This window comes from Ruegeria sp. AN11, assembly GCF_056536005.1.
Map to the genome: position 1 here is coordinate 1127986 of NZ_JBQFJD010000001.1, position 56620 is coordinate 1184605.

The window sequence follows — 56620 nt, forward strand, 5'->3', positions numbered from 1 at the left end:
CTGTCTGCCTGCAATAGCTGGCGCGATTCTCGGGCGAACCCTTCGAACTGGTTTGGCCCGGGCACGCCCCCACCGGAGGAGGTTCCGGTCGACGAAGCCAATGCGCTTATCCCGAAGCAACGCACCGGAACCGGCCTGTTTTCCCGCCCCGAAGAAGCGGATACGAGCGTCCTGCTTGCAAGGATCGATGAACTGAGGATCGATCCAACACCCTCGGGCGCGATTGTCTATGCATCCGGCACGGCAATACGCCAGGGCGCCTTCAATGCGCGTCTGGTTCCTGTTGTCAGTGAAGAGAACTCGAAAAACGGCGTTCTGGAATTCGGCTTTCGGGTAAATTACCCCAAGGCTCAGACCCGCCAAGGTTCCGAGAGGTCCCGGATGGTTTCGGACGCGATCAATGTCAGCCTGCAGGATCTGCAATCCATCCGTCTGGTGCGGGTGGTCGGCCAGCAGAACACGTTGGAATCGCGGCGGCGCTGATCGGCGTCAGAGGGAAACGACCTTCACGACCTGCCCTTTGGCGGCCAGGGCGATCTTGCCCTCACACAGTTTCAGGGCGTCTTCACCGAACACCTCAAACCGCCAACCCGACATGGCTGGCAGTTCACGTTCGCCCGCTGCGATCTGATCCAGCTCGGAACTGGTTGCAATCAGTTTGGCCGCCACACCCGAACTTTCGGTTTTTGACTTTAGCAGAACGCGCAGCAAGTCAGATAGCGCCGGGTTGACCTTGAGGTTGTCGCGCGCCTTGTCGACCAGCGGTAAATCCGACGAAGGGCAATTCACACCTGTTTCAACCGCTGCCAGAATCCCGTTGGCAATTGCGCCTTTGCGCGCCTCGCGCAGCAACAAACGTGAACCGCCCAGATCTGATGCCGTTTTCGGTTTGGTCGATGCCAGCTCGATCAATGCGTCATCCTTGAACACGCGGCTGCGTGGCACATTGTTTTCCTGCGCGTATGCCTCGCGAAACTTGGCAAGCTCACGCACGACAGCCAGAAATCTTGCCGAATTCGTGCGCGTTTTGACACGCTTCCAAGCTTCCTCAGGCCGCATTTCATAAGTGCCAGCCTCGGTCAGGGTGCGCAGTTCTTCGGCCACCCAATGGCTGCGGCGTGTTTTTTCCAGCTCAGCCGCCAGATGTTCGTAAATCTGACGCAGGTGGGTCACGTCCGCCAGCGCATAGGTCTTTTGCGCATCGGTCAGCGGGCGCCGTGACCAATCCGTAAAGCGAGAAGTCTTGTCGACGCCCTGTCGGCAAATCTTGCGCACAAGCGTCTCATAGCCGACCTGTTCGCCAAATCCGCAGACCATTGCGGCCACCTGCGTATCGAACAGGGGTTTTGGGAAGACACCCGCCTCGACCCAGAAAATCTCCAGATCCTGACGCGCAGCGTGGAACACCTTGACGATGTCCTCATTCCGAAACAGGTCGAAAAGCGGTTCAAGCGACAGCCCATCCGCCAGTGGGTCCACCAGAACGGCGCTGTCTTCGTCGTTGGAAGGGACGGCAAGCTGAACCAGGCAGAGTTTCGAATAATAGGTACGCTCGCGCAGAAACTCGGTGTCCACGGTGACATAAGGGAGGTCCGCCGCGGCCTTGCAGAATGCGGCCAGCTCTTGCGTCGTTGTCAGGGTTTTCATTCGCCGTACTGTTCTTGCTCTTGTTCTTTCAACTGCCCGTTTTTGACCTCGTCCCGAGCCTTTGAGCAAACCATAGGCAGAATAACAGCCGCGTGTAAATCACCCACAGCGGATCACGGCAGCAGAACTGGCGACCTGTTGCCTTCTGCATACCTTCTCAGCACGGCAGGATACAGTTTGTGTTCCCAGGCCAGCACGCGCTCCGCCAAAGATTCCGGCGTATCGCCTGCTTCGACCCTGACTCGCGCCTGTCCCAGGATCGGCCCGTCATCCAGCGCGGCGGTGACTTCGTGCACCGAGCATCCATGCTCCGCGTCGCCCGCCGCGATGGCCCGGGCATGCGTATCCAGACCTTTGTACTTGGGCAGCAGAGAGGGGTGGATATTCAGCATCCTGCCCTGAAACTGGGAAACGAAATCGCCGGTCAGCACCCGCATGAATCCGGCGAGGCACACAATATCCGGCTGTGCTTCCTGCAAGGGTTTCAACAGTTCGGCTTCGAAAGCGGCGCGATCACCGTTGAACGGGCGGTGATCCACCACAGCGGTCGGAATGCCCCGATCCGTGGCCTTTCTTAAACCGCCGGCCTGCGCGTTGTTGGCCAGAACCAGACAGGGACGCGCCGGATGTTCGCCGGTCATACTGTCAACCAACGACACCATGTTCGATCCGCCACCGGAAATCAGGATGGCGACGCGCTTATGGCTCACAGCAATTTACCGGAATAGGATACACCGGGCTGATCGGTAACGGTGCCAATGCGGGAAACGCTTTCTCCGGCTTCAGTCAACAGGTTTGCCAATTCATCAGCACGGTCAGCGGCGCAGACAATGATCATGCCGATGCCGCAGTTGAAAGTCTTCAGCATCTCGGCCTCGGCAATGCCGCCGACCTGAGCCATCCAGCCAAAGACCGGGGGCAGTGTCCACGAACTCAAGTCAATTTCGGCACCCAGATCGTCGGGCAGAACCCGAGGCAGGTTTTCGGTCAGACCGCCGCCGGTAATATGTGCCAGCGCATGTACGCCCCCGGCCCGGATCGCCTGCAGTGCTTGTTTCACATAAAGCCGTGTCGGGGTCAGCAATGCATCGCCCAACGACCCGTCACCAAACGGAGAATCTGCATCCCAGCCCAGGCCCGACATCTCGACCAGTTTGCGCACCAGCGAATACCCGTTGGAATGCACCCCATTGGACGCCAGTCCCAGCAGAACATCGCCTTGCTGCACACCTGCCGGCAGATGCGCACCGCGTTCCATGGCACCGACCGAGAAGCCGGCCAGATCGAAATCTCCTTCCGGGTACATGCCCGGCATTTCCGCCGTCTCTCCACCGATCAGGGCACAGCCAGACTGAACGCAACCTTCAGCAATACCTTCGATGATCCGGGCGGCTGTATCGGTATCCAGCTTGCCGGTCGCAAAGTAGTCCAGGAAAAACAGCGGCTCGGCCCCCTGACAGATCAGGTCGTTGACGCACATGGCGACAAGATCGATGCCCACGCCGTCGACAACGCCAGTATCAATGGCAATCCGCAGTTTCGTTCCAACTCCGTCCGTCGCACCGACCAGGATCGGATCGGTGTATCCCGCGTCTTTCAGATCAAACAAGGCGCCAAACCCGCCCAGGCCGCTCATCACTCCGGAACGGTTGGTCCGCTTGGCCGCAGGTTTAATGCGGTCCACCAATGCGTTTCCCGCATCAATATCGACACCTGCGTCAGCATAGGTGATTCCGTTCTTGCCCGCTGTCATGGCCAACCCTTCCTGAATGCTATTCGCGCGGGTTATTCGATTGCGCCGCGCGTTGCAACGGTCAGGCGCAACAGGTGTGTCACTGGACGCCGCCGGATGCCGTGAACGCCAAGAATTTCAGATTGAGCACCGAACACTCTTGGCGTGCCGATAACATTGCTGTACGTAGCGCGTGTTCCTGGGGGATTAGCTCAATTGGTTAGAGCAGAGCGCTCATAACGCTTTGGTTGGGGGTTCAAGTCCCTCATCCCCTAGGAGAGTGGATTTCCCCATATTACGTTCAGGCACTGTTCGGGTGTTAGTTGGACAAGGAACAATAGATCCGATTCGCGGTAAAGAATCATAACCTTAGCCAGTTGTGGCAAACCTTGCGCTGCGAGAGGGTGAATACCGGAAAAGTGGTGAGCCGTGCAGGACTCGAACCTGCTGCCTCCAAATTAGGAATTTGGCGCTCTATCCAGATGAGCTAACGGCCCTTGCCTCCCAAAGTAATTCGGGGAATGCCCGGACAATGTCAACGGTGTAACGCTTTTGCATTACCGACGGCCGGCCAAGGCACTCAATTTGCTTTCAGCCGAAATATGAAACGAAGACCGAAAAGGCAAAGGTTACTGGGTATTCTTCCCATAGAGCGCAGTTTCAAGATACCGGTCCGGAAGCCCTCCGCAATCGTAGCCGCGATTCGCGCCGGAACTGCCGTTACCGTCCAATAATGATATCCGCACACAGTCCGCCCAGTCGGCTGCTTTCGGCCAGCCGCAAAACGCCGCCGTGCGCGCGGGCTATGTCGGCCACAATCGCCAGCCCCAATCCCACGCCGCTGCCCTTGTTTTGATTCCGGGACGGATCAAGCCGGGTGAAGGGCTTGACCGCCTCGGTGCGCTGTTCCGCAGGGATGCCGGGTCCGTCATCTTCGACCCTGACCCGCAACGACTTCTGCGTCAGGGTCAGACTGACCTCTGCCCTGTCGCCATAGCGAACCGCATTACCGATCAGGTTTTCAACGGCGCGCCGAAATGCCGTCGAGCGCAACATGACGGTTCCTCCGCCTTCGACTGAAACCAGTTCAACCGCTAGCCCGGCGCGTTGTGCGTCGTCCACAATCTGCTGCAGCAGGATTTCCGGGTTCACTTCTTCCGGTGCGCCCTCGGCGGCACCCCGCGAAAACTCCAGAAATGCATCCAGCAGCGATTGCATCTCATTCACGTCCTGCAACAGGGGCGCTGCTTCATCCTCGGGCAACATCGACAGACCCAGTTTCAGACGCGTCAACGGCGTTCTCAGGTCGTGGCTGACCCCGGACAACATCAGGGTACGCTGTTCCATCTGACGTTCGATCCGCGCGCGCATGTCCAGAAAGGCGCTTCCTGCCGCGCGGACTTCGGTGGCACCTCCGGGTGAATACGGCACGACCCTGCCCCGCCCGAAGGCCTGGGCCGCGTTTGCCAGCCGGGTGATCGGTCGCAACTGATTGCGCATGTACAGAAACGATATCGTTGTCATCACTATGGCGAAGAACACCATCGTCACAATCAACTGATGCGGTGTTGTAGGTGACAGGCGGCGACGATCGAATGTCAGTTGTAGCAGTCCCAGGTCCGTATCCAGGTACAGCCGGGCTTCGTGACCGCTGGGAAGGGCCACAGCCGTCAGATTCGGAATCAACGCTCGCAATTCCGCTTCCACCTGAGGCGCGATGAAATCGTACCAGCGCCGCCTGCCGACATCGGGCTGTTCGTTCAGGTCAAGAAACCGAAGCTGCATTTCGAGCGTGGCCAGTTCGGGCCGTATCGCAGCCAACACCTGCTGCTGCGTTTCCGCGTGTTCAACGGCCTCGGTCACCAGCATCACTTCGCGCGACGTCGCGCGCGTCATCTGCGCGGTGACATCCTCCAGGTGTTTTTGCAGAAACGCGATTCCCACCACCAGCAGCAGGACAGCCACCGGCAGAACAATGATCAGGGCAGCCCGGGCGTACAGGCTGCGCGGCATATATGGTTTGAGCCAATGCGTTGACATGCGCTAAACCTAGCGAGCCGCACCGGCAAGAGAAAGAGCACATCGCCCATGCAAGCCCCCGACGATTTCGACCCGCCGACAGGACAGGCCGAGCAATTGCAACACGGCCTCAGACGCATCGTGGCTCCAAACCCGTCTCCGATGACGTATCGCGGGACCAATACTTATCTTCTGGGATCAGGGGACGTCGCGGTTATCGATCCCGGCCCCCTCAGCGAACCGCATCTCGACGCCATTCTGGGCGCGCTGAACCCTGGGCAGAAGATCAGCCACATCTTTGTCACCCACAGCCATCTGGACCATTCTCCCCTCGCCGCCCCTTTGTCCGCCCGCACCGGTGCGCCGATTCTGGCTTTTGGCGGCCCCGAGGCCGGGCGCAGCAACGTAATGCGCGAACTTGCGGAAAACGGTCTTGTTGGCGGTGGTGAAGGAATAGACGGGGATTTTCGCCCGCATGTCGAACTGGCAGACGGCGAAACCGTTGACGGCGACGGCTGGCAGGTCGAGGTTATTCATACGCCGGGCCATCTGGGAAACCACATCGCGCTCGCCTGGGGTGATGTGTGCTTTACAGCGGATCACGTGATGGGCTGGGCCAGTTCTCTGGTGTCTCCGCCGGACGGGGATCTGACCGATTTCATGGTCGCCTGTGAACGTCTTCGTGCCCGTGACTGGTCTGTCTTTCATGCGGGACATGGTGCACCCATTGCCGATCCCGCCGCCCGGCTGGACTGGCTGATCAGCCACCGAAGAAGCCGTGAAGCCCAGATACTGCAGACGCTCAGCGATAACCCCGGCACCGCCCGTGAGCTTGCCGCACGAATTTACACCGACACGCCAGAAACACTTCTGCCCGCAGCCGAGCGGAATGTTTTTGCGCATCTTGTTGATCTTTGGGGAAGATCGCGCGTCCGTCCGACAGGAAAATTGTCGACCGACGCTTGTTTTCACAGGGTGGAATAAGCCGAAAAGAATTTTCGTTTTTCCGGTCGTTCTGCTCTGGACGGCGAAATCCGAGGTTGCTATACGGCCCTCAGTTCCGGCGTAGCTCAGCGGTAGAGCAGTTGACTGTTAATCAATTGGTCGTAGGTTCGATCCCTACCGCCGGAGCCAAATTTTCCAATAGGTTACGCAAAAAGCCGCCCGCTGAAAGGCGGCTTGCGTCCCTTATGCGTCCCCGGAAAGAGTGCGATTCTACGGCAATCCGTGGACCTTGAAGATTTCGACGAAGGTCTGGTCCGTGTACGCGCGCAGCGGGTCTGACTTTGCCACGTCATAGCAGGCGTCTTTGATCCGCAATGCCAATTCCGTTTTGAAGGTGCGGTTGTTTTTCTTGATCTCTACGACCCGGAGGATGGCCCCTGCCCCTTGGTGGCATTCGTTCAACTCGACCAGTTCGTCTTCGATCAGGCTGACCGCCTCTGGCGTGTTCGCTTCCTTGGCGACTTTCTTGAGGTAGTCTGCGGCTTGGTCCTTGTCGCCCTTCTCGCAGGCTTGCTGAGACCATCTGATGTAGTCTTTCCAGATGCGCACGTCTTTCTCGGAGACGTCTGCGATCGCGCTGGTGCCGATCAATGCGGCTGCGATGGTGCTGGCGATCAGCCTCATTTCGCTGCCTCCGCCATTTTTTCCGGCCAGTTTTACTGCCGTGCCGGTCGCCGCGACCACCATCATTTTTCCGCTGCCGCCGATGTCGTTGTATTCGATGCTGACGCCGACCACCGCGTCTGCGCCTAGCGCCACGGCTTCTGCCTTGAGGTCTTCCATCGCCTGCTGGCGCGCGTCCTTCATCGCTGTCTGCATTGTCTGCGAGTTGCCCCCAACCGCGCCCCGCAGGTCGGCCATCATGTCCTTGAAGACGCTCACGCCTAAGACGGTCTCGCCCGCGACGATGCCGAGGCGTTCTGTGACCGGCAGGTTGTGCGCCGTCTCCGTGGTGACGATCATGCCCGCCGCTTGAGCTTGGATGGTGCGCTGTTGTTCTTCCCGCTCTGCGATCTCGATTTGGCGCACTTCTCTTGGCGCTCCGCCGGTGTGGATTGCGATTTGGTCGAGGTGGCAGTCTACGCAGTACCCGATCACTTGTTTGAGGAAGCTGACTTTCGTGCCGCATTTTTTGCAGTTCATTTTGTGTTTCCTGAAAACTCTAGTTTTTCCAATTCTTTCGCAAAACTATCCAACCCATAGGCCAAACCAGCGGCGATAAACCGATCCACACATTTCGTTTCTGCAAATTGCTTTCTGTCAATTTCACTGTTTGGAGGAACGTTGGTCCACCAATCCATATTATTGACCCAAGCAGCAGTACCCTTTGCCGGAAAAATTGTCTTGCCCAACTGTTCCTGTACAAAATTCATTGCTTCGAAAAGTTCATAGCTTCCGCTCATTTCAGCAGCGACGTAACATAGACAATGCGCGGTTTGAAATTCCTTCGCCTCGCTCGCGATAGACGATGTTCCAGCAACGGAAGTAGCAATTAAGATTGCGAAGATTTTCACTGTTTCGATCCCTATTTCTTGATTGGCGCGGCGCCCGAACTCAAGTGCCACACGATTTCGATTGAATCTGAAACTAAGGCATCAGCAATTGGTCAGCTTGGCTTGCAGCGCTAGGACCTTACCCTTGGTGGCCGCGATGTCTCCTGAGACGTCCGCTCCGGACAGGCTAGATACTGGGACGCCAATTAGAAATACGCCCACCGCGTCGCCCACAACTGCGCCTTCCTGCTTGCTCGACAGCGCCGCTAGGCGTGTCTGCTCTTGGTGCAGGATATTTGCTGCCTGTGAACATGACGTATTGGTGTATGCGCCAGCCATGCTTACCGGTGCGATGGCTGATGGCGATTGCGCGCAAGCCGATACCAATGTACCGCCCAACAGGGCCGTAGCGACAACAGCTTTTTTCATTTTTCCGATCCTTTCCTTATTCATGCTTTTCTCAGCAATCAACCTAGGCAAGCGAGCGGTTCACTGATTTTCAAAGATTGCCGTTGAGTTTGTGATTTTTGCCAAAATTGAACTTTTTTGTTGCTGAAAAAGCATCAATAGACATCTGTTTTAATGTGATTTTCTCTGAAACATTAACAATGTCAAAAATTGTTATTAAACCACAACACAAAGTCTCGTCGCCACGATAACGACGAGTGTTTTGGGTAGTGCTTAGGGATTGGTCGCGCGATGAGTAAGGTTGATATTTCTCGTTTGAGCCATCTGATAGATGTCTTCAATTCCATTTCGGACGACAAGTCATCTTTGGAGCGAGTTCTCCATGCAGCCGGGCTGTCAGCTGATGATATCGCGCCGAACGTCGAAGAAGTACTTGCTTCAAAGGAAGCAGGATTCGTAAGAGCGGCCTGCGATGAGCTTCGGGACAACACTTTCGGAGCCAAAGCAGGTCTCACCTTTAAGGAATCTGCCTCATTAACGGGCTATATTGCAAAATACTCAAAGAGCCTTGAAGCCGCAATCCGGAACACATCGAGGTTTTCAACTCTAATTGATCCCGCTTTTTCGTACACTCTGAACATATCTAGCAACTATTGTTCCTTCGTAGTGTCCTACAAGGACGCGACCTTCGCGAAGTTCCACAGGCACACCGAGTTCGCTTTATTTGGAGCAATCTCTCGGATGCGATCGCTAACTGGGGTCGATTTCTACCCCGTAGAGGCTCGATTTAAGCACGAAAGAAACTCACCGCGTGATCTCGAAAAAATGTTGGGTTTCCGATTTCCTTTGGCGCTGAGAACATAGAGGTTATTTTGCCCCTCTCTGTTTTAGATCTGCCTATTCCAACCTACGAACCTCGCCTGAGAATGCACCTGATGAAGTACGGCGAGCAGTTGTTGAGCCAAGTCCCTAACGAGAAACCCGGCCTCCGATCAAGAATTGAAGCGCTGCTTTCCAACGGGTTACCGGGAAGAATGCTGCCAGCAGAAGAAATTGCCTCTTGTCTTGGCATGAGCAAAAGGACATTTGCGAGAAAGTTGAATGAGGAAGGCTTAGGTTACCGAGAAATCGTCGACGAGCTAAGGTGTGATCTCGCCAAAACTTATTTGAAAGATGGCATCAACGTTTCCGAAATTTCATTCATTCTGGACTACGCAGACTCCGCCGCTTTCTCGACTGCATTCAAAAGGTGGACCGGTGAAACTCCGAGTGCATATCGCCAATCCGCCTAGCTTCTAAGGACGGGGGCGGTTCGCAAGCTTCGGATTTCCTGCCGCGACCCCCGCCCTCCGGTTCTTTCGCGCAACGCGGTTAAATTATTATTATTTTTTAGCGATTTATCAAAGATTATCAAACAATTACAAATAAAGGGAAAAGCCGAAAATTGCTAGGCAAAAGGCCAAACAGGGCCTTAGCTCAATAAACTGAATGAATTCTGATACTTATGAGGATTTGTGGTCGTTGGGCATATTGACCCTCTGGGCGGGCTGGCCAAAAAGACTGTAGAATACTCAGAGCAATCTGGTTTCTGAAGGGCGGTAGAATACAAAGTTTGAATGCCGTCTTTGGGCTCAACGAGACCGTTGGCCGCGCCGTCAAGGAAAGTCCGCCTTGAGTCGCAGCCGTATCAGATCAGAAGATCTTGTACTTCACCCTTCAAAAAAACGTATTTGCATCTGGACCTCCGCTTTGCCTGTTGATACACGCAGCTCAGTTCCGGCGTAGCTCAGCGGTAGAGCAGTTGACTGTTAATCAATTGGTCGTAGGTTCGATCCCTACCGCCGGAGCCAAAATACCAGAAAAACAAGAGCTTAACCGGTCAGCGCATTCGCGTGATCTGAACGCAAAATGCGTTTCATCACCTTGCCGGTTGCACTCAGTGGAAGGGCGTCGACAAAGACGACCCTGTCCGGGATTTGCCACGAGGCGATTTTCCCATCAAAGAACGACAATATCTCGTCCGGCGCCGGATCCTGCCCATCGGCCCGGACCGCCACAAGCAGCGGGCGTTCGCCCCATTTGGCGTGTGGTACGCCGACGACGGCGGCCGTGGCCAGTTGAGGATGCGCAACGGCAATGTTCTCCAGTTCTACCGAACTGATCCATTCGCCACCCGACTTGATGATGTCCTTGGACCGGTCGCGGATCGTCATGTATCCGTCCGCGTCCAGCGTGGCGACGTCTCCGGTCACAAACCAGCCATCCTGCAATAGGTCCTCGTCCTGCATCCGGAAATAGCTGTCCAGCACCCAATGCCCGCGCACCAACAGGTCGCCCTGCGTCTGTCCGTCGTGCGGCAGATCGTTGCCTGCGTCATCCACGATTTTCAGCTCGACCCCAAACGGCGGGCGACCTTGATTTTCGCGCAACCTGTGCTGTTCTTCAACCGGAAGGTCACGGTGTTTTGCCAAAGCAACATTCGCGGTGCCCAGGGGGCTCATCTCGCTCATGCCCCAGGCGTGCACCGTGTCGACACCATAGGATTCCCTGAACGTTTCGATCATTGATGGCGGGCATGCGGCACCACCGATCACCGTACGGTTCAGACTGGCCAGTTTGCTGCCGGACTGTTCGGCATATGCCAGCAAACCCTGCCAGATCGTCGGCACACCCATGGCCAGCGTAACGCCATATTTGTCGATCAGCTTGACCAGCGCTTCCCCGTGCAGATCAGGGCCAGGCAGAACCATGCGTGATCCGGACATGGCACAGGCATAGGGCGACCCCCAGGCATTGACGTGAAACATCGGAACAACCGGCAGGACCACATCAACCGCCGAAAACCCGATGACATCCGTAGCGTTCGACGCAAAGCTGTGCAGCACCGTCGAACGATGGGAATACAGAACCCCCTTTGGGTTCCCGGTTGTTCCGGACGTGTAGCACAGGCCCGCAGCGGTATTTTCATCAAAGCTGGGCCAATCAAAGTCCGCCTTGCCGGTTTCCAGTAGCTCGTCATAGAACTGCAATCCTGGGATCTGCGACAGGGCATCCTGATTTCTCGGTCCCATCAGTACGTAGTGCTGTACTTCGGTCAGTTTGTCGCGCAGCGCCGCGACCAAGGGGATGAAGGTCGCGTCAAAGAACAGGACCCGATCCTTTGCGTGGTTGATGATGTATGTAAGCTGTTCGGGAAACAGGCGCGGGTTCACAGTATGGCAGACATACCCGGCCCCCGAAGTTGCATAGTAGATTTCCAGATGGCGGCGGTTGTTCCATGCAAGCGTACCAATCCGGTCCTGCGGCTGCAGGCCCAGTTGCGTAATTGCGGACGCAAGCCGACGCGCATTTCGGGCAATCTCGGACCAGTTGGTCTGTGTGAAGGTTCCATCGGTTTCTACCGAATGAATCTCGGTCTGTCCGTGATAGCGTTCCGCATGATCAATCAGCGACGAAATCAGCATTGGCTGCGTCATCATCTGTCCCAGCATGGGCATCCTCCCTTTGGCTGCGCCGCAAGAGGCCCGCGGCGCTGATCCCTGATCATCAATCTGCACCGGACCAAGTCTCGGCGGTCTGATCAGAGCGTCTCCCCCGACAAATCCTGCCAATCATTTAATTGTCTGACAATAAAAGATTGTACAAAACCGCGCTAAGGGAGCCGGTGTTTTTAGGGAATTCAGGCTCTGTGACGTAGGGCGTAGTCTACCAAGGCAGCGGTCGAACCGTCCTTTTTCGCGGCACTTTCGTCGCCGTCGATGATTGGTCCCAGAGATGTAGCAAGCTCTTTACCCAGCTCAACGCCCCATTGGTCGAACGAGTTGATGCCCAGCAAAATGCCCTCCACGAAAACCCGATGTTCATAGAGTGCAATGATCTGGCCTAGCACAAACGGGGTCAGGTTTGGATAGATCAGCGTCGAGGATGGACGGTTACCCGGAAACACGCGGTGACGCGCCTGCCGCACCAGCTCATCGCCCTTCAACCCCTTGTCTGCCATCCGCGACCGCGCTTCGTCCAGCGAACGCCCGCGCATCAGCGCTTCGGATTGGGCCAGACAATTGGCCAGCAAAAGGCGGTGGTGATGCGCCAGTTCAGGTTCGTGTCCTTCTGCGGCCACCATGAACTCGCACGGGATTATGTCGGTGCCCTGATGGATCAGCTGGTAAAAGGCGTGCTGTCCGTTTGTTCCCGGCTCTCCCCAGACAACCGGGCCAGACGGCACGGTCAACGGGCTGCCATCCATGGCGACCGACTTGCCGTTCGATTCCATTTCAAGCTGTTGGAAATAGGCCGGAAGACGCAGCAAACGCTGATCATAGGGCAGAACGGCGCGGCTGGGATAGCCCAGTACCTGACGGTGCCATACACCAACAAGCGCCAGCATCACCGGCATATTCTCGGACCACTCAGCCGACCGGAAATGCAGGTCCATTGCCTGACCGCCACGCAGGAACGCGTCAAAGGCGTTGGACCCGACGGCGATCATCACCGGCAGGCCAACTGGCCCCCAGACGGAATAGCGCCCGCCGACCCAGTCGGCGAAACCAAATACGCGGTCTTCCGGGATGCCAAAGGCCTGCGTCTTGTCAAGCGCGCTTGACACGGCGGCAAATTGACGGGCCGGGTCACCGCCGCCGTCCAGCATCCAGGCGCGCGCTGTTCGGGCATTGGTCATTGTTTCGATGGTCGTGAACGTCTTGGAGGCGACTATGACCAGCGTTCGCGTTGGATCCAGCTGGCGCAACGTATCCGCGATATGCGCACCATCCACGTTCGAGACATAGTGCAGCCTTGGACCGTCATGGTATGGCGAAAGCGCATGGGTGGCCATGACGGGCCCCAGGTCGGATCCGCCGATCCCGATATTCACTACATCCGTAAAGCTACCCCCTGCCCCAACGATCGAGCCTCCGCGTACTTCTTCCGCAAAAACGCGCATCCGCTGCAATGTGTCCAGAACCTCTGGCATCACATCCTGACCATCGACCTCAACCGGCCCGCCATCCAAATTTCGCAGCGCGGTGTGAAGGACCGCGCGCCCTTCGGTCTGATTTATTTTCTCGCCGTTAAACATGGCGGCACGCTTGTCGGCCAGCCCCGCAGAATCGCAGAGCCCGGTCAAGGCGTCGCGAATTTCCAAGTTGATCAGGGTTTTGGAGTAGTCGAACAGCAGATCCCCGGCAGATGCCGAAAACTCGTGCGCCCGGTCAGCGTCACTGTCGAAAAGGTCCAGAATGCTGTGATCCTTCGCAGATGTTGCCAGCGATTTGAGAGTGTCCAACTGCATTGTCATCACTCCGCCCAGTGAACCGTCAAACCGCTCAGAACCGCGGCGATCGGCGCTTCTTCCGGCGGCAGTGACATTGCGCGTTCCAGCGCCTCGCGCTTGGATGCGCCATAGATGACCAGATGTTTGGACAGCGCCCCATCCAGTACCGGCGCGGTCAGGGTGATGCGCGCTTCGGGCTGAACTTCGGTACGAGCCACCGCCAGTGTAGGTGCGTGGCTGCTCAGGGCTGCCTCGAGCCCGTCCATACCGGGAAACAACGATGCCGTGTGCATGTCTTCGCCCATGCCCAGCACCAGAACCGACAAAGGCAGAACCGGGGCAAGAAGGCTTTCAATCTCGGGTAAAATCTCTTCGGGCGCCTTGCCGGAAACATAAAGCGGAAGATATTGCGCGACCGAGGCCCGGCTGGTCAGCAAACGTTCGCGAATGAGCCGTTCGTTCGAGCGGTCGTGGTCGCCCGGAACGCAGCGTTCATCCGTCGGCAGGACACATACCCGGTCCCACTCAAGATCGGCGGCGCAAAGCCCATCGAAGATCGGCCCCGGTGTCGTGCCCCCCGGAACAGCCAAAGACACCACGTCATGATGCAGCAAGGCCGCCTCAAGATCCCCGGCCAACGCGTTTGCCACGTCGATGGCCAGCATGTCGCGGTCTGCATATTCCTGAATATTCATGGCTTTATCCCTTGCCAGTGGCGACCATCTCTTTTCATCAGCTGCTCGGCGTCGCCCGGACCGGTGCTGCCTGTATCATAGGGTTTCGGCACGTCACCCCGCGCCTGCCACCCGGCAATGATCGGGTCGGTCCAGGCCCACGCGGCCTCGACCTCGTCCCCGCGCATGAACAGGGTCTGGTTGCCCCGGATCACGTCCATGACAAGCCGTTCATAAGCGTCCGGCGGGTCCTGATTTTCGGGGCCCAGAGCAACGGCAAAGCTCATGTCCAGCGGCACGTCGATCAGACGCATCCCCCCTTGTCCCGGTTCCTTGATCGTGACCTTGAGCGTGATGCCCTCATTTGGCTGCAGCCGGATGGACAGCGCATTGGCATGCCGCCCGGATTCCTCACCAAAGATCGAGTGCGGCGCATCCTTGAACTGCACATTGATCACCGAGGACCGCGCCACCAGCCGCTTGCCTGTACGCATGTAGAACGGGGTCCCCGCCCAACGCCAATTGCTGATATGGGCCCGCAAGGCTACGTAGCTTTCCGTGGTCGAACGCGGGTTGCCCACAACGTCACGATAGCCGGGCATGCCGCCGCCTGCCGCAAATTGACCGCGCACGATGTGGTGCGGCTCAACCGGGTCCAGTGCACGAATGACTTTCAGTTTTTCATCCCGCACCGCGTCCGGGTCGAACTTGGCCGGCGGTTCCATCGCGATCAGGCACAGAAGCTGCATCAGATGGTTCTGCATCATATCACGCATTGCACCTGCGCGGTCATAATACTCCTCGCGGCCGTCTATGCCGACGGTCTCGGCAACGGTGATCTGGATGTGATCGACATACTGGCTGTTCCACAACGGTTCGAACAGCATGTTCCCGAAGCGGACGGCCATCAGGTTTTGAACCGTTTCCTTGCCCAGGTAGTGATCAATCCGATAGATTTGCCCTTCTTCGAAATGCGCCGCCAAAGTCGCATTCAGGGCCCGCGCACTGTCCAGATCATGCCCAAAAGGTTTTTCAACCACGATCCTGGTTTGCGATGTCGCCAGATCGTTGGATTTGATACGCTCTGCAAGTGGGCCAAACAATCTTGGACCAACCGAAAAGTAAAAGGCGCGGATGCGGTCGATTGTCAGTTTTTCCGCCAGCCGGTCCCATCCCACTGTCGACAGGCCGTCCAGAGCGACATAATCGACACGTTGAAGGAAGCTTTCCAGCGCCGCTTCGTCCTGACAATGCCGAGACGCGTGCTGACGCAGAGATTCGGCCACGATATCGCGGAACCCCTGACGGTCATGATCCCCTCGTGCCGCGCCGATGATCTGAACATCGTCGGGCCATTGCCTTGCACAGAACCTCCGGAACAACGCAGGAAGAATCTTGCGCTTTGCCAGATCGCCGGTTGCGCCGAAAATGACCAGATCGAACGGGTCCACAGGTATGACACGAGAAACCATGGGTTTTCCTTACCTTGCCCCTGACGGCATGTCCAATGTTAGCGCAATCAACCTTCAATTCTCGCGGGTCATCAAAACTCTGTCAGGACCGCCGCGTCATACTTAACTCTGCTGTCCCGAAAGGTTAAGTCATTCTGACGACTGCAAGGAACCGGATACGGGAATGAAAGACAACGCTGCCCAAATCGCCAATGCTGGAAAATTTCAGGACAAACTGATGACAGCAGACGGTCAGATTCGCGCCTCGGTAAAGCTGAGCAATCCCGAAACGCTTTGGTTCAACACCGGAACCCTATGCAATATCGAATGCGTGAACTGTTATATTGCCAGCAGTCCAACCAACGATGCTCTGGTCTATATCACGGCGGCGGAGGTGACTGATTTTCTGAAGCAAATCAAATCCAGAAACTGGCCGGTCCGCGAAATTGGATTCACTGGCGGCGAGCCGTTCATGAACCCCGAGATGATCGACATGACCCGTGCCGCCTTGGACCACGGGTTTGAGGTCCTGATCCTGACCAACGCCATGAAACCGATGATGCGCCGCAAGATGCGCGAGGGCCTTTTAGGTCTGCAACGTGACTTTGGCGACAAGCTGACATTGCGGGTCTCGGTCGATCACTTCCTGCCCGAACTGCACGACAAGGAACGCGGCACAGGAAGCTTTGGAAAAACCCAGACCGGGATGGAATGGCTGCGCGACAACGGGATCAAAATGGCGGTTGCCGGTCGTACGGTCTGGGGGGATACCGACACAGAAAGCCGCGCCGGCTATGCGGCGTTTTTTGCAGAGCATGGCTTTGACATCGACGCGCACGACCCTGGTCAAACTGTCCTGTTTCCCGAGATGGACGAAACCGCCGAAGTACCTGAAATCACGACCGCTTGTTGGGGCATACTGGACAAATCTCCCGACAGCGTCATGTGCGCCTCGTCCCGCATGGTGGTCAAACGCAAAGGCGCGGATCGTCCGGCGGTTCTGGCCTGCACCTTGCTACCCTATGAGGCTGAGTTCGAGATGGGGCCGACACTTGCAGACGCTGAGGCGGACGTGCACCTGAACCACCCCCATTGCGCCAAATTCTGTGTCCTGGGCGGCGCAAGCTGTTCCGCCTGAACCTCAGTTCAGTTCCGGGGATTTCCAGTATTTGGTTCCGGACGCCCCGGCAGACACGCGCCAGCCCTTTTTACTGAGCACAAAGAACGAACGCCCCTCGGTGAACCGGACCGTCTCGCTTTTGCTGTCATCGCCGTACATGGCACCGGATTCAGCCGTCGCGTCGTATCCGTAGGCGATAAAGTGCTCCAGATCTGCGGGGGTCTCGAACAGGATGACGAACTTGGTTTCAAAACCGCCGATGCCGATGGCCGCACCTACCCCACCTGTTCCCATATTCATGTAAGTGTGCTGACCTGTTTCTTTTGATACTGCCACTCCTCGGCCATATCCTGCGGAAACCGGAAAAACCGTGACTTTACGGGAATCAAACACCGCATAGCCTGCACTGATTTCATAAAGAAACGCCGCATCCGGGTTTTCCGCCAGTAACTGGGTCAGTACCGTTTCCGCCATAGCATCCAGCTTGGCGCGTGTTTCTTCCGGGGTGGCTTCGTTAGTCACCAGATCGGCGGTTGAATTGAGCGTCTCATCAACCGCGCCTGCGCCCTTCTTGAGTGTCCCGCCGACGGCTTCGGCCCCCTGACCGATGGCGTCCGCCGTGCTTTCAGCACCCTTTTTTATCTTGTCCAAAACTCCTTCGGACGATGCCGGCCCGCAAAACGTCAAACAGGCGGCAACCGCAATCATTACTCTCTGCATCAGGCTAATCCGTGTGTGATCCGAAGTCTGAAGCGCACCTTAACCGATACAACAGAAAATGACACAGGCAACATCAACAGCTGCCTTTCTGGTCCGTTTTCAGTTCACCCGAAATTCACCTACCATGTTACGCCATTCACCCGGTGCGATCATCTTGCGATGCGTGAACCGGACGGAATGAAGCGGCCCTTCGATTTCGCGTTGCCAAAAGTCAATGAAATCAAACAGCTTCGGGTGATCCGGCGCAAGATCGTAATCCTGCCAGATGAACGTATTCAGGACATGAATGTAGTCGGGCATGTGATAGAAGAATTCCGCTGTTGTCAGCCCGTACCCCTTTAACATCAGCTCCGTTTCACTTCGCTCCATGCAGACCTCCGATTTCTGTCAAGGTCTCTTCAGCATAGCATGCAAACCACCTAATCCTTACTTAACAATATGTTACTCTGATGTTACCGAGGTTATTCTTGCGCGATTACGCAGGTTGCTTGCACCTTATGTGCCGGGTCTGATAAGGTGCATCCACAAGATATAGACTCCGCACAAAGAACGGGCAGTTTACGTGAGCGATACGCCAGAAACCCCTGAAAACATGGACGAAACCCCACCGGCACGCCCCGCTTATGACGGCCCGACGGTGTCCATCGAATCCGAGATGCGCACGTCGTACCTCGATTATGCGATGTCCGTCATCGTCAGCCGTGCAATCCCCGATCTGCGCGACGGGCTGAAACCGGTCCACCGGCGTATCCTCTATGCGATGCACGAGACGGGGAACACGCACGACAAAGCATACCGCAAGTCCGCGCGTCCTGTTGGCGATGTGATGGGTAAGTACCACCCGCACGGTGACAGCGCGATCTATGACGCGCTGGTGCGGATGGCGCAGGATTTTTCGATGTCGCTGCCGCTTCTGGATGGTCAGGGCAACTTTGGATCGATGGACGGCGACAACCCGGCGGCCATGCGGTACACCGAAGTCCGAATGGACAAACCTGCTGCGTCGCTGCTGGCCGATATCGAAAAAGAGACGGTCGATTTTCAGGACAACTACGACGGCAAGGACAAGGAACCGACTGTCCTGCCCGCGCGCTTCCCGAACATGCTGGTCAACGGTGCCGGCGGTATTGCCGTTGGTATGGCGACCAACATCCCGCCACATAATCTGGGCGAAGTGGTCGATGCCACGCTGGCGCTGATCGACGATCCGGACCTGACCTCCGAGCAACTTATCGAATACGTCCCCGGTCCCGATTTCCCGACCGGCGGCGTGATGCTGGGCCGCTCCGGTGCGCGCAAAGCCTATCTGGAAGGCCGCGGCAGCGTCATCATACGCGCCAAGACCCGCGTCGAGGAGATCCGCAAAGACCGTTACGCCATTGTCGTGGACGAGATTCCCTATCAGGTGAACAAAGCTGCGATGATCGAAAAGATCGCCGAAGCCGTGCGTGAGAAACGCATAGAAGGCGTTGCTCATGTACAGGACGAGTCCGACCGCAACGGTGTACGCGTGGTGGTCGAGCTGAAGCGCGATGCAACGCCCGAAGTGGTTCTGAACCAGCTTTACCGGTTCTCGCCGATGCAAACCTCGTTCGGCTGCAACATGCTGGCGCTGAACGGTGGCCGCCCCGAGCAGTTGACCCTGCGCCGCTTCCTGACCTCGTTCATCGACTTCCGCGAAGATGTTGTCGCCCGCCGCACGGCATACGACCTGCGCAAGGCCCGCGAACGCAGCCATATCCTGTGTGGTCTGGCAGTGGCCGTTTCGAACGTGGACGAGGTGGTCGCCACGATCCGCTCATCCGCCGACGCCGCCGAGGCGCGCGAGAAGCTGATGACCCGCCGCTGGCCCGCTGCCGAAATCGAGGGTTATCTGCGCCTGATCGATGACCCTCTGTCCAGAATGAACGACGACGGCACCTATAACCTGACCGAAGTTCAGGCCCGTGCCATCCTCGAACTGCGCTTGCAGCGTCTGACTCAACTGGGCGTCAAAGAGGTCACGGACGAGCTGGAGCAACTGGCCGCCAAGATCAAGGAATACCTGGATATTCTGTCCTCGCGCGAGCGCATCATGGGCATCATCGGCGATGAGTTGCGCGAAGTGCGTGACCAGTTCGCCGTTCCACGCCGCACCGAGATTGTCGACTGGTCCGGCGACATGGAAGACGAAGACCTGATCGAGCGTGAAGACATGGTCGTGACCGTCACTTCGGGCGGGTACATCAAACGCACGCCGCTGGCCGATTTTCGCGCCCAGAAACGCGGCGGCAAGGGTCTGTCGGGTATGCAAACCAAGGAAGAGGACGTGGTCACCACCCTCTTTGTGGCCAACACCCATACGCAATTGCTGTTCTTCACCACCGAAGGGATGGTCTACAAGCTCAAGACCTGGCGTTTGCCGCAGTCCGGGCGCACCGGCAAGGGCAAGGCTATCGTTAACATCCTGCCGATCCCGACCGGCGTTTCCATCGCGGCTATCATGCCCGTGGATGTACCGGATGATGAATGGGAAAACCTGCAGATCGTATTCGCCACCAGCGCCGGAGATGTACGCCGCAATGCGCTGAGCGATTTCACCAACGTCAAGCGCAATGGCAAGATTGCGATGGACCTGCCGGAAAGCGTGGAACTGGTGAATGCCCGCATCTGTTCGGAAGATGACGACGTGATGCTGGTCACCAATTCCGGCCGCGCGATCCGGTTCCAGACCACGGCTGTCCGGGTTTTCAAGGGCCGCAAGTCGACGGGTGTACGCGGCATCAAGCTGACCAACGGCGACCGGGTCGTTTCAATGTCGGTCATCCGCCATTTCGAGGCAACCTCGGACGAGCGTGCCGCTTACCTCAAAATGCGTCGCCTGATGGCCGGTGTTACCGATGAGGCCGAGGCCGACGAGGATGAAGGCAACGCCGACAGCGTTCTGCCTCAGGAGCGGTATGCCGAGATGTCGGCGGCCGAAAACCTGATCCTGACCATCACGACAGGCGGTTCGGGCAAGCTGAGCTCCAGCCATGATTACCCGGTTCGCGGGCGCGGTGGCATGGGCGTTGCGGCCATGGACAAAGCCATGCGCGGTGGCGAACTGGTGGCTTCGTTCCCGGTTGAAATCGACGATCAGATCATGCTGGCCACCTCCAAGGGCCAGTCGATCCGGGTGCCGGTCGATGGCATTTCCTTCCGCTCGCGTTCGGCAGGCGGCGTGAAGGTGTTCAACACCGGGAAAGGCGAAGAAGTCGTCAGCGTTGCCTGGATTGCCGATCAGGGCGACGAAGAGACTGAAGAGTAAATTCTGCCGGACCGCGCAGTCATTCTCTGTGCGGCCCGGCAGCAAAAAGCGTTTCTGTCTCGGTATCTTCCGACTAGAGTGACGCCATGTTCATCCTGATCGCCTGCCTGCTGCTTGTCACCGGTTTCCTCGGCTATCGCTACTGGTCCAAAAGGCAAACGCGGAACTCTCTGCTGTCGTCTCCTTTGTCCGATCACGAGCGTGCCGTGATCGCCGATCAGGTTCCCATGATCAGACGGCTCCCGGCCCGGTTTCGGACCACGCTGGAGGGCAAGGTCAACCTGTTTCTTGATCAGGTCGAGTTTTATGGCTGTGACGGGCTGGACGTGACCGAGGAAATGCAGCTTTCGATCGCGACGCAGGCCTGTCTGCTCGTGGTGAACAGTGATCTTTGGTATGACAATCTGACCACGATCCTGATTTATCCCAGCGCTTTCAAATCCCGTCAGAGCCGACGCAGCGGTTACGTCGTGACCGAAAAAGAAATCGTCCGCACCGGTGAAAGCTGGGACCGGGGGCCGGTTATCCTGTCCTGGGCGCATAGCCGTCAGGGCGCGATGGATGACCGTGACGGGCAGAATGTCGTATTGCACGAATTCGCCCACCAGATCGACGACCTGTCAGGCGGCACAAACGGCGTACCAGTCCTGAGCGAAGGTCAGAGCTTTGCCGAGTGGGAAAGCGTTTTCCTTACCGCTTTTGACGCCCATGTTCACGCGGTCGAGACCGGGCGTCACACCGTTATCGACCCTTATGGCGCCACGGGGCACGAAGAATTCTTCGCAGTTTCAGTCGAGGTGTTTTTCGAACGGCCCCAAGCTCTGAAACACGAGGTGCCGGATGTATACGAACAGTTGTCCAAACTGTTCCGTCTGGACCCGGTGACGTGGGGTTGAACTGCGGCCAGGCTGCGAAACCCCGGGCGCAGTTCTTTCATCACAATCCGTAAATCGATCCGAACTTTTCTTCCAGATAGGTCAACAGCGGCTCAGCGCCCGGCTCCAAACCACTGGCGCGGGCGATGATTTCCCGCGGCGCATACAGCCCGCCATGCCGCTGCACATTCTCGCGCAGCCATCCTGTAGCTCCTGAAGTGTCGCCCTTGGCAAGCTGCGCATCCAACCCCGGAACTGCGGCGCGTAAGGCCTGATTCAGACACCCGGCATAAACATTGCCCAGTGAATAGGTCGGGAAGTACCCAAACAGTCCGATCGACCAGTGCACGTCCTGCAAACATCCGTTCGAGGGCTTGTCGACCGCGTAACCGAAATCGGCCTTGAACCGGTCGTTCCAGGCAGCCTCCAAGTCACTCACCTGCAGATCACCTGCCATCAGCGCACGTTCCAGATCAAAGCGCAGCATGATGTGCAGATTGTACTGCACCTCATCCGCTTCGGTCCGGATGTACCCGTTGTGGACGCGGTTGACGGTTGCATAAAACGCCTCCGCATCGGGGATTCCAAAACCGCCGAAAACCTCGACCATCTGACCGAACAACCAGCCCGTGAAGGCGCGCGAGCGGCCCAGCTGGTTCTCGTATATCCGGCTTTGGCTCTCATGCACGCCCATGGACACACCGCTGCCCAGCGGGGTCAGCAGATAGGCACTGTCAATGCCCTGTTCATACGCGGCGTGGCCAACCTCGTGAATCGTTGAGTAGAAACAATTGAACGGGTCGGTCTCGCTGGTCCGCGTGGTAATCCGCACATCCAGACCAGAGCCCGAGCTGAACGGATGCACGGCCTTGTCCACGCGTCCGTTGTTCAGGTCATAGCCGAAGGCTACAGCCAGCTGTTGCGACAGTTTCATCTGCGACGCTTCATCAAACCTTCCGCTCAGCGCAGCCGGTTCCGGCCGGTCCAGAACCGCAGCACGCAGGGCAACCAGCCGCGGGCGCATCTCATCAAAGATGGCGGCGATCTGGGCACCCGTCGTATAGGGCTCATAATCCTCGACCATAGCGTCATAAATGTCGCCGCCCTGCGCCAGGGCCTCACCTTCCTGACGTTTCAGCGAGACGACCTCAGCCAGAACCGGAAGAAAGGCCGATACATCTTCATCAGCACGAGCCTGCGCCCATTTCCCCTGCGCCGCAGATGTCACGCGGGCAATTGCCGTCGCCAGATCAGCCGGCACCTTGACCGCCCGTTCATAAGCACGGCGAATTTCGCGCAACTGGGCCTTGCCGATCTCGTCCTGAGGCGCGGCCTGATCCAGCCAATCGGCCACCCGCGGGTCAGACCGACGGGCATGCAGAACCGCCTCGATCGCCGCCATTTCCTCGGCCCGTTGAGGGGCAGCCCCACGCGGCATGACTGTTTCCTGATCCCAACCCAGACGCCCGGCAATCTGTCCCAGGGCCGAAGTTTCGCGCTGAAAAGCCATCAGGTCATTGAATGCAGTCATGTAAGTCACGCTCCGCGTAGTGAAGTTGCGATGGGATAGGCCGTCAGGAAACGCGCACGCAGGATCAGCGTCCAAACCACAACGGCCATGAACTGATGGAATATGGCGATCTGCCATGGCGCCCCGTAGACCACCGTCAGGATTCCCACGACCACTTGCAGCGACAAGGCCGCAAAGGCCGCATTGAATGCAAATCGGGTCTGGAGATGCGCGCTGGTTCCGCCACGACGCCAAACGACAACCGCAAACGCAAACAGAAGATAACCGGCGCAGCGATGGATGAACTGCACCAGCCCCGGGCTTTCGAAGAAGTTCCGCCAGATCGGTTCCAGCATTGTTGCGTCAGGCGGCAGAAGCTGCCCGCCGATCAACGGCCAGTCGGTATAAGAACGACCGGCGTCGATCCCCGCAACCAAGGCGCCAATGAGTATTTGCAAAAAGGCGAAATGCATCAGGCTGGTTGAGAGAGAAAACAGCTTTGCCTCTTTCGCACGGCGGGCCTGCATCAGGTCGCGCTCCTCCCGGCCCAGCAGAAGGATGTACCAGGCGAGGAACCCTAAGATCACGAAGGCCAGCCCCAGGTGTATTGCCAGCCGATAGCTGGCGACGGCCGTCATCCCTTCGCCCTGGGTCACGCCCGAGGCGACCATCCACCAGCCAACTGCACCCTGAACGCCACCCAATGCGCCGGGGATCAGCAATCGCCCGGTCCAACCGGTCGGTATCTTGCGCGTCACCAAGAAGCCCAGGAACCCGAGCGCCCAGACCAAACCGATCACACGGCCCAGCTGCCGATGACCCCATTCCCACCAGTAGATCGACTTGAAATCATCGAGTTCCATCCACTGGTTCTGAATGCGCCATTGATCGATCTGCTTGTATTTGTCGAACTCGGCCTGCCAGTCGGCCTCGGACATCGGCGGGATGGCTCCGGTAACAGGGCGCCATTCGGTGATCGACAATCCGCTGTCGGTCAGCCGCGTCAGCCCGCCTACGGCGATCATGATCACGACCAGGGCAAACAGGCTCATCAGCCAGACGCGAATGGCCCCGCGCGCACCGCCCCGGCCCCGGTCGATCATCCCCGGCTGCACCGCCTTTTGTTTTTCGGTGTCCGAAACTTCTTCGAAGATGCTGCGCTTGCCGCTCATGCCGTCCTCATGCCTTTGATTTTCACGCAAGCTAGGGCTACCGGAGTGTAAGGTCCAGCCTCAGCCCTTTTCCTTCCAGCGGACCATCTGCCGCATGACACCGTGCAACATCTGCACATCTGCCCGTGTCATGTTCATCCGCGACCAAAGATTGCGCAGGTTCACCTTCATCCCATCGGCCTTCTCTGGCGGATAAAAGAATCCCGCGGTCTCAAGCCGGTCTTCGAAATGTTCGGCCAGTTTCTCAACCTCGATCCCTGTCGCCCAGTCGCCCTTGCCCAGATCGGTGGTCTCGTGCACCACGTCTCCGGTCTGGCGCATCCACTCGTAAGCGGTCAGCAGCACGCACTGCCCGAGGTTCAGCGAGGCGTACTCGGGGTTCACAGGAACCGAAATGATGGCGTTTGCCTTCGCAATATCCTCATTCTCAAGCCCTGCGCGTTCCGGTCCGAACAGAACCGCAACCTTTTGACCGGCTGCAACTTTTTCGGCGGCCAGTTGCATGGCGCGCTCGGGGCTGTAAACCGGTTTGGTCAACCCGCGCTGACGGGCCGTGGTGGCAAAGACAAAGGTGCTGTCCTCAAGCGCTCCGGCCAGGTCGTCGAACAGCTGCGCCTCATCCAGCAGCCGCCCCGCGCCGCTGGACATGGCCACTGCCTTGGGGTTGGGCCAGCCGTCCCGGGGGGCCACGATACGCATCCGATCCAGGCCGAAATTCCACATCGCGCGCGCGGCTGCGCCGATGTTTTCACCCATCTGCGGGCGCACAAGCACGAATGAGGGCTGGGATTTGTCGCTGGGCATGGCTTACTCCGAAAGTTCCGCCCGCTCTAATACCCTGTCACCGACGAGGCAAGCCAATCACCTTGTTCTGCTCTCAAATACCCGCTTGGCAGGCATAAAAGTTTGCTTCCCCCGCTCAATCCGCTAAACCCCGCCAAAGACAGAAATCCGAAGGACGCGCCAATGGACACCCCCGAGCAGCCGCAGATCTACCTGATCACACCGCCGGCCATCGAACTGAGCCGATTCCCTGAAAAACTGGCGCGCGTTCTGGACAGCACAGAAATCGCGTGCATCCGCTTGGCGCTGGCAGGCAACGACGAAGATGCAATCGCACGCGCGGCCGATGCCTGCCGTGAAGTCGCCCATGCGCGGGACGTGGCGCTGGTGATTTCAAACCACGTTCTGCTGGCGCAACGTCTGGGTCTGGACGGGGTGCATCTGGATGACGCCGCCCGTTCCGTGCGGTCCGCCCGTAAGGAACTGGGGGCAGATGCGATCGTCGGCAGCTTTTGCGGTGCTTCCAGCCATGACGGCATGACCGCCGGTGAAGCCGGGGCGGACTATGTCGCCTTCGGGCCGGTTGGAACAGACAAGCTTGGCGACGGCACGCGCGCCGTACAAGATCTGTTTCAGTGGTGGTCCGAGATGATCGAAGTCCCGGTAGTGGCCGAAGGCGGCCTGACGGCTGAACTGATTGGCAGTCTGGCCCCATGCACCGACTTTTTTGGGATCGGCGACGAAATCTGGGCGGGTGATGATCCTGTCGCAGCGCTGACCACTTTGTTGGCGCCACTTTCCTAGAAAGGCAGGAAGGGCCGAACAAAGGTAAATGCCCCGAAGCCGGCAATCACGAGGGATAGCAGAACCGAAATCCGAAGCCTGAGCCGGATCGATCTGCGAGAAACCGCCAGTGCCAATGCAAATACCACGGCAGCGGCCGAGACCGGCACGGTCAACGCGCCCAGACCAAAGCCCAGAACCGCCGGTGCCAGCCGATCCGGCGGTACTCCGATCGTCGTCAAAGCGAAGGCCTGGCTTAAACCGATCAGACCACCCACCAGAGCAACGGTCAGCAAACGCAGAAAGCCCGGTCGCCGGACTGTAACGTTCCACACACCCAGCACCACGGTTGCTGCGGGCATGAGATACGGCAACCATGCTGAGGGCATCGTGACAAGCTGTAGCGTGCCCAATCCCAGACCAATCGATGTGGCCAGCGCGAAAGCAGAAAGCTGCCATAAGGCCGCCGACACCCAAAGGGCGTGCAGCACCAGCAGCAACGCAATCAGGATAACCGGCAGCCCCACTGTCGTGGCATACACGATTCCGTTGGAGAAATAGGCCTTCAAGGTTTGACCCGGGTCCAGACCGGCCCCACCCCGCAGCGGAATCAGAGGGCTTGCCTCGCCCGCCACAAGATACCCGGTATAAGGCGCATCCACCCCCTGCTGCCTGAGGACCATCGGCCCGTGACCTTCCGGCCAGGTCAGCTGCAGGCTGGACGCGCCGGGCGGTAAAGCCCCGGCCAGCAGAACCCGTGAAATCCTTGGCACCTCAGGGTCTCCGGCCACAGGAACGCGGGAACCTTCGTAGGACAGCGTGACGGGTCCACCTGCCAACACGTTCATGGACGGCGACCAGCCTTTAATGAACTGCTTTATGTGCGGCTCAAGTTCCGAAGACGCCAAGCGGCGAAGTCTTCTGTACTCACCTGAAACGGGCGACGGATCCGCCGAAGGGTTAATCCCGGCGACGAATGCCTCGGCATTCATGCTGATTTCCAGAAACAATGTGTCCTGATTGATCCGAAAATCCACCACTGTCGGTTTCGCCGTCTGAGCTGATGCGTTGCCGACTGCAATCCAGAAAACCAAAGGAGCAACAAGAAAAAGAAGTACAGGGCGGGTTTTGCATAACGCTCTGACAATGCGGCTCATTTGCTGCAATCCAACATGAACATGAATACCGACAACATATCCTTCGATTGTTCTGCCGATGACGCGCGATGGCAAGCCAAAACGGCAGGCCGTGGCAGGAATTCCCGTCGGCGTTAACGTTCTGACTTGCACGGATCACGGGGCTGCGGCATGACAACGGCATGACTCAGACCAGTGAAATTTTGTGTATCGGGTCCGTCCTGTGGGACGTGATCGGACGATCCGCCAGCGTCATGCGTCAGGGCTCGGACGTTCCGGGGCGGATTACCCGACTGCCTGGTGGCGTGGCGATGAACATCGCAATGACGCTGGTCCGCTTTGGTATGACCCCAACCCTGTTGACCGCCGTTGGCCGTGATCCCGAAGGTGACGAGCTTGTGCACGCCTGTGCCCGCCTTGGGATGGTGACAGACCATATCTACCGCTCGCAGGATTTGCCGACAGACCGGTACATGGCGGTCGAAGGTGCAAACGGTCTGATTGCCGCAATCGCGGATGCCCACTCTCTCGAAGCCGCCGGGGCCAAGATCCTCCGGCCACTGATGCACGGGCCATTGGGGTACGTGAATACGCCGTTTGAAGGTCCGGTTGCGCTGGACGGGAACCTGACGCAAGACCTGCTGGAGGAGATCGCGCAAAGTCCGGCGTTCTCTCGCGCTGACCTGCGCGTTGCCCCGGCCTCACCCGGCAAGGCCGAGCGCCTTCTGCCTTTCCTCAAACACGCCCGCGCGACGCTTTACGTCAACCTCGAAGAGGCCGGTCTGCTGTGTCAGCGCGAGTTCGAGGATTCCGAAAGCGCTGCCCAGGGCCTGGTGGATCGGGGCGCGCTACGGGTTTTGGTAACGGATGGCGGCAACTCGGCCACTGTCGGCTCGGCCGATGGAATCCAGACCCAGAAACCCCCATCCGTTTTGGTTACGCGCGTGACCGGCGCGGGTGATACTTTCATGGCGGCCCATATTGCCGCTGAAGCAAATGGCGCAGATAGCGACGCGGCCCTGACCCGCGCTCTGCACGCCGCCGCAACATATGTTTCCGGAGAAACCCCACTGTGATCGACATCCAATACTCAGCCGAGGTCCGCGCCGCCAAAGACGCAGGCCAGCCCATCGTTGCACTTGAAAGCACAATCATCACCCACGGAATGCCCTACCCGCAGAACATCGAGGTCGCCGCGCAGGTCGAGCAAGATATTCGCGACGCAGGGGCGGTTCCGGCCACCATGGCTGTGATCAGGGGCAAACTGCATGTTGGGCTGGAACCTGAGCAGTTACAGGATCTGGGCAAGGCGCAGGGTGTCGCCAAAATCTCGCGCGCCGACATGGCCGCCTGTATCTCCACAGGCGGCACCGGTGCGACAACCGTTGCCGCAACCATGATCGCCGCTCATTACGCGGGGATCGAGGTTTTTGCCACCGGCGGCATCGGCGGCGTGCATCAGGGGGCCGAAACCTCGTTCGATATTTCCGCTGACCTGCATGAGCTTGCCCAGACGCCGGTGACGGTCGTGGCCGCGGGCGCCAAGGCCATTCTGGATCTGGCCAAAACGCTCGAGGTTCTGGAAACACTGGGCGTTCCGGTGATTGCCCATGGTCAGGATGAATTCCCGGCCTTCTGGTCAGCCAAATCACCCTATGCCGCGCCTTTGCGCATGGACAGCCCGGAAGAGATCGCAAGGGCCCACTCAACCCGCCGCGCCCTCGGCCTACCCGGGGGACAACTTGTTGCAAACCCGATCCCCGAGACCGACCAGATTCCGGCCGATGAACTGGCACCGATCATCGCATCAGCCCAATCCGACGCCGAGACACACCGGATCACGGGAAAAGGCGTCACCCCTTATCTTCTGCAGCGTATATTCGAGCAGACCAAGGGCCGATCCCTGACGGCCAATATCGCGCTTGTTCGCAACAACGCCCGCCTTGCCGCCGGCATCGCAAAGGCTTTGACCCGCAACACCGCCTGACACCGTCCCTATTGCACCATCACGCCAGACTGCTTAATTGCAGTCTGCAAACCGCTCGGAACTAAGATGAATACACCGTTTGACGAAGAACCGCATCGCCGCCCCGGCCTGTTTGCAGGCCTGCGGGCGTCGTTTCTGACGGGGATTGTCGTCATTGCGCCGGTCTGGCTTACAATCTGGTTGATCTGGTCCGTGGTGGGCTGGATCGACAGTGCGGTCCTGCCGCTGGTGCCGCAAAGGTTTCAGCCGCAGGAATATGTCGGCATCAACCTGCGCGGCGTCGGGGTCATCATCTTCCTGATCTTCACGGTGATCGTGGGCTGGGTGGCCAAGGGCATACTGGGACGTTCGCTGATCCTTTTTGCAGAACGCGTTGTTGATCGGATGCCTGTCGTCCGCTCGGTCTATTCCGGGATCAAACAAATTTCCGAAACGGTTTTTGCCCAAACAGACCGCTCGTTCGAAAAGGCTTGCCTTATCCAGTATCCGCGCCGTGGTATCTGGGCCATCGGCTTCGTGTCCACCACCGCCAAAGGCGAGGTCAGCCGTCTTGCAGAAACCGGCGGCGAACTGCTCAGCGTGTTTGTTCCGACGACCCCGAACCCCACATCCGGGTTTCTGCTGTTTTTTCCGGCCGAAGACGTCATCTTGCTGGACATGACGATCGAGGATGCCGCGAAACTGGTGATCTCGGCTGGTCTTGTCTATCCAAACGAAAAAGACCCGACCCGCCCGCCAGAGTGATCAGCCAAACATCGCACGCAGATCTACTGTGCTACGCGCACCCAGATCGGTTTTGTGGGCTGACAGAAAGCCGTCCGCGGCTGCCCGGCCAGCCTTTTTCAGCTTGTGCAGGATCACCGGGTTGGGAACGGTCTTCGTGGCAACCGACAGACTGTTCATCAACTCATTGTCTGCGATCATGTGAACCAGAATCCGGCTCATCTCACCCGCCTTCAGTTTGCCCTCACGCAACAAGCGCTGCACAAAGTCAATCGCCCTGAGTTCGCGAAACAGGGACGAATTGAAGCTGATCTCGTTGATCCGGTTCTGAATCTGCTGTGGTGTCTTCGGAACCTCGTCCCGCTCAAGCGGGTTGATGTTCACGATGACAACATCATCCGGCAACTCGTCATTGAACAAAGGAAACAGCGCAGGATTTCCCGTAAAACCTCCGTCCCAATAGGCCTCGGTTCGCCCCGTTTTCGGATCGAATATCTCTACGGCCTTGAACAGCGTCGGCAGGCAGGCCGAGGCGAGTATGGCATCGGTCGATACATCCTCGCCAGTGAACACCCGGATCTTGCCGCTGCGCACGCAGGTCGCACAGACAAACAGCTGCGGGCCTTCAGTCGCGCAAATCTCGTCGAAGTCAAAACGGTCGATAACAGGCTTTAGCGGGTTCTGGTAAAACGGACCGTAGGCATAAGGCGAAACCATGCGCGACCACGCGTCGCCAAACGAATAGGGAAGCGAATACTCCATGGCCTGCGCGATCTGGGCAGGCTCAAGCGCCTGCATCCAGTTGGCAATCCGCATGTCGCCAACCGCCCCCATGCGCTCCCATAATCCGTTCAGACACTCGCGCGCGCCTTCGCGCCCGGCCCGCACCATCCCGGACTTGAAAGCCGCCCCGTTTAACGCCCCTGCGGATGTGCCGGTAATCGCGGCAACCTCAATATCCTCTTCATCCAGCAACCGGTCCAGTACACCCCAGGTAAAGGCGCCATGTGCGCCGCCGCCCTGCAAAGCCAGATTGATCCGTTTCAAAAGCCCGCCCCTTCATCTTTTCCGAAATACTCCGGGGGTATGGGGGCCGCGCCCCCATGAAACACTACAGGGCAGTCCAACCGCCATCGACGGAAATCGTCGTCCCGGTAATCTGCGCCGCCGCATCCGAGCACAAAAACAAAGCCGTCCCGCCAAGTTGCTCGACCGTGGCAAACTCTTTCGAGGGCTGGCGTTCCAGCATCACGTTCTTGATCACGTCCTCGCGGCTCATGTTGTATTCTTTCATCGTGTCGGGGATTTGCGCCTCGACCAGCGGTGTCAGAACATAGCCCGGGCAAATGGCGTTGCAGGTGATCGGCTCCTGCGCCGTTTCCAGCGCAACTGTCTTGGTCATGCCGACCACACCATGTTTGGCCGACACATAGGCCGCCTTGTAGGGCGACGCCGTCAGACCATGGGCCGACGCGATATTGACGATGCGCCCCCACCCGGCCTTTCGCATCATTGGCAAAGCTGCCGCCATCGTGTGAAAGGCCGAGTTCATGTTGATCGCGATGATTGCATCCCATTTGTCGACCGGGAACTGGTCGATCGGCGCGACGTGCTGAATGCCCGCATTATTGACAAGAATGTCGCAAGCCCCGGCCTTTTCGATCAGGGCCCGGCAATCATCCCCCTTGGACATGTCGGCCTGGATATATCGCGCGTTGGTTCCGGTCTCGTTCGAGATTTCAGCAGCCAGTGCATGGTCCTCATCCCGATCGGTGAACGAATTCAAAACCACATTGGCGCCCGCCCTGGCCAGTTCGCGCGCAACGCCCAGCCCGATCCCCGAATTCGATCCTGTGATAATTGCCGTCTTTCCCGAAACGCTCATCGCCGCTCTCCTGCTGAGTCAGAATTTCCGACACAGTGCCATGCTGCACGTGCAAAGAAAACGGGGAAAGCTGGGGCCAATGCAACTCCTCTGGCACCGGCATCACCATCACAAAAAAACGCCCGCACGAAGCGGGCGTTAAGTTATTGAGGCAGGTTTCATACAGGCAAGAAACCTATCGAGCAGTGCATCCTTTATAAGCAATTCTGCGCCTTCGTCCAAGCTAAAAGTTTGATAATAAGAAAAATCATGGCTACGGTGAATCCCAACAAAATAAGGCCAGAGCAGGATTGTTTCCAAAATGAGCCCCGATTTTTCACCCTCCCTTCGTTCAATGCTGGTGGGAATCACCGGCATTTTTGCGACCACATTCGCCCATGCAGATTCGTCTCATGGCATAGCTATGTATGGTGATCCCGCCCTACCACCGGATTTTGTGTCTCTGCCTTACGTGAACCCGGATGCACCAAAAGGAGGAAAAGTCGTTTTCGGGAATACCGGCGGCTATAACAGTTTGAACCCGTTTGTGCAAAAAGGCACGTCACCCTGGCAACTGAGATTCTGGACCCATGAGAGCCTGATGGGCCGATCCTGGGACGAACCTTTCACTCTTTACGGGTTGTTAGCCGAATCAGTTGAGACGGCCGAGGACCGATCCTGGGTGGAATTCACGCTGCGCGAGAACGCCCGATTCTCGGACGGCAGCCCAGTCACCGTGGACGACGTGATGTGGTCCTATGAAACTCTGGGGACCGAAGGGCATCTCCGGTATCGCGGGTTGTGGTCCAAGATCGACAGCATCGAACAGACCGGTCCACGCTCGGTCAGGATCACATTCAACGAACCTGACCGCGAACTGGCCCTGATTGCGGGCCTGCGCCCGATCCTTCAGAAGGCGCAATGGGACGGCAAGGATTTTGCCGACGCGCAGTTGCACGATGTTCCAATCGGCTCGGGGCCTTATGTCGTCGAGGACTATGAGGCCGGGCGCTTCGTAAACCTGCGCCGTAACCCAGACTACTGGGGCAGCGATGTTCCCTTCCGCCGTGGCACCATGAACCTCGATGAAATGAGGATCGAGTTCTACGGCGATCAGACCGTGTTGTTCGAAGCGTTCAAGGCTGGGGAACTCTCCGCCATTCGGGAATTCAACGCCGACAAGTGGGACACGCAATACAGTTTCCCCGCCGCGCAGCGCGGAGACGTAGTCAAAACGGAAATCCCGCATGGCAAACCGTCGGGCATGACCGGCTTTGTGATGAACACGCGCAAGGCGCCATTCGATGACTGGCGCGTGCGCGAGGCGCTGACGCTGGCGTTCAACTTCGAATTCATCAACGACACCATCACCGGCGGTGCCCAGCCCCGGATCACCTCGTATTTCTCGGGCTCGGACCTGGCGATGCAACCCGGGCCGGCGACAGGCCGGGTCGCCGAATTGCTGCAACCGTTTGCCGATGATCTTCTGCCCGGAACGATTGAAGGCTACAGCCCGCCACAAGGCGATGGCTCGGCGCGCAATCGCGCCAATATCCGAAAGGCCGCGAACCTGCTGTCCGAAGCGGGGTGGACCATTCAGGACGGTGTGCTGCGCAACCAGAATGGCGATGCCTTCACCATGACCGCTTTGCTGCAGCAGGGCGACAGCGATATGGCCACCGCAGTCGAGATCTATTCCCGTGCATTGGAACGACTTGGCATTCAGGTGACAACCGAAACGGTCGATAACGCGCAATACACCGGTCGCATCTCGGAACACGATTTCGATATGACGCCATTCCGAAGGGCCATGTCCCTGTCCCCAGGCAACGAGCAGCGCCTCTATTGGGGCAGCGATGGCGCGAACACGCCCGGAACCCGGAACCTGATGGGTGTCGCTTCACCCGCAGTCGACGCGATGATCGATGCGATGCTGGCTTCGGAAACGCGGCAAGACTTTGTCGCGGCCACCCGCGCGCTTGACCGCACCCTGACCGCTGGCCGGTATGTCATTCCCATCTGGAACTTCGATGTCGGCCGTATCGCGCATGTGAAAGAGCTTAAGTACGCGCCAAACCTGCCCATTTACGGCGATGGCCCTCAATACATGCCCGAGGTCTGGTGGTATCAGGAATAATCTGCAGTGGGTGTACGCCGCTTCGGCCGCATTTGTGCGGCGAAACCCGCTTTACCAACGCCTCACAACGCTCGTCTAACGTGTGCTGCCCCGGTCTTCTCGGATGGCGGCTGTCAGGGAATACTTCGGCGGAAAGTGGCACATGTCAAAACACCGCAGCATATGACTGCTTACGCGACGTTCGCCGCAATATGTTGTTGGACCTTCTAATTTCAGCGAAAATTGCTCCAATGGACACAAGAACCTTTACGGATCGGGTGCCGGGCATGTAACGTGTCATCAAATCGAACCTCAGTGAACCGTGCAAAAGTTGTTGAGTTTCGGTGATATAGTTGCGGGCGGTTCGCCCTGCCCTGGTGGTTCACGGACCGGCCGCCACTCACTCCGAAACGCAGGTCCGTGGCCCGTTGCGGACGTTCCGCAGCGGGCATTTTCCATTCCGGTCACCACATCCCCGGGTGCGACATTTTGTCATGCATGTATATACTCCGCCCCTACGTAACCTGATATCTGGGGGCCGGGCAGTCCTGTAGCATAAGAAACGGAAAGCTCGCTGATGATTATGAAATGGACAGAACTGACGCAGGACTGGAACGGATCCTTGGCGCGCGCTAAGCGGCGCTTTCCGAATCTGCGTGATCAGGATGTCGCGCATTTCCGGCAAGACAGAAAACAGTTCGAGGCTTACCTGGCGGAACGGCACCACCTGACCGTGAACGAAGCCCGGGAAGAACTGGAGGATTTCCTGTTCACCGAAAGCCTGAATCGCGAATTCGATCAGACGTTACGCAAGTGACGTAACCCACAGGATCAACGCGTCTTCGTCACTGACCGAGACGACGTTGTGACCCATGCTTCCGTCGTAATAGGCGCTGTCGCCGCGGCGCATTTCGACAGGTTCATAATACTCGGTGTAAAGCCGCACAACGCCTGTCAGAACGTACAGGAATTCCTCACCATCATGACGAACCCAGCCATCGAACTCGTCCATCGAGCGGGCGCGTACGCGGGCCCGGTAGGGCAGCATTTGTTTTTTCGTCAGCGTTTCGGCCAGCAACTCATGCTCGTATGTCGTCGTGGCATGGGCCGCACCTTCCCCCATCCGTGTGACGGACATGCGTCCAATGACCTGATCGCGCTGGGGTGGCGTGAACAGTTGAGGCACCGAAATCCCCAGCCCCGTCGCGAGTTTCTTCAGGGCATCATAGGTCGGCGACATCTGACCGTTTTCGATCTTGCTGAGCGTTGAGCGCGCCAGACCGGCCTGGGTCGCCGCCTGTTCCAGCGTCCATTTGCGGGCCTTGCGCAATTCGCGCACGCGCGCGCCCAGATCCAATGGCTCGGGTTCGACATTTTCACCGGCATCGCGGGCTATACGGATCAGGGATTTCGGGTCCTGCGTTCTCATGGCACTTCTATAGGGCCGGGCCGCGCCGCTTGCAACGCGCCTTGCCCCGCGTTAGCCAGACGACATGCTGTCCATATTTGATCAGGGTCTGCCTGCCCCTTGCCCCACCCCGTTTAATCTCGCAGCGCACGTTCTGCGCCACGCAGAGCGGATTCCGGAAAAAACCGCGCTCTCCGTTCTGAATGAAACGGCGACCGAGGACTGGAGCTATCGGCAACTGCTGTCTGCCGTTCTGGGCACCGGCACAGGGTTGTTGCAGGCCGGGTTGAAACCCGGCGACATCGTTCTGATGCGCCTTGGGAATACCGTCGATTTCCCGATTGCCTACTTGGGGGCGATTGCCGTAGGTGTCGTTCCTGTTCCGACGTCATCGCAACTGACGGCGCCTGAAACGGCCCGCATGATTGACGACCTGTCTCCGGCCGCCATCCTGAAGGCACCGGATGTTGCCTGTGCCCCGCACCCCCGGCAGATCGATCTGGCAACGTTGCGTGCCATCCGTGATCTGCCGCCCGCCACCTTTGATCTCGGTAATCCGGATCGGCTGGCTTATGTGGTCTATACCTCGGGGACATCGGGCAAGCCGCGTGCGGTTGCGCATGCGCATCGCGCGATCTGGGCACGGCAAATGATGGTGGACGGGTGGTATGGGCTGCGCCCCGAGGATCGGCTGTGTCATGCCGGTGCGTTCAACTGGACCTACACGCTGGGCACTGGCCTGATGGATCCGTGGACCATCGGTGCGACGGCGCTGATCCCCGAACCGGGAACCGATCCGGCAGCATTGCCCGACTTGTTGCGGCGTCACGGGGCCACAATCTTTGCCGCAGCACCCGGCGTGTACCGAAAGATGGTTCAGCGGACAGACCGGCTCAGCCTGCCCCACCTGCGCCACGGACTGTGCGCAGGCGAAAAACTGTCGCGCCACCTGCACGAACGCTGGACCGAGGTGACGGGAACCGAACTTTACGAAGCCTACGGCATGTCCGAATGCTCGACCTTCATTTCCTCCAGCCCTGAAAACCCGGCCCGGGGCGAGGCATTGGGCCAGCCGCAACCCGGTCGCAAGATCGCCATCCTGGGACCCGATGGCCCTGTTCCGCAGGGACAGGAAGGCACAATCGCGATCCACCGTTCCGACCCCGGCCTTATGCTGACCTATCTGAACGCCCCGGATGAGGCTCAGGCCCGCATGCAGGGGGACTGGTTTCTGACCGGAGATCAGGGCGCCATGGCGGTCGACGGGCAAATCACCTACCTGGGTCGCGACGATGATATGATGAATGCGGGCGGTTATCGGGTTTCACCGGTCGAGGTCGAGGCCGTCTTGTCAAAATACCCCGGGATCACACAGGTCGGTGCCGCGGCGGTCGAGGTCAAGCAGGACACATTTGTGATAGCTGCCTTTTACACCGGCCCCGAAACTCTGGACGAGACGGCCTTGCATGCCTATGTCCAGGACAACCTTGCGCGATACAAACAGCCCCGCGCTTTCGTACATCTGCCGGCGCTTCCCGCAGGCGGCAATGGGAAACTCCTGCGCCGCGCGTTGCCGGCCTATTTCAAGGCACCGAACTCATGACCCAATCCGTCAAGCTTGATATTCTGTCCGATCCGATCTGCCCGTGGTGCTATATTGGCAAAACCCATCTGGACAAAGCGCTGGCCGCCATACCGGACCATCCTTTCGTGATCGAATGGCATCCGTTTCAACTGAACCCCGACATGCCGGACGCGGGCATGGACCGCCGAGAATACCTTGAGCGCAAGTTTGGCGGCAAGGACGGTGCCGTGCAGGCCTATGCGCCCGTGGTCGAACACGCCGAAAATGCTGGCCTGAAAATCGATTTCGAGGGCATGAAACGCACGCCCAACACACTTGATGCGCACCGGCTGATCCATTGGGCCGGGATTGAAGGCAAGCAGGACGCGGTGGTCGACGCCTTGTTCGATGCTTATTTTGTGCAGGCACGCGACATCGGCGACCATGAGGTGCTTGCCGACATCGCCGACAGCCAGGGAATGGACGCGGCTGTCGTCATGAAGCTGCTGAAATCCGACGCGGACCGGGACGATATCCGCAACCGCGATACGCATTCACGGGAAATGGGTGTTGGGTCAGTACCGACCTTCATCGTGGCCAACAAACACGCAGTTCCTGGCGCCCAGCAGCCGGAAATGTGGGAAAAAGTCATCCGCGAAATCATGTCTCAACTTGAGGCTTCCCCTGCAAATTAGCACATAGTCCTGTGCGTTTGCGCCATAGCGCCGCCTGATTTGCCGTGATAGCGCAAGCAGGTAAGGAGTTCCCCATGACCAATCGCATGTCGCGGGGCGAGTTCATTGCTTTGATAGCAATGATGTTCGCCACGATCGCGTTCTCTATCGACTCGATGCTGCCTGCACTGCCCGAAATCGGCGCAGAGCTCAGCCCTGATGATGTGAACCGGGCGCAACTGATCCTGACATCCTTTGTTCTGGGCATGGGGCTTGGCACATTTTTCACCGGCCCGATCTCGGACGCGCTGGGGCGCAAGCCCGTCATCTTTGGCGGTGCAGTGCTATATATCGTGGCGTCCGCTGTTGCCTGGGCAAGTTCCTCGCTTGAACTGGTTCTGGCCGCGCGTGTTCTTCAGGGACTTGGTGCCGCCGGTCCCCGCGTGGTGGCCATGGCCATTATCCGCGACCTCTATTCCGGGCGCGAGATGGCCCGGATCATTTCGATCGCGATGATGATATTTACGCTTGTTCCCGCGATTGCGCCGATGCTGGGCGCAGGCGTGATAGCCCTGTTTGGCTGGCGCGGGATTTTCGTATCCTTCATCTTGTTCGCCCTGATTGTTGTGATGTGGATGGGAAAACGGTTGCCAGAATCGCTGGCCCGCGAAGACCGTCGCCCGTTTCGCCTGCCGCTGCTGGTAGCGGCCACGCACGAGATGATGTCACACCCAACGGTGCGCCTTTCGATACTGGTTCAGACCCTGTGCATGGGCATTCTGTTCACCATGCTGACCATGGTGCAGCCGGTCTATGACGTGATCCATGACAGTGCGGACAGTTTCCCGTTCTGGTTCGGGTTTGTCGCGCTGATGTCTGGTTCGGCCAGCCTGTTGAACGCCGCGATTGTCGTCCGCGTGGGTATGCGGCGCGTGGTGACATGGGCGCTTGGGGCACAGATTCTGATCACGTCCTGCGTCATATTTCTGAATATGGCGAACCTGACGCCCGCCGCCTCATTCGCGGTGTTTGTTTTCTGGCAGACCACCATCTTCTTCATGGCTGGCGTCACTTTAGGCAATTTGAATGCCATCGCGATGGAACCGATGGGCCACATCGCAGGCATGGCGGCATCTGTGATCGGGTCGATCTCGACCGTTCTGGCCGCAGCCATCGCAGCGCCTGTGGGCCTCTTGTTCGATGGCTCAGTGACACCGCTGACAACGGGCATCCTTGCCATGTGCGTCATGGCTTTCGGCGTGATGGTTCACATGGGTCGCGTCGAAAACAGATTACTGGCCTGAGCCTGTGCAAATGCCCTGAATCACGTTAAGCTTTCCGCGATTTTCGGGGGAGTTTTCTATGAGTGATTACTATGATCTGGGCACATACTATTGCCCCGTCACCACATCATCGGAAAAGGCGCAGCTGTGGTTCGACCGAGGTCTGATCTGGACCTACGGCTACAACCATACAGAGGCCCTGGCCTGTTTCCAGCGCGCGGCGGAACATGATCCGGACTGCGCCATGGCGCATTGGGGCGTGGCTTACGCAGCCGGACCAAACTACAACCTGCCGTGGGAATTGCTGGACGATCAGGGACAAGAGAAGGCATTGGCCGAGGCCTATGACGCCACCCAAAAAGCATTGGCGCTGGCTGAATGGTGCACTCCGGTTGAACAGGCGCTCATCCGCGCCCTGCCCGCCCGTTATCCTCAGCGCGAGCCGATCGCGGATATGCACGACTGGGACCACGATTTTGCGGACGCGATGCGCGCGGTTTTTGCAGCTTTTCCCGATCACCTTGATCTGCGCACCATATTTGTCGAGGCGTTGCTGAACCTGACCCCCTGGAAAATGTGGGATTTGAAATCCGGTCAACCCGCCGAAGGCGCCGCAACCCTTGAAGCGCAGGACACCCTGGAATGGGCCATGGGGAACGACCCGGCCGCCATGTCGCATCCGGGGCTTTTGCACTTGTATGTGCACCTGATGGAGATGTCGCCCACTCCTGAAAAAGCACTGAAAGCCGGGGACGTGTTGCGCACTCTGGTGCCGGACGCAGGTCATCTGGTGCACATGCCCACCCATATCGATGTCCAGTGTGGCCACTACCAGAACGTCACCCATTGGAACGAAAAAGCCACCGAAGCAGATTTGAAGTATTACGAACGCGAAGGTCCGTTCAACATCTACACCGGTTACCGTCAGCACAACTATCACTTCACCATCTACGGCGCGCTGTTTATGGGCCAGATGGAACCGGCCCTGCGTGCCAATCAGGGCATCTGGGACACCACGCCCGAGGAAATGCTGCGCATCGAAAGCCCGCCGATGGCGGACTATTTCGAAAGCTACATGTCCATGGGGCCGCATATCCTTATCCGGTTTGGCCGTTGGGACGAAGCCAAGGCTCTGGAACTGCCCGAAGACCCGGATCTCTACTGCACATTGACCGCGACCACGCTCTACGCCCGTGCCATCGCATTTGCAGCGACGGATCAGGTGGCCGAGGCCGAAGCGGAAGAACAGAGGTTTCTTGCCGCCCGGGGCCGCGTCCCCGAAACCCGGCGACTGCACAATAATCGTGTCGTCGACCTGCTGGATATCGCAGCTGAAATGCTGCGGGGCGAAATCGAATACCGCAAGGGAAACTACGACACGGCCTATGCACACCTGCGCCGCTCGGTCGAATTGGATGACACTTTGCCGTATGACGAACCCTGGGGCTGGATGCAGCCAACCCGCCACGCACTCGGGGCCTTGCTGTTTGAACAGGGCCACGTAGCCGAGGCCGAAGCTGTCTACCGCGAGGATCTAGGACTGGGCGGCTCGCTCAGCCGTGCGTCGATCCATCCCGACAATGTCTGGAGCCTAAGGGGGCTATACGATTGCCTGAAATCCCGAGGTGACTCCATTGAAATCAGGCAGATCAAACAAAGACTGGATCTGGCTCTGGCCCGTGCAGACCGCGCGGTCGCCGCTTCGTGCTTCTGCGCCCAGTCCGCAATGAAAGCCGCCGAATGAGACTGCTCCCTGCCCTGATGCTTTTGGCCGCCGGTCTTCCCGTTCAGGCCGAACGCATGACGTTTACCCCGGTCGACCAGGCCGAACGTGACCCGACATTGGTGACGTTCCGCGCCAACCTGCTGGCCAACATCGCAGCCCGCGATACCGAAGCGGTTGTGGCGGTGGCCTGCCCGGACATCTATCTCAGCCACGGCGGCAATGGCGGCCCCCGGGAACTCAGGGAAAACCTGACACTTCCTGCCGGCACCCTGGCCGAGGAATACCGAGATCAGGCCGACGAGATGCGCGAAGCCTACTGGTCCGCCCTCGAGGAAACCCTCGCCGCGCCCGGTTATTTTGACGATCTGGGCGAATTCTGGATGCCGTATCAGTGGAAGATCGGCCTGCCTGCATCCGTCGACCCGTTCAACGCCTATTTTGTGAATGGCTCCGGGGTGTCACTGCGGGTGGGCGCAGACCGGACCGCTGACATCGTCGATCTGATCAGCCATGAGGTCGTGCTGATTAGCGAATACGATCCTGACGTCGAATACCAGAAGGTCATGCTGACCGACGGCGCGCGAGGCTTCATGCACCGCGACTACCTCTGGCCTATGACCGGTCATCGCGCGGCGCTGGTAAAATCCGACCAGGGGGAATGGCAGTTGTGCACCTTCGTGGGCGGTGACTGAGCGCGACGCTCAGACCTTGGCCTTGTTCTTCACGGCAACCACCTTCTCGGCCAGATCGCGGGCAATGGCAAACGCGCCCTTGATCTTGTCGCTCTCTTTCTTCCAATCCCTGCGCACAACAATCTTGTTGTCCTTGACCTTCGCCAGTCCGCGCTGGTTCTGAATGAAATCGACCAATCCCTGAGGCGAGGCGAACTTGTCGTTGTGGAACTGGATCGTCGCGCCCTTCGGTCCGCCATCCAGTTTGGCGATCCCCGCCCGCTTGCACATCGCCTTGATGCGCACGACCAGCATCAGGGTGTTCACCTCTTTCGGGAGAGTGCCAAAGCGGTCGATCAGTTCGGCTGCAAACCCTTCCAACTCGACCTTGGTCGAGAGCGACGAGAGGCGGCGATACAAGCCCAGCCGTACATCCAGATCCGGCACGTAATCCTCGGGGATCAGGACCGGCACACCCAGATTGATCTGCGGAGCCCATTGATCATCAGCATCCGACAACCCTTCCATCTCACCGGCTTTGATCTTGGCAATCGCCTCTTCCAGCATCGACTGATACAGTTCATAGCCCACGTCGCGCATCTGGCCGGACTGCTCCTCGCCCAGCAGGTTGCCTGCACCACGAATGTCCAGATCCTGGCTGGCAAGGGTGAAACCTGCGCCAAGCGTATCCAGCGAACCCAGAACGCGCAGGCGTTTTTCAGCCGTGGCGGTCAGCTTCTGGCGTGGCTTGGTGGTCAGATAAGCATAGGCGCGGGCCTTCGAACGCCCGACCCGGCCCCGTATCTGATACAACTGCGAAAGGCCGAACATATCCGCGCGGTGCACGACCATGGTGTTTGCGGTCGGAATATCCAGACCGCTTTCCACAATCGTCGTGGCCAGCAGCACATCGTATTTGCCGTCGTAGAAAGCATTCATCCGGTCATCGAGCTCGCCAGCCGCCATTTGGCCATGAGCGATGACATAAGTCAGTTCCGGCAGCTGTTCTTTCAGGAATTCCTCGATCTCGCGTAGATCGGATATTCGCGGCACCACGTAGAAGCTCTGCCCACCCCGATAATGTTCGCGCAGCAGCGCCTCGCGGACAGTGACCGCATCGAATTCGCTGACATAGGTACGGATGGCCAGACGGTCGATAGGCGGGGTGCCGATGATCGAAAGATCGCGCACGCCTGTCAGCGACAGTTGCAAAGTACGCGGGATCGGCGTGGCAGTCAGGGTCAGCACGTGAATGTCCGAGCGCAATTGTTTCAGACGCTCTTTATGCGCCACTCCGAAATGCTGTTCCTCGTCGATAATCAGGAGGCCCAGATTGTTGAACCGAATACCCTTGGCCAGCAACGCATGGGTACCGACCACGATATCAATCGTTCCCCGCGCCAGTCCGTCCCGGGTCTGCTGCGCCTCTTTGGCCGAAACAAAGCGCGAGAGCTGCCGGACCTCCAGGGGGAACCCTCTGAAACGGTCCCTGAAGCTGGCCGCGTGCTGGCGGGCCAGCAGCGTCGTGGGCGCAACAACCGCCACCTGAACACCGGACATGGCAGCGACAAATGCCGCGCGCATTGCAACCTCGGTCTTGCCAAAGCCCACATCGCCGCAGATCAGGCGGTCCATCGGCGCGCCTGAATGCATGTCCTCCATCACCTCGGCAATGGCGCGCAACTGGTCGTCGGTTTCCTGATAGGGGAAACGGGCGCTGAACTCCTCCCACGCATGCGGCGGCGGGTCCATGACCGGAGCCTTGCGCAGGGCGCGTTCGGCGGCGATACGGATCAGCTTGTCCGCCATTTCGCGGATGCGCTCTTTCAATTTGGCTTTCTTGGCCTGCCAGGCGCCACCGCCCAAACGGTCCAGCAGACCTTCTTCGTGACCGTATTTTGACAGCAACTCAATGTTTTCAACCGGCAGATACAGTTTGGACTGTTCCGCGTATTCCAGCAGAAGGCATTCGTGCGCGGCCCCAGCTGCCGTCACCACTTCCATCCCCATGTAGCGACCGATGCCATGGTCGACATGAACAACAAGATCACCGGGGCTGAGCGATTGGGTCTCGGTCAGGAAATTCTCGGCCTTGCGGCGTTTTCTTGGCTGCCGGATCAAGCGGTCGCCCAGAACATCCTGTTCTGCAATCACCGTCAGACCGGGGGTTTCGAACCCGTGCTCCAGCGCCCAGACAGCCAAGTACAACCCGCGCTTGCCGATGCGAGTGCCGTCCTTCACCGGGATCGCCTCGGCCAGGCCTTCATCCTCGATCAGACCGGTCAGGCGTTCGCGGGCGCCTTCGGAATAGGACGCGATCAGAACTGGCCCCTTGGCCAGTTTGTCGGTGATGTGACTGGCCAGTGCGCCAAACAGGCTGATGTTTTCCTGCTGTCGTTCGGGGGCGAAATTGCGCCCGATCCGGCCACCTGCGTCGATCACGCCCGGTCCGCTTGCCTGCGGCAACGGGCTGAACTGCATCACGCGCCGGTCTGCAACAGCCTGTTCCCAGGCCCCGTCATCCAAGTACAGCAAGGCTGGCGGAGTTGGCTTGTAGACCGTGTCCATGCGCGACCGGTTTTCCAGCGCCAGCCTGCGGGTTTCATACTGATCAGCAATACTGTCCCACCGGGCCAGCCGCGCGGGCGTAACCTGATCATCCAGCAGGATCGTCGCACCGGACAGATAGTCGAACAGTGTCTCCAGCCGGTCATGGAAGAAAGGCAGCCAGTGCTCCATCCCCTGATGCTTGCGCCCGGCACTGACCGCTTCGTAAAGCGGGTCGTCCGTACCTGCGGCGCCGAACTCAATACGATAGTTTTGACGGAACCGGGTGATCGCGGCCTCGTCCAGAATGACTTCCGATACCGGGGCCAGTTCGACAATTTGCAGTTTCTCGGTGGTGCGCTGCGATACCGGGTCGAACCGGCGTGCACCGTCCAGAACATCGCCAAACAGATCCAGACGAACGGGGCCGGATTCACCGGGCGGGAATATGTCGATGATCCCGCCCCGGATGGCATAGTCGCCGGGCTCCATTACCGTGGGGCTTTGGGTGAACCCCATGCGAACCAGAAAATTGCGCAATGCGTCTTCGTCAATGCGATGCCCGACCCGCGCAGTAAAGGCCGCTTCGCGCAGGACCTCACGGGCCGGCACGCGCTGGGTTGCGGCATTCAGGGTCGTCAACAGCACGAATTGCTGCGGCATCTGATGCACCAGCGCCGCCAGAGTCGCCACCCGTGTGGCCGAAATATCGGCGTTGGGTGAAACCCGATCGTAAGGCAGGCAATCCCAGCCGGGAAACACAAAGACCGGCATTTCCGGTGCAAAAAAGGCCAGCGCGGCCCGCATCGCCTCCATCCGCTTGTCATCACGTGCGACATGGGCCACCGGACCGCCGGTCCGCGAAATCTCTTTCAGAACAAGCTGCGCGTCAAACCCTTCGGGGGCTCCGCCAACTGTTACGTGGTCCGCAGCCTTCATCGCCTCGCCTTTCCGACTTGTCTATCCCAGTGGTCCCAGAGAAAAGTTCTGATACATGCCCCAGAAGGCCGTGACCAGTATCGAAAACATGCCGATCAACTGGGTGTACAGCCTGCATCGCATCAGGGTCCGGATGACCAAGTCAGGTTTCGGGATCTGCTGCAGCCGACGCGCGGTCGCCACATACAGCATGACCACGATCGACATCGGAAACATCAGCAGGAAAACAGCCTGCGCGAACTCCACCCCATAATAAAAGCCCGATATCGCAAGCCCGGTCAGCACAAAACACGAAATCGCAAACAAAATGGCACCGGACATGTCCATGATGTAAAGCATACGGTTCGTGTTGATCCGGACGATATCCATCAGGTCCGTTTCGGCCTGCCCGCCCGAGCGTCGCGCGCGCACGATCAGATCATAGGGCACGCCAAGAACCCAATGGCTCACTGATGACCACATGACAGCCAGTGCGATCCAGAACCACAGGTTCGAGAAGCTTCGCAAATCAATGACTTCGGTAATCGAAGAGTATAAGTCCAAGCCATAACCCCTTAAACATTGTCTTACGGGGTTTTGTCACAATGCCGCGTCGATTGTTACCCTTGAGACCTACGCGTTTTCATGCCACCCAAAGCACGATTGTTCAAGGAGAACGCGCCATGAAACCGACCATCGCCCCCTATCCGCTCGCCCGTTTCCGCCGGGCCCGCCAGTCTGCGGCGATCCGGGGGCTGGTCCGCGAGAATACGCTGACGCCGGATGACCTGATCTGGCCGCTGTTCGTGCGCGACGGCGAAGGGGTCGAGGAACCGGTGCCGTCAATGCCGGGCGTCGTGCGCCGATCGGTCGATCTGATCGCCCACGCCGCCGTCGAGGCGCAGGCGCTTGGCATCCCAGCAATCTGTATTTTCCCCTATACCGACAGCGCCCTGAAAACCGAAGACTGCGCCGAAGCGTGGAATCCTGACAACCTGTCGAACCGGGCCATTCGTGCCATCAAGGATGCTGCCCCCGATATCGCCGTCATGACCGATGTGGCGCTGGATCCGTACAACATTAACGGCCATGACGGGTATGTCGTCGATGGCGAGATCGTAAATGACCGCACGGTCGAAGCACTGGTGAAAATGACGCTGGCGCAGGCGGATGCTGGCGCGGACATCATCGGCCCGTCGGACATGATGGATGGACGTATCGGTGCGATGCGCCACGCGCTCGAGTCTGCGGGGCATCACAACGTCATGATTCTCAGCTACGCCGCCAAGTATGCCAGCGCGTTTTACGGTCCATTCCGCGATGCGGTTGGCGCATCGGGCGCACTGACCGGCGACAAGAAGACCTATCAGATGGACCCGGCCAATTCGAACGAGGCGCTGCGTCTGATCGAACGCGACCTGACCGAGGGCGCCGATATGGTGATGATCAAGCCGGGCATGCCTTATCTTGATATCTGCCGTCAGGTTAAAGACACGTTTGGCGCGCCGACCTATGCCTACCAGGTGTCGGGCGAGTTTGCGATGATCCGGGCGGCGGCCCAGAACGGATGGATCGATGGCGAGAAGGTGATGCTGGAAAGTCTGATGGCGTTCAAACGCGCGGGCTGTGACGGAGTTCTGACCTATTTCGCGCCCGAAGTAGCGCGCCTTCTGCAAGGCTAAAACCCCGCCCTGTCGCAATTTTTCGCCGATTGAAGGCCCCTGACCCGCAGCTTTCCCGTGACAGCCGGGCGCAATCGGCGTATTCTTGCACACAAGATCGGGAACACCCGACATATCAGGCACTTATTACAGAGACAGGAAACATGAGCAGTTCCAATTCCCCCCGACTGGGTCGTCGCGGCTTTGCACTTGGCATGGCAGGGCTGACATTTACCGCCGCCTGCGGGAACGGCGTCGGCAACACCAACGCAGCGACCATCGACGCCCGTGTCGATGCGACGCTGAACGAAATGTACAGTAAGTACCCGAACACGATCGAGATCGCCAGCAAGGCGAACGGTATGCTTGTCATGCCTCTGATCACCGAAGCCGGGTTCATCTTCGGCGGCGGTTTTGGCCAGGGCGCATTGCGAGTTCAGGGTGCGACAGTCGATTATTATTCCGCTGTCAAAGGCTCAGCCGGGCTGCAGATCGGCGCGCAGCAATACGCGCATGTTCTGTTTTTCATGACCGAAGACGCGCTGAACGACTTCCGCCGCTCCAACGGTTGGACCGCAGGCGCGGACATCGGCTATGTGGTCGACGCAACCGGCAGCAGCGTCGGGGCCAGCACCACGACATTGCGCACGCCTGTGATCGCGGCGGTCTTTGGTCAGGCGGGCCTGCTGTTCGGGGCGACCGTCGAAGGCATCAAATACACGCGTATCATTCCGTAACACCGGGTTACCACTCCCCCTCCTGCGGAGCCCCGCCACGTGTCGTTCAGCAGTGGCGGGGCTTACGTTTTTTGCGTTGACGACACGGAAATTGTTGTTCGGCTCCTCTTTCGGTTGGGATCGCCTTCCACTACTCTCGCCGCAAACGAATACCAATAAACTGTGGGGCAAGGATGGGTCTTGTATTTCGCTGGCTGGTGCGCATCACGTCGGGTCTTGTCCTGCTGGCGGTGGCGGCAGTTGCACTGGTCTATTTCCTCGCCAGCCAGTCTTTGCCCGAATACAATCAGACCCTTAAGGTCAGTGGCCTGACCAGCCCGGTTGAAATCGTGCGCGACACATCAAACGTGCCGCATATTCTGGCCGAAAATGATCCGGATGTGTTCTTCGGCCTCGGATATGTGCATGCGCAAGATCGTCTTTGGCAGATGACCGTTATGCGCCGCACCGCGCAGGGGCGTCTGTCGGAAATTTTCGGTGCTCGAACTGTCAATATCGACAAGCTGCTGCGCCGTCTCGACCTTTATGGACTGGCCCATCGTTCTGTCGAGGTTCAGGACGACTACACCAAAGCCGCGCTGAAAGCCTACGCCGCTGGCGTGAACGCCCGGTTGAATGAAATCAACGACAAGGCCCTTGGGCGCGGCGCACCCGAGATGTTCCTGTTCAACGCCCCTGTCTCCCCCTGGCAACCGGGGGACAGCATCGCCGTAATCAAACTGATGGGCCTGCAACTGTCGGGCCATTTGCAGGACGAGGTGCTGCGCGCACGTACATCACTGATGCTGAATAACCCGGACCGACTGGCGGACATACTGCCCGACGTTCCCGGCCCGGGGATCGCCGCATTGCCCGAATATGCCGGCCTGTTCCCCGGCCTGCCCCGATACGCGCGGGGAACGTCGATGCCTGACAACCCGCTTTCGCCCTTTCCAAAACGCGGCCTTGCCGGTGCGTCGAATGCCTGGAGCGCCGCGCCATCGCGGTCTGCCAGTGGCGGAACCCTGCTTGCGAACGACCCACATCTTGGCTTTACCGCACCCGGCGTGTGGTATCTGGCACGACTGGGGCTGGCCAAAGGCGGCGTGATCGGCGCGAGTATTCCCGGCATTCCCGCCATCATGACCGGGCGCAGCGACCGGTTGGGCTGGGGCCTGACCTCATCTTATCTGGACGATCAGGATGTCCATATCGAACAACTGAACCCGGAAAACCCCGAAGAATACCTGACACCGGACGGATACAAAACATTCCAGACCCGCCCGTCGATCATCGAGATCAAAGACCAGCCGCCCATCACTCTGACCCTGCGCTGGACGGAAAACGGCCCGGTGCTGCCCGGCACTCACTACGATCTGGAAACGATCACACCAAAGGGACATGTGGCCTCGCTTGCGTGGACGGCGCTTAGCCCGCGTGACACGTCGATGACCGCTTCGATGGCGCTGATGAACGCGGATACGGTGCAGCAGGCCATCACGGCGGCCGAAGATTTCATCTCGCCGTCGCAAAACCTGTCACTGGTGGACAAGGACACGATCGCCATGAAGTTGATTGGCGCCATGCCACAACGCGACCTGCGCAACCAAAGCAAGGGCCGCATTCCGACCCCCGGCTGGCTGGCCGAGAACCGCTGGCAAGGCCGCATGCCTTATGCCGACAACCCAGAGTTCGTGGCCCCAAGGGGCGGCGTTCTGGGTAACACCAACAACAAGATCATAGACCGCCCCTTCCCTCAGCACGTGTCGTATGAATGGGGCGACACCCAGCGGGTCCATCGCTGGGAACGCCTGATGCAGTCGCGCGAAGTGCACACCCGCGACAGCTTTATCGAGGCGCAGCTCGACACCGTAAGTTTCACCGCCCGGTCTCTGTTACCCCTGATTGGAGCGGACCTGTGGTTCACCGGGGAATCCGCTCCTGTCGGCACAGCGGAACGTCAGCGCCAGATCGCCCTGGCCCTGCTGGCCGAGTGGAACGGCGAAATGAACGAGCATCTGCCGGAACCGCTGATCTATGCGGCATGGCTGCGCGCGCTGCAGAACCGGCTGATCGCGGATGAACTTGGCCCGCTGGCCAGCGAGTTCAAACATGTCGAACCGCTGTTTATCGAAAGGGTCTACCGCGATATCGACGGGGCCTCGGTCTGGTGCGACGTCCGTCAAAGTGCGCCGGTTGAGACCTGCACCGACATGGCAAGACTGGCGCTGGACGATGCGCTGATCTGGATTGCCGAGAATTACGGCAGCGCCCTGGAATCCCTGCGCTGGGGCGACGCGCATCAGGCCACCCATGACCACCCGGTTCTGGGTTCGGTTCCGGTGCTGCGCTATTTCGTGAACATTCGTCAATCGACCAGCGGCGGAGACAACACCCTGCTGCGCGGCCGAACCTCGGGCGAAGGGCCCGACCCGTTCCAGAACGTACATGGCGCAGGCTATCGCGGCGTCTATGACTTCGCCGACCCAGACAGTTCGGTCTTTATTACCGCCACGGGTCAATCGGGCCATTTTCTGTCACGCTATTACGACGATCAGGCGCAACTGTGGCGGCGCGGAGAGTATCTACCAATGTCTCTGGACATCGACCTGGCCCGTGCCGCGGCCGTCGGTGTCACCCACCTGATCCCGCGTTAATACCCCTCGTCGGCAAGACCTTGCCCCTTTTTTGCGCGGACGTGGACGCAAACGGGTGTTTTCGCCTACGATCTGCGGGCGGACTATTTGGGACCGGGGGCACAGATGGCCAGTATTCAGGACAGGCTGAACAATCTCGCGCGCGACTATGCGATTGCATGGAGTTCGGGCGACGCAGATGCCGTCGCCAGTTTTTTTGCATCAGACGGCCAGATTTCAATCAACCGGGGAGACCCGATCGTAGGTCGCGCGGCGATTGCTGAAATGGCGCGTGGCCTTTTCGCAGAATTTCCCGATCTGGAAGTCAGGTGCGATATGCTGCGTTGGGCCGGAAATCACGCGATTTTTGTCTGGACGCTGGAAGGGCACCATGCGCAAACCGGAAACCATGTCGTCACCCGCGGCTGGGAAGAATGGGAACTGACGGCCGATCATGAAGTCCAGTCTTCACTGGATTGGTTCGACGCCGATGACTATCAGCGTCAAATCGAAGGGCGATAGGCACAAGTCCAGACCGGGTTATTCCGAGGTAATCGAATACTTGCGTGGAATGCCTTCTGTAACCATGAACCAGCGCGAGGCTTTCATGCGTTCCTGATGTGCGTCGAACGCAGCCCGGTTTTCAAAGACCTCATGAACGTTGAACTGACCGGGGATGCCCGGATCCTCAGCGACCTCGAAGGTGACACAACCGGGTTCGGCGCGCGTCAGCGCGATATGTTCTGAAAGCGCGGCACGGACCTGTTCAAGCCTTTCGGCAGGCACAGCGATGTGCCCACTCAAATAGACCTTCTTGCTGTCTTCCTTCGTCAAAACCAGACCCCGGATCAAAGAGCAGCAAATTGCGCCGCTTGCTTCGCGGTCCAAAGCACCGTGATCTCAAACCCGTTTTCGGTCTGTTGCTCGGACCGGACCACATCCTGCCGAAACAGCCACGCGCGCTTGCCGCCATCGGCAAACCCCAGCGTCAAAGTTTCCTTATGCCGCACGCCCTGCAATTTGGTTGCAATCTCGGCCAGCAGCGCCTCGACGCCTTCGCCGGTCACTGCCGAGATGGCAAAGATCGAAGCATCACGTTCTGCACGCGCCAAAGCGGCCTTACGTTCGTCGTCAGTCATCAGGTCGATCTTGTTCCAGACCTCCAGCCGGGGCCGTTCATCATCGACCCCCAGCGAGGTCAGAATGGCCTCGACATCCTGTGCCTGTGCGTCCGTGTCCTCGTGGCTGATATCGCGGACATGCACGACCAGATCGGCACCCAGCACCTCCTCCAGCGTGGCGCGAAATGCGGCGACCAGTTCGGTGGGCAGGTTCGAGATAAAACCAACGGTATCCGACAGGATCACCTCGGGGCCGTCGGGCAACTCGACCCGCCGCATGGTCGGGTCCAGCGTAGCGAACAACATGTCCTTGGCCATGACTTCCGCACCCGTCAGGCGGTTGAACAGGGTCGATTTTCCGGCGTTGGTATAGCCAATCAGCGCGACAATCGGATACGGAACCTTGGCCCGCGCGGCGCGGTGCAGCGTGCGGGTCTTGACCACCTTCTGCAACTGGCGGCGCAGGCGCACAAGCTGTTCGTCAATCGCACGCCGGTCGGCCTCGATCTGGGTTTCGCCCGGTCCACCGACAAACCCCAAGCCGCCCCGCTGGCGTTCCAGGTGGGTCCAGGCCCGAACAAGCCGCGTCCGCTGGTAGCTGAGCGCGGCCATCTCGACCTGCAACACACCTTCGCGGGTGCGTGCCCGATCGCTGAAGATCTCCAGGATCAATCCGGTCCGGTCAAGGATCTTGACCTTCCACGCTTTCTCAAGATTGCGTTGCTGAACCGGCGTCACCGGGCCATCGATCAGAACCAGTTCGATATCGTGCTCGTGCAGTCGCTCGCCTAGCTCTTCGATTTTGCCGCTTCCGAACAAAAGCCCCGGCTGGGCCCGTTGCAGGCGAACGATTTCCGACCCGACCACATCCAGATCGGGCAAAGCAGCGGCTAGTGCCACCGCTTCTTCCAGCGCCGGTCCCGGGACGCGGCGCTGTTCATCTGATTTGATTTCGGGATGCAGCACCCAGGCCCGGGTGCGCGCCCTCTCATGTTCCATCAAGAGGCGTCTTCGCCCTCATACAGGCTGATCGGCTGCGACGGCATGATCGTCGAAATCGCGTGCTTGTAGACAAGCTGCGACTGTCCGTCGCGGCGCAACAATACGCAGAAATTGTCGAACCAGGTGATCACACCCTGCAATTTCACACCGTTGATCAGGAAAATCGTGACCGGAACCTTTGCTTTCCGTACATTATTCAGGAACGCGTCCTGAAGATTCTGTCTGTCCGAAGCCATATTTTTATAATCTCGCCATTGTTCTTGCTACGCGCTGCGGACCAACGCGCTCCCTCCGGGTGAGTATGGAGCGGAGTTCACAGATATTCCAGATTAAAAATCAGGCACTAATTCCTTTTGCTGACCCGACGTCAGTCCCGCCAGAGGGCCGGGGTGATCAAGGCAATGATCGCCAGTGTTTCAAGCCGGCCGATTACCATTGCTGCGCACATCGTCAGTTTTGCACCTGCAGTCATATCGATCAGCCGGATCGGAACGTCAGTTGCCAGTTCAATCAGTGGGCCGGTCGTACTCAGCGCGGCAACAGTCAGAACCATTGCCTGTTCGAACCCGGCCCCCATGGCGGCGAGCAACAGATTGAACACCGCCGCCGTAAGCGCGAACATCATCAAGAAGATCCAGGCGATGAAGGCGCCATTGGTCTGAATGCGCCGGTTCCCGCCGCCAACGCCGCTGACCGATGACGGATAGATCAGCCGGTCGATCTCGCGCGCGCCATTGAGGTAAAGCGCAAACACACGCAACAGCTTGACCCCGCCGGCCGTGGTGGCGACCCCGCCCCCGATCAGGGCCAGCCCCATCAGGATCAGACCCGGCGTTCCCAGCCCCGAAAGCTGTTGCGCATCGTCCCAGTTGCTGCTTTCGAATCCTGCCGTTGTCAGAAAAGACAAGGCTGTAAATGTCATGCCCCATATCACCTTAAGGCCCTGAAGCACCGACATCTGGCCGTCGATTTCGTTCACACCAGCCAGCACGCGAAAGAAAAGCAGGGCTGCTACGGCAACCACGATCAACAATCCGATGCGGAATTCGGGGTCCTTATCCAGCCGGGAGTAGCCCGAGGTCGCCGTATCTGCCGAAAACGTCAGCCTTGACAATGCAAAGAACAGGAACAGGAACAGGATCGCCTCACCGGTCAGACCTGCCTGGGCTCCTTCCATCCCGCCCACCGGGGAAATGCCCGAGGTCGCCATGACCGACATCGCGTGGCTTACGGCGGTCAGGCCAACTTCACCGGCAATCAGCAGCAATATCCAGACCACCGCAGTCAGCCCTGCATAGACGGGTGTCAGGGTTCGCGCCACGCGCAACAGGCGCCCCCTTGGGTCAACTTTCTCGCTTTGCGCAACACCGGAAACCGGTCGCCCCGGCTGACCCTGCGCGGTAATCTCGAACCCGCCCAAGGACAACGGTGCCAGAATCGCCGCTGCGGAAATCCACATCAGCAAACCACCCATCCAGCCAACGAACGCCCGCCACAAATGCAGCGGTGCAGTCAGGCGGTCGGGGTTGGGAAACAGGTCTGCGCCAGTCGTGGTCATCGCACTGACCATATCAAAATACGCGTTCAGGAAGGTGGTGTTGCCAAGCGCATCGTGAAACGGGATCGCCAAAAACACGGGCAGAACGGTAAAACAGCCCAGCAGAACGGCCAACTGCCCCAATGTGCCGCGCCGAGGTATCCTGTTGGACGAGGCCAGCGCTATGCTCGCCACAAGAAACAGTCCAAGCAGGCCCGAGTAGAAGAACGATCGCGACGTGTCGTGGTCATCCAATACCAGCGCGTAGACTGCGGGCACCCACATCGAGAACGCGGTTATTCCCCAAATCAACAGAAACAGCGGCAAACGCCGCAAAAGCCCGATCCGTTGTGTCCGCGCGTGTGCCATCAGAAGAAATCGATCGAAACCTGCATCAAGCGCTCGACCTCGGGTACGTCCTTGGCCATGGCAAAGATGGCCACCACATCCTTTTCATCAATCCGCAGGCTGCCGGTCGGGCGCAGCAACTCGTCGCCCTTGCGCACCGCGCCGACCAGAACGCCTTCGGGGAAATCGATGTCGCGCAGTCTCTGCCCAGCCATGGGAGAGGTTGACAGCACTTCGGCCTCGATCACTTCGGCCTCGGCATCGCCGATGGAATAGACCTGCCGCACCCGGCCGTGACGGATATGGCGCAGGATCGAGCTGACGGTGGTCGCGCGCGGGTTGATATAGGCGTCGATCCCTAATGGCCCCATGAGCGCCACCATGCTGGGATCGTTGATCAGCGCGATCGCCATCGCGCAACCCTCGGCCTTGGCACGTACCGCGGCCAACAGATTGGCACGGTCGTCATCCGTGACGGCCAGCATCGCGTCGGCCCGTTCAATGCCAGCCTCCCGCAGCAATGCCGCATCCAGCCCGTCGCCGTTCAGAACAATCGTCCGCTCCAGCGCTTCTGCGGCCAGTTCGGCGCATCGGCGGTCGCGTTCGATGATCTTGGCGCGCACGCGGCTTTCGCGTTCTTCCAGCGTGCGAGCCACTTCAAGGCCGACATTGCCGCCACCCACAATGACGACTCGGTCCTGTTTCTTTTGTGCTTTGCCGAACACCTCCATCGTGCGCTCGACGTCGTTGACGCTGGTGAAGACATAGCATTCGTCACCTATAAACAGCTGATCCTCGGATTCCGGTGCAAACAGCGTGCCGTCCCGGCGTACACCGACTACGATCGAGCTGAGCGTCGAAAACAGGTCGGTCAGTTGTCTGAGCGGCGTGTTGATGATCGGACAATCTTCATCCACTCGGATGCCCAGCAATTGCGCCTTGCCATCCATGAAAATCTCGGTGTCAAAAGCCGCCGGGGCCGACAGGCGGCGCATGGCGGCGGCGGCGACCTCGCGTTCCGGGCTGATCACCACGTCGATGGGAAGATGGTCCCGGCGAAACAGGTCCGCATGAATCGCTGTCAGATAGGATTTGGACCGAAGACGAGCGATTTTTCGCGGTATCGAAAACACCGAATGCGCCATCTGGCAGGTGACCATGTTCACCTCATCCGAGTGGGTCGCGGCGATGATCATGTCTGCATCGCGGGCCCCGGCCCGTTCCAACACATCCGGATAGCTGGCGAAGCCTGCGATACCCTGCACGTCCAGCGTTTCGGTCGCGCGTCGCACCAGATCAGGATTGTTGTCCACCACTGTCACGTCGTTCAGTTCGCCCGAAAGGTGCCGTGCAATTTGCCAGCCGACCTGACCCGCACCGCAAATGATGACCTTCATGTTCCTGGCCCTTCTGCCTGAAATCTTTGAATGACAGATGCCCCCAAAGCGGTCAATTGAATTGTCATGGAACAGGGAGTGAGGCAAGATATGCGCATGAAAACAATGCTACGCGCCTTTATTCCTTTGTTCTTGCTGTCTTCTTGCGGGCCTCTGTCACTCTATTACCGCGAAGGTGCCAGCGTGGCGCGATTGCAGCAGGAGACCACGCAATGCCAGGTAAAGGCCCTGAATGAAGTGCCTGTTGCCAACCAGGTCCGCCAAAGCCCACCCGTCTATTGGCCGGGGCGCACCTATTGCGATGGTCGCGGCCACTGCTACCGTTCACCCGGATGGTGGGAACCCGGACGCGTCTATACAGTTGATGTGAATCAGGACCTGCGCAACACGGTCGAGGCGCAATGCATGGCCAAAAAGGGTTTTCGCCCGGTCAGCCTGCCACCTTGCAAACAAGCGGTGAAATCCCGGGTATCGCTGACCCGTACGACAACCCTGCCGCCGCTAAGCACCGAGTCCTGTTTCGTGAAGTTCGACGACGGGTCGTTTCAGATCATAACGCCAGGTCACACCGGCTGAACCGGCGGATTATTCCGCCGGCTCCGGTTCATCCAGTTGCGCGACACGCGCGCCGGATTTGTTCGATGTGACCACGCCAAGCGACTTCAGCTTGCGGTGCAGCGCACTGCGCTCCATCCCGACGAAACTGGCGGTGCGGCTGATATTGCCACCGAACCGGTTAATCTGTGTCAGCAGATACTCCCGCTCGAACGCCTCGCGCGCCTCGCGCAGCGGCAATGTTGCCAGCGCGCCGGACAGAACCACGCGACCAGAATCTTCGGCCTTTTCCTCGTCGTTGGGCAGTTCCCGCGCCTCGATCGGGCCGGTTCCATCCCCCAGGATCAACACGCGTTCGATCAGGTTTTTGAGCTGACGCACATTGCCCGGCCATGTCATGGTCTGCAGCAGTGCAATTGCCTCATCCGACAATTCGCGAACGGGCAAGCCCTGCGCTTCGTTGCACATTTCTATAAAGTGCTGCGCCAATACCGGAATGTCCTCGCGCCGGTCTTCTAGAGACGGCACTGCAATCGGAACAACATTCAGGCGATGATACAACTCTTCCCGGAACCGTTCAGCCGTGATTTCTTCTTCCAGGTCCCGATTGGTCGAAGAGATGACGCGAAGATCTACCCGGACCTTGTCGGTTCCGCCAACCCGCTGAAACTGCTGATCCACCAGAACCCGCAGAATCTTGGACTGCGTGCCCAATGGCATATCGGCGACCTCATCAAAGAAGATCACGCCGCCATGGGCTTCCTCAAGCAGGCCTGATTCAACACCGCGTTCCGATGTCTCGCGGCCAAACAGCACCTCTTCCATCCGCTCGGGCTCGACCCCGGCGCAATTCACGGTCACGAAAGGCGCATTGGCACGATTGGAATGTGCGTGGATATAGCGTGCCGCGATTTCCTTGCCCGACCCGGCAGGGCCGCTCAGCATCACGCGGCCGTTGGACTTCGTCACCTTGTCCAACTGGCCCTGCATCGCACGGAACGATGCCGATTTGCCGATCATGTCCGAGCAGCTGACCTCCTTCCGCTTGAGCGACGCGTTTTCGCGACGCAGACGCGA

51 protein-coding genes and 4 tRNA genes (2 of these 55 running past the window's edge) are annotated in these 56620 nt (G+C 58.8%); 26 read left to right on the plus strand and 29 right to left on the minus strand.

Annotated elements, in window-relative coordinates:
- A protein-coding gene (locus ACR3EQ_RS05540) for a hypothetical protein (protein WP_170614916.1) crosses the window boundary here: on the plus strand, positions 1-483 show its 3' portion. Its footprint begins 42 nt before the window's first position; the window shows 483 of its 525 coding nt (coding positions 43-525); the start codon falls outside the window, past its left edge; the stop codon is at positions 481-483.
- Between the two features lie 6 nt (positions 484-489).
- On the opposite strand, the gene rnd is transcribed toward ACR3EQ_RS05540, so the two are convergent.
- The 3 genes from rnd to purM form a co-directional block, all read right to left on the minus strand.
- Positions 490-1647, minus strand: coding sequence for a ribonuclease D (gene rnd, locus ACR3EQ_RS05545; protein ID WP_480490033.1), 1158 nt, complete (start codon positions 1645-1647; stop codon positions 490-492).
- A 113-nt stretch (positions 1648-1760) separates the two neighbouring features.
- Entirely contained in the window at positions 1761-2357 is a 597-nt protein-coding gene (purN, locus tag ACR3EQ_RS05550) for a phosphoribosylglycinamide formyltransferase (protein ID WP_170614914.1), read from the minus strand.
- Positions 2354-3400 (minus strand): phosphoribosylformylglycinamidine cyclo-ligase, encoded by a 1047-nt coding sequence (gene purM, locus ACR3EQ_RS05555; RefSeq protein ID WP_480490035.1) that lies wholly within the window; start codon positions 3398-3400, stop codon positions 2354-2356. Before purM ends, purN begins: the two co-directional genes overlap by 4 nt.
- Positions 3401-3580: 180 nt before the next feature.
- Between purM and ACR3EQ_RS05560 the strand changes: the two genes are divergently transcribed.
- Positions 3581-3654: transfer RNA gene (locus tag ACR3EQ_RS05560), tRNA-Met, on the plus strand.
- 145 nt (positions 3655-3799) lie between these two features.
- Here the strand turns inward: ACR3EQ_RS05560 and ACR3EQ_RS05565 are convergent.
- Together ACR3EQ_RS05565 and ACR3EQ_RS05570 are read right to left on the minus strand one after the other, a co-directional pair.
- Positions 3800-3876: transfer RNA gene (locus ACR3EQ_RS05565), tRNA-Arg, on the minus strand.
- Between the two features lie 223 nt (positions 3877-4099).
- Positions 4100-5419, minus strand: coding sequence for an ATP-binding protein (locus ACR3EQ_RS05570; RefSeq protein WP_170614912.1), 1320 nt, complete (start codon positions 5417-5419; stop codon positions 4100-4102).
- 48 nt (positions 5420-5467) lie between these two features.
- On the opposite strand from ACR3EQ_RS05570, the gene ACR3EQ_RS05575 reads away from it, so the two are divergent.
- Positions 5468-6382: an MBL fold metallo-hydrolase gene (locus tag ACR3EQ_RS05575; protein ID WP_170614911.1), complete on the plus strand. Its 915-nt coding sequence runs from the start codon at positions 5468-5470 to the stop codon at positions 6380-6382.
- Positions 6383-6457: 75 nt separating this feature from the next.
- A tRNA-Asn gene (locus ACR3EQ_RS05580) sits at positions 6458-6532 on the plus strand.
- Positions 6533-6613: 81 nt separating this feature from the next.
- Here the strand turns inward: ACR3EQ_RS05580 and ACR3EQ_RS05585 are convergent.
- The 3 genes from ACR3EQ_RS05585 to ACR3EQ_RS05595 are packed head-to-tail and all read right to left on the minus strand — an operon-like array spanning position 6614 to position 8325.
- Positions 6614-7546: a YbjQ family protein gene (locus tag ACR3EQ_RS05585; protein ID WP_170816559.1), complete on the minus strand. Its 933-nt coding sequence runs from the start codon at positions 7544-7546 to the stop codon at positions 6614-6616.
- Positions 7543-7968: a hypothetical protein gene (locus tag ACR3EQ_RS05590; protein WP_170610861.1), complete on the minus strand. Its 426-nt coding sequence runs from the start codon at positions 7966-7968 to the stop codon at positions 7543-7545. Before ACR3EQ_RS05590 ends, ACR3EQ_RS05585 begins: the two co-directional genes overlap by 4 nt.
- Positions 7969-7998: 30 nt before the next feature.
- Positions 7999-8325 (minus strand): hypothetical protein, encoded by a 327-nt coding sequence (locus ACR3EQ_RS05595; RefSeq protein ID WP_170610858.1) that lies wholly within the window; start codon positions 8323-8325, stop codon positions 7999-8001.
- Between the two features lie 270 nt (positions 8326-8595).
- Here ACR3EQ_RS05595 and ACR3EQ_RS05600 point away from each other — a divergent pair, with 270 nt between their 5' ends.
- The 3 genes from ACR3EQ_RS05600 (at position 8596) to ACR3EQ_RS05610 (ending at position 10154) form a co-directional block, all read left to right on the plus strand.
- Positions 8596-9168: an AraC family transcriptional regulator ligand-binding domain-containing protein gene (locus ACR3EQ_RS05600; protein ID WP_480490038.1), complete on the plus strand. Its 573-nt coding sequence runs from the start codon at positions 8596-8598 to the stop codon at positions 9166-9168.
- Positions 9169-9239: 71 nt separating this feature from the next.
- On the plus strand, positions 9240-9596 hold the full coding sequence (locus ACR3EQ_RS05605) for a helix-turn-helix domain-containing protein (RefSeq protein WP_480490039.1): 357 nt from the start codon (positions 9240-9242) through the stop codon (positions 9594-9596).
- Between the two features lie 483 nt (positions 9597-10079).
- Positions 10080-10154: transfer RNA gene (locus ACR3EQ_RS05610), tRNA-Asn, on the plus strand.
- A 21-nt stretch (positions 10155-10175) separates the two neighbouring features.
- Here the strand turns inward: ACR3EQ_RS05610 and ACR3EQ_RS05615 are convergent.
- From ACR3EQ_RS05615 to zwf, 4 genes are all read right to left on the minus strand, one after another.
- Positions 10176-11795 (minus strand): long-chain-fatty-acid--CoA ligase, encoded by a 1620-nt coding sequence (locus tag ACR3EQ_RS05615; protein WP_170610852.1) that lies wholly within the window; start codon positions 11793-11795, stop codon positions 10176-10178.
- A 188-nt stretch (positions 11796-11983) separates the two neighbouring features.
- Complete coding sequence (gene pgi / locus ACR3EQ_RS05620; RefSeq protein ID WP_480490042.1) at positions 11984-13594, minus strand: glucose-6-phosphate isomerase; 1611 nt, start codon at positions 13592-13594, stop codon at positions 11984-11986.
- A 5-nt stretch (positions 13595-13599) separates the two neighbouring features.
- A complete protein-coding gene (pgl, locus tag ACR3EQ_RS05625; RefSeq protein WP_480490044.1) occupies positions 13600-14271 on the minus strand; it encodes a 6-phosphogluconolactonase in 672 nt (223 codons plus the stop codon).
- Positions 14268-15722 (minus strand): glucose-6-phosphate dehydrogenase, encoded by a 1455-nt coding sequence (gene zwf, locus ACR3EQ_RS05630; RefSeq protein ID WP_480490046.1) that lies wholly within the window; start codon positions 15720-15722, stop codon positions 14268-14270. Before zwf ends, pgl begins: the two co-directional genes overlap by 4 nt.
- Before the next feature lie 163 nt (positions 15723-15885).
- Between zwf and ACR3EQ_RS05635 the strand changes: the two genes are divergently transcribed.
- Positions 15886-16839: a radical SAM protein gene (locus tag ACR3EQ_RS05635; protein WP_480490047.1), complete on the plus strand. Its 954-nt coding sequence runs from the start codon at positions 15886-15888 to the stop codon at positions 16837-16839.
- 3 nt (positions 16840-16842) lie between these two features.
- Here the strand turns inward: ACR3EQ_RS05635 and ACR3EQ_RS05640 are convergent, their stop codons facing one another.
- Positions 16843-17541: a hypothetical protein gene (locus ACR3EQ_RS05640; RefSeq protein WP_170610838.1), complete on the minus strand. Its 699-nt coding sequence runs from the start codon at positions 17539-17541 to the stop codon at positions 16843-16845.
- A 99-nt stretch (positions 17542-17640) separates the two neighbouring features.
- Positions 17641-17910 carry an usg protein gene (locus tag ACR3EQ_RS05645; protein WP_170610835.1) on the minus strand — a complete coding sequence of 90 codons (270 nt, stop codon included), beginning with the start codon at positions 17908-17910 and terminating at the stop codon, positions 17641-17643.
- Between the two features lie 193 nt (positions 17911-18103).
- Between ACR3EQ_RS05645 and gyrA the strand changes: the two genes are divergently transcribed.
- Positions 18104-20830 (plus strand): DNA gyrase subunit A, encoded by a 2727-nt coding sequence (gene gyrA / locus ACR3EQ_RS05650; protein ID WP_170610832.1) that lies wholly within the window; start codon positions 18104-18106, stop codon positions 20828-20830.
- A gap of 86 nt (positions 20831-20916) precedes the next feature.
- Positions 20917-21726: a M90 family metallopeptidase gene (locus ACR3EQ_RS05655; RefSeq protein ID WP_170610829.1), complete on the plus strand. Its 810-nt coding sequence runs from the start codon at positions 20917-20919 to the stop codon at positions 21724-21726.
- A gap of 40 nt (positions 21727-21766) precedes the next feature.
- Here the strand turns inward: ACR3EQ_RS05655 and ACR3EQ_RS05660 are convergent, their stop codons facing one another.
- From ACR3EQ_RS05660 to ACR3EQ_RS05670, 3 genes are read right to left on the minus strand one after another with little or no spacing between them, the layout of a single operon-like run.
- Positions 21767-23236, minus strand: a complete 1470-nt coding sequence (locus ACR3EQ_RS05660) for a carboxypeptidase M32 (protein ID WP_480490049.1) — start codon at positions 23234-23236, stop codon at positions 21767-21769.
- A 5-nt stretch (positions 23237-23241) separates the two neighbouring features.
- Entirely contained in the window at positions 23242-24387 is a 1146-nt protein-coding gene (gene ctaA, locus ACR3EQ_RS05665) for a heme A synthase (protein ID WP_170610824.1), read from the minus strand.
- Between the two features lie 60 nt (positions 24388-24447).
- Positions 24448-25191, minus strand: coding sequence for an RNA methyltransferase (locus ACR3EQ_RS05670; protein ID WP_170610821.1), 744 nt, complete (start codon positions 25189-25191; stop codon positions 24448-24450).
- Positions 25192-25353: 162 nt separating this feature from the next.
- Between ACR3EQ_RS05670 and ACR3EQ_RS05675 the strand changes: the two genes are divergently transcribed.
- Positions 25354-25974: a thiamine phosphate synthase gene (locus ACR3EQ_RS05675; RefSeq protein WP_480490051.1), complete on the plus strand. Its 621-nt coding sequence runs from the start codon at positions 25354-25356 to the stop codon at positions 25972-25974.
- Here ACR3EQ_RS05675 and ACR3EQ_RS05680 read toward each other — a convergent pair.
- Positions 25971-27110 (minus strand): HupE/UreJ family protein, encoded by a 1140-nt coding sequence (locus ACR3EQ_RS05680; protein ID WP_170610815.1) that lies wholly within the window; start codon positions 27108-27110, stop codon positions 25971-25973. The genes ACR3EQ_RS05675 and ACR3EQ_RS05680 overlap by 4 nt on opposite strands.
- A 161-nt stretch (positions 27111-27271) precedes the next feature.
- Here ACR3EQ_RS05680 and ACR3EQ_RS05685 point away from each other — a divergent pair, with 161 nt between their 5' ends.
- From ACR3EQ_RS05685 to ACR3EQ_RS05695, 3 genes are all read left to right on the plus strand, one after another.
- Complete coding sequence (locus ACR3EQ_RS05685; RefSeq protein WP_170610812.1) at positions 27272-28165, plus strand: PfkB family carbohydrate kinase; 894 nt, start codon at positions 27272-27274, stop codon at positions 28163-28165.
- Complete coding sequence (locus ACR3EQ_RS05690) at positions 28162-29076, plus strand: pseudouridine-5'-phosphate glycosidase (RefSeq protein ID WP_170610810.1); 915 nt, start codon at positions 28162-28164, stop codon at positions 29074-29076. Before ACR3EQ_RS05685 ends, ACR3EQ_RS05690 begins: the two co-directional genes overlap by 4 nt.
- A 66-nt stretch (positions 29077-29142) precedes the next feature.
- A complete protein-coding gene (locus ACR3EQ_RS05695) occupies positions 29143-29820 on the plus strand; it encodes a DUF502 domain-containing protein (protein ID WP_170610807.1) in 678 nt (225 codons plus the stop codon).
- Here the strand turns inward: ACR3EQ_RS05695 and ACR3EQ_RS05700 are convergent, their stop codons facing one another.
- Both ACR3EQ_RS05700 and ACR3EQ_RS05705 read right to left on the minus strand, forming a co-directional pair.
- Positions 29821-30846: a patatin-like phospholipase family protein gene (locus ACR3EQ_RS05700; protein WP_480490053.1), complete on the minus strand. Its 1026-nt coding sequence runs from the start codon at positions 30844-30846 to the stop codon at positions 29821-29823.
- Positions 30847-30910: 64 nt separating this feature from the next.
- The gene (locus ACR3EQ_RS05705; protein WP_170610802.1) at positions 30911-31684 is read right to left on the minus strand and encodes a 3-hydroxybutyrate dehydrogenase; all 774 of its coding nucleotides are present in this window, start codon (positions 31682-31684) and stop codon (positions 30911-30913) included.
- A gap of 301 nt (positions 31685-31985) precedes the next feature.
- On the opposite strand from ACR3EQ_RS05705, the gene ACR3EQ_RS05710 reads away from it, so the two are divergent.
- Together ACR3EQ_RS05710 and ACR3EQ_RS05715 are read left to right on the plus strand one after the other, a co-directional pair.
- Positions 31986-33800, plus strand: coding sequence for an extracellular solute-binding protein (locus ACR3EQ_RS05710; RefSeq protein ID WP_170610799.1), 1815 nt, complete (start codon positions 31986-31988; stop codon positions 33798-33800).
- Positions 33801-34356: 556 nt separating this feature from the next.
- Positions 34357-34596: a hypothetical protein gene (locus tag ACR3EQ_RS05715; protein WP_480490055.1), complete on the plus strand. Its 240-nt coding sequence runs from the start codon at positions 34357-34359 to the stop codon at positions 34594-34596.
- Here the strand turns inward: ACR3EQ_RS05715 and ACR3EQ_RS05720 are convergent.
- Entirely contained in the window at positions 34585-35208 is a 624-nt protein-coding gene (locus ACR3EQ_RS05720) for an XRE family transcriptional regulator (RefSeq protein ID WP_170610796.1), read from the minus strand. The genes ACR3EQ_RS05715 and ACR3EQ_RS05720 overlap by 12 nt on opposite strands.
- A 64-nt stretch (positions 35209-35272) precedes the next feature.
- Between ACR3EQ_RS05720 and ACR3EQ_RS05725 the strand changes: the two genes are divergently transcribed.
- The 5 genes from ACR3EQ_RS05725 to ACR3EQ_RS05745 all read left to right on the plus strand — a co-directional run bounded on the left by ACR3EQ_RS05725 (position 35273) and on the right by ACR3EQ_RS05745 (position 41126).
- Complete coding sequence (locus tag ACR3EQ_RS05725) at positions 35273-36790, plus strand: class I adenylate-forming enzyme family protein (RefSeq protein WP_170610793.1); 1518 nt, start codon at positions 35273-35275, stop codon at positions 36788-36790.
- Positions 36787-37446 (plus strand): DsbA family oxidoreductase, encoded by a 660-nt coding sequence (locus ACR3EQ_RS05730; RefSeq protein WP_170610790.1) that lies wholly within the window; start codon positions 36787-36789, stop codon positions 37444-37446. Before ACR3EQ_RS05725 ends, ACR3EQ_RS05730 begins: the two co-directional genes overlap by 4 nt.
- 74 nt (positions 37447-37520) lie before the next feature.
- A complete protein-coding gene (locus tag ACR3EQ_RS05735) occupies positions 37521-38729 on the plus strand; it encodes an MFS transporter (protein WP_170610787.1) in 1209 nt (402 codons plus the stop codon).
- 58 nt (positions 38730-38787) lie between these two features.
- A complete protein-coding gene (locus ACR3EQ_RS05740) occupies positions 38788-40452 on the plus strand; it encodes a tetratricopeptide repeat protein (protein WP_170610784.1) in 1665 nt (554 codons plus the stop codon).
- Positions 40449-41126, plus strand: a complete 678-nt coding sequence (locus tag ACR3EQ_RS05745; protein WP_480490058.1) for an SH3 domain-containing protein — start codon at positions 40449-40451, stop codon at positions 41124-41126. Before ACR3EQ_RS05740 ends, ACR3EQ_RS05745 begins: the two co-directional genes overlap by 4 nt.
- Before the next feature lie 9 nt (positions 41127-41135).
- Here the strand turns inward: ACR3EQ_RS05745 and mfd are convergent, their stop codons facing one another.
- On the minus strand, positions 41136-44591 hold the full coding sequence (gene mfd, locus ACR3EQ_RS05750) for a transcription-repair coupling factor (protein ID WP_170610779.1): 3456 nt from the start codon (positions 44589-44591) through the stop codon (positions 41136-41138).
- Positions 44592-44612: 21 nt separating this feature from the next.
- On the minus strand, positions 44613-45134 hold the full coding sequence (locus tag ACR3EQ_RS05755; RefSeq protein WP_170610777.1) for a component of SufBCD complex: 522 nt from the start codon (positions 45132-45134) through the stop codon (positions 44613-44615).
- A 119-nt stretch (positions 45135-45253) separates the two neighbouring features.
- On the opposite strand from ACR3EQ_RS05755, the gene hemB reads away from it, so the two are divergent.
- The 4 genes from hemB to ACR3EQ_RS05775 all read left to right on the plus strand — a co-directional run bounded on the left by hemB (position 45254) and on the right by ACR3EQ_RS05775 (position 50105).
- The gene (gene hemB / locus ACR3EQ_RS05760) at positions 45254-46252 is read left to right on the plus strand and encodes a porphobilinogen synthase (protein ID WP_480490060.1); all 999 of its coding nucleotides are present in this window, start codon (positions 45254-45256) and stop codon (positions 46250-46252) included.
- A 143-nt stretch (positions 46253-46395) separates the two neighbouring features.
- On the plus strand, positions 46396-46968 hold the full coding sequence (locus tag ACR3EQ_RS05765; RefSeq protein ID WP_170610771.1) for a lipid-binding SYLF domain-containing protein: 573 nt from the start codon (positions 46396-46398) through the stop codon (positions 46966-46968).
- A gap of 173 nt (positions 46969-47141) precedes the next feature.
- Positions 47142-49604 (plus strand): penicillin acylase family protein, encoded by a 2463-nt coding sequence (locus ACR3EQ_RS05770; RefSeq protein ID WP_480490062.1) that lies wholly within the window; start codon positions 47142-47144, stop codon positions 49602-49604.
- A 105-nt stretch (positions 49605-49709) separates the two neighbouring features.
- Entirely contained in the window at positions 49710-50105 is a 396-nt protein-coding gene (locus ACR3EQ_RS05775; protein WP_170610766.1) for a nuclear transport factor 2 family protein, read from the plus strand.
- Positions 50106-50123: 18 nt separating this feature from the next.
- Here ACR3EQ_RS05775 and ACR3EQ_RS05780 read toward each other — a convergent pair whose 3' ends face one another.
- The 5 genes from ACR3EQ_RS05780 to trkA all read right to left on the minus strand — a co-directional run bounded on the left by ACR3EQ_RS05780 (position 50124) and on the right by trkA (position 54988).
- On the minus strand, positions 50124-50417 hold the full coding sequence (locus ACR3EQ_RS05780) for a putative quinol monooxygenase (protein ID WP_170610763.1): 294 nt from the start codon (positions 50415-50417) through the stop codon (positions 50124-50126).
- Positions 50418-50431: 14 nt separating this feature from the next.
- Positions 50432-51703, minus strand: coding sequence for a GTPase HflX (hflX, locus tag ACR3EQ_RS05785; protein WP_480490064.1), 1272 nt, complete (start codon positions 51701-51703; stop codon positions 50432-50434).
- A complete protein-coding gene (gene hfq / locus ACR3EQ_RS05790) occupies positions 51703-51942 on the minus strand; it encodes an RNA chaperone Hfq (protein ID WP_010440340.1) in 240 nt (79 codons plus the stop codon). Before hfq ends, hflX begins: the two co-directional genes overlap by 1 nt.
- Positions 51943-52073: 131 nt before the next feature.
- Positions 52074-53612, minus strand: a complete 1539-nt coding sequence (locus tag ACR3EQ_RS05795; protein WP_170610757.1) for a TrkH family potassium uptake protein — start codon at positions 53610-53612, stop codon at positions 52074-52076.
- On the minus strand, positions 53612-54988 hold the full coding sequence (gene trkA / locus ACR3EQ_RS05800) for a Trk system potassium transporter TrkA (protein ID WP_170805600.1): 1377 nt from the start codon (positions 54986-54988) through the stop codon (positions 53612-53614). The genes ACR3EQ_RS05795 and trkA overlap by 1 nt, the downstream gene beginning before the upstream one ends.
- A 96-nt stretch (positions 54989-55084) precedes the next feature.
- Between trkA and ACR3EQ_RS05805 the strand changes: the two genes are divergently transcribed.
- Positions 55085-55564: a hypothetical protein gene (locus tag ACR3EQ_RS05805; RefSeq protein ID WP_170619163.1), complete on the plus strand. Its 480-nt coding sequence runs from the start codon at positions 55085-55087 to the stop codon at positions 55562-55564.
- A gap of 9 nt (positions 55565-55573) precedes the next feature.
- Here the strand turns inward: ACR3EQ_RS05805 and ntrX are convergent, their stop codons facing one another.
- Positions 55574-56620: the 3' portion of a nitrogen assimilation response regulator NtrX gene (ntrX, locus tag ACR3EQ_RS05810; protein ID WP_170610749.1), read on the minus strand. It continues 363 nt past the right edge of the window; only the last 1047 of its 1410 coding nucleotides appear in the window; its start codon lies off the right edge, out of view; the stop codon is at positions 55574-55576.

What these genes read in the sequence shown, in the direction of transcription:
- ACR3EQ_RS05675 (WP_480490051.1), top strand. Translation starts at nt 25,354, where the DNA reads ATGGACACCCCCGAGCAGCCGCAGATCTACCTGATCACACCGCCGGCC.
- ACR3EQ_RS05730 (WP_170610790.1), top strand. Translation starts at nt 36,787, where the DNA reads ATGACCCAATCCGTCAAGCTTGATATTCTGTCCGATCCGATCTGCCCG.
- ACR3EQ_RS05645 (WP_170610835.1), bottom strand. Translation starts at nt 17,910, where the DNA reads ATGGAGCGAAGTGAAACGGAGCTGATGTTAAAGGGGTACGGGCTGACA.
- ACR3EQ_RS05600 (WP_480490038.1), top strand. Translation starts at nt 8,596, where the DNA reads ATGAGTAAGGTTGATATTTCTCGTTTGAGCCATCTGATAGATGTCTTC.
- ACR3EQ_RS05585 (WP_170816559.1), bottom strand. Translation starts at nt 7,546, where the DNA reads ATGAACTGCAAAAAATGCGGCACGAAAGTCAGCTTCCTCAAACAAGTG.
- ACR3EQ_RS05605 (WP_480490039.1), top strand. Translation starts at nt 9,240, where the DNA reads ATGAAGTACGGCGAGCAGTTGTTGAGCCAAGTCCCTAACGAGAAACCC.
- pgl (WP_480490044.1), bottom strand. Translation starts at nt 14,271, where the DNA reads ATGAATATTCAGGAATATGCAGACCGCGACATGCTGGCCATCGACGTG.
- ACR3EQ_RS05705 (WP_170610802.1), bottom strand. Translation starts at nt 31,684, where the DNA reads ATGAGCGTTTCGGGAAAGACGGCAATTATCACAGGATCGAATTCGGGG.
- ACR3EQ_RS05805 (WP_170619163.1), top strand. Translation starts at nt 55,085, where the DNA reads ATGAAAACAATGCTACGCGCCTTTATTCCTTTGTTCTTGCTGTCTTCT.
- ACR3EQ_RS05765 (WP_170610771.1), top strand. Translation starts at nt 46,396, where the DNA reads ATGAGCAGTTCCAATTCCCCCCGACTGGGTCGTCGCGGCTTTGCACTT.
- rnd (WP_480490033.1), bottom strand. Translation starts at nt 1,647, where the DNA reads ATGAAAACCCTGACAACGACGCAAGAGCTGGCCGCATTCTGCAAGGCC.
- hemB (WP_480490060.1), top strand. Translation starts at nt 45,254, where the DNA reads ATGAAACCGACCATCGCCCCCTATCCGCTCGCCCGTTTCCGCCGGGCC.
- ACR3EQ_RS05575 (WP_170614911.1), top strand. Translation starts at nt 5,468, where the DNA reads ATGCAAGCCCCCGACGATTTCGACCCGCCGACAGGACAGGCCGAGCAA.
- ACR3EQ_RS05685 (WP_170610812.1), top strand. Translation starts at nt 27,272, where the DNA reads ATGACTCAGACCAGTGAAATTTTGTGTATCGGGTCCGTCCTGTGGGAC.
- ACR3EQ_RS05715 (WP_480490055.1), top strand. Translation starts at nt 34,357, where the DNA reads ATGATTATGAAATGGACAGAACTGACGCAGGACTGGAACGGATCCTTG.
- ACR3EQ_RS05770 (WP_480490062.1), top strand. Translation starts at nt 47,142, where the DNA reads ATGGGTCTTGTATTTCGCTGGCTGGTGCGCATCACGTCGGGTCTTGTC.
- ACR3EQ_RS05735 (WP_170610787.1), top strand. Translation starts at nt 37,521, where the DNA reads ATGACCAATCGCATGTCGCGGGGCGAGTTCATTGCTTTGATAGCAATG.
- hflX (WP_480490064.1), bottom strand. Translation starts at nt 51,703, where the DNA reads ATGGAACATGAGAGGGCGCGCACCCGGGCCTGGGTGCTGCATCCCGAA.
- ACR3EQ_RS05635 (WP_480490047.1), top strand. Translation starts at nt 15,886, where the DNA reads ATGAAAGACAACGCTGCCCAAATCGCCAATGCTGGAAAATTTCAGGAC.
- ACR3EQ_RS05745 (WP_480490058.1), top strand. Translation starts at nt 40,449, where the DNA reads ATGAGACTGCTCCCTGCCCTGATGCTTTTGGCCGCCGGTCTTCCCGTT.
- ACR3EQ_RS05595 (WP_170610858.1), bottom strand. Translation starts at nt 8,325, where the DNA reads ATGAAAAAAGCTGTTGTCGCTACGGCCCTGTTGGGCGGTACATTGGTA.
- purM (WP_480490035.1), bottom strand. Translation starts at nt 3,400, where the DNA reads ATGACAGCGGGCAAGAACGGAATCACCTATGCTGACGCAGGTGTCGAT.
- trkA (WP_170805600.1), bottom strand. Translation starts at nt 54,988, where the DNA reads ATGAAGGTCATCATTTGCGGTGCGGGTCAGGTCGGCTGGCAAATTGCA.
- ACR3EQ_RS05725 (WP_170610793.1), top strand. Translation starts at nt 35,273, where the DNA reads ATGCTGTCCATATTTGATCAGGGTCTGCCTGCCCCTTGCCCCACCCCG.
- ACR3EQ_RS05795 (WP_170610757.1), bottom strand. Translation starts at nt 53,612, where the DNA reads ATGGCACACGCGCGGACACAACGGATCGGGCTTTTGCGGCGTTTGCCG.
- ACR3EQ_RS05655 (WP_170610829.1), top strand. Translation starts at nt 20,917, where the DNA reads ATGTTCATCCTGATCGCCTGCCTGCTGCTTGTCACCGGTTTCCTCGGC.
- ACR3EQ_RS05720 (WP_170610796.1), bottom strand. Translation starts at nt 35,208, where the DNA reads ATGAGAACGCAGGACCCGAAATCCCTGATCCGTATAGCCCGCGATGCC.
- ACR3EQ_RS05660 (WP_480490049.1), bottom strand. Translation starts at nt 23,236, where the DNA reads ATGACTGCATTCAATGACCTGATGGCTTTTCAGCGCGAAACTTCGGCC.
- ACR3EQ_RS05570 (WP_170614912.1), bottom strand. Translation starts at nt 5,419, where the DNA reads ATGTCAACGCATTGGCTCAAACCATATATGCCGCGCAGCCTGTACGCC.
- mfd (WP_170610779.1), bottom strand. Translation starts at nt 44,591, where the DNA reads ATGAAGGCTGCGGACCACGTAACAGTTGGCGGAGCCCCCGAAGGGTTT.
- ACR3EQ_RS05680 (WP_170610815.1), bottom strand. Translation starts at nt 27,110, where the DNA reads ATGAGCCGCATTGTCAGAGCGTTATGCAAAACCCGCCCTGTACTTCTT.
- ctaA (WP_170610824.1), bottom strand. Translation starts at nt 24,387, where the DNA reads ATGAGCGGCAAGCGCAGCATCTTCGAAGAAGTTTCGGACACCGAAAAA.
- pgi (WP_480490042.1), bottom strand. Translation starts at nt 13,594, where the DNA reads ATGCAGTTGGACACTCTCAAATCGCTGGCAACATCTGCGAAGGATCAC.
- ACR3EQ_RS05615 (WP_170610852.1), bottom strand. Translation starts at nt 11,795, where the DNA reads ATGCTGGGACAGATGATGACGCAGCCAATGCTGATTTCGTCGCTGATT.
- ACR3EQ_RS05640 (WP_170610838.1), bottom strand. Translation starts at nt 17,541, where the DNA reads ATGCAGAGAGTAATGATTGCGGTTGCCGCCTGTTTGACGTTTTGCGGG.
- ACR3EQ_RS05670 (WP_170610821.1), bottom strand. Translation starts at nt 25,191, where the DNA reads ATGCCCAGCGACAAATCCCAGCCCTCATTCGTGCTTGTGCGCCCGCAG.
- ACR3EQ_RS05695 (WP_170610807.1), top strand. Translation starts at nt 29,143, where the DNA reads ATGAATACACCGTTTGACGAAGAACCGCATCGCCGCCCCGGCCTGTTT.
- hfq (WP_010440340.1), bottom strand. Translation starts at nt 51,942, where the DNA reads ATGGCTTCGGACAGACAGAATCTTCAGGACGCGTTCCTGAATAATGTA.
- ACR3EQ_RS05775 (WP_170610766.1), top strand. Translation starts at nt 49,710, where the DNA reads ATGGCCAGTATTCAGGACAGGCTGAACAATCTCGCGCGCGACTATGCG.
- ACR3EQ_RS05710 (WP_170610799.1), top strand. Translation starts at nt 31,986, where the DNA reads ATGAGCCCCGATTTTTCACCCTCCCTTCGTTCAATGCTGGTGGGAATC.
- zwf (WP_480490046.1), bottom strand. Translation starts at nt 15,722, where the DNA reads ATGGTTTCTCGTGTCATACCTGTGGACCCGTTCGATCTGGTCATTTTC.
- ACR3EQ_RS05740 (WP_170610784.1), top strand. Translation starts at nt 38,788, where the DNA reads ATGAGTGATTACTATGATCTGGGCACATACTATTGCCCCGTCACCACA.